The following is a 57,671-nucleotide window of genomic DNA, read 5'->3' as shown; positions in this document are numbered from 1 at the left end:
GGCATGTTCAGCATTCTTTCGTCCCGCGGTAAGGCCACCATTGCTGGAAATGAACATCCAATGATTGGAATCACTGACAATACTCATAAAAAACGGCCTCAACGAATCGTGATTGGGTATTTTAAACCAAGACTCTTCGTTGATCTCTTCAATCGTAATCGACATGAAATTCTTTATTAGTGTTAAACTGACAATTAATTCGGAATCGCTAATATCTAATTTATTGGGGAATCCATGAAGGAGATTCTAAGGTGAAGACAAAAACTACATCACAAAGTACATTCTGGAAAAACAAAGATCAGATTCTAGCTCAGGTAAATCTCAATGTGAAGATCTTTTCATTGGTGTTTTGAGCTGATGAAATATAAGAGAGTCCCAAGTTCTATATTGAACAACAATAATGCTGTCAATATTCATTTCTCACACTTTCCTGAAAAACAAAAGCAATGAATACGATCAACAGAACAGCAATAAATGTGGGATACAAAAATACCACTACTAGCTGGGGATCATTGCTGTTGCACAATTGGGCTGGCTCAGCGAAGAGCCACACCAGACTTATTTGCAAACTCAGAAATTCAAGAGAATTAAAAAGTTGCAAATCAGCAGTGAATCGAGACTTCATTACTGTTTCTTGCGTGAGGTGTCGATAAAAAAAGAGTATGGGAAGTGAAACGCTGCAAAGTGCTCCGAATCCAATTAGCCAATTCCAAGAAGCCACACATGAAAGTCCCAGGCTCTCCAATAAGATCTGAAGGAAAAACCATATCAGGGTAGTTATCATTCCCAGGAATAGGGCAAATACCAAGAAAATGACTCCTTGTCTCGTGAAATCGTATTGCTTCAATTTATAGCCCTTCGACTCCAATGACTATAAATCGTGGGTTTTATTTATAATGACCAGCCACAAACCAGAGCAGTGGCTGGTCTGAGTTTTATCTGTTGTTTTGCATCTTCCCGATCTTGGTTCGAAGTGCTGCTTGCATTTTACTGATGGCTTTACTCAGGGCCTTTTCATGGTTTTCTTCCCTGCTCTCTGCGAGGATGGGCTGCTGCCCTTCTAACCTTGCTTCTAAGCGGCACTGAATATCATTGGTCCCGCTCTTTTCTCCATTTTGGTCAGACAGGTGCACTTCCACACGAGTAATGTGATCAGCAAAGTGTTTTAATCCCGTTTCTATCTTTTCCGTGAAATAGGCTTCCATGTTTTGAGAGCCTTTGATGTTGTTGTCTGTATTTACTTGTATTGTCATTTAAAATCGTTTTTCTAACTACTAATAATATGTTTAAGACGGTTTCTCTTGGGAAAGTTTAGATTCTCTTGTCTGAATGATCTAAGCCTCCATTTCTATTCAGCACACAAAGAACAAAATTCTAAATGAAAAAAGGAATGACGAGGCGAGTATTCTCATTGTATTTGTCAATTAATAATATCCTTCCAGTGGTTCGATATCATCCAGCTTTTCATAATCACCATCGATGTAATAATCAATGGCCAAATTTAGGTTAGCACTTGCATCTTGCAGCTTCCCCATGCAATGCAGGCACCAAGAGGCTGAATGGCGGAGATAGTAAAGAAGTTGGTCAAGATCTTGGGTTCCATACAGCTCCGATAGTTTGTGGTAGTTTATTACAATTCCATCCTTACCCATGGTCATAAACTCATAGGGATCATCGTTAAAGGCTACTTGGTTATCGTAAAGTCCATTTTTATCGAGAAATGGTCGAACCTTGTTGAACTTGACGTCATTCCATTCATCGATTGCTTCCAACGCCAATTGCTCCCTCCAGAGATAATCACGCAAAATTCGCATTAGGCGTTCATCGCTGATTTCACCGATTTTCGACGTGTAATTCTCACCGATGAAATCCCTCACTACTGAGTGCCAAACCAAATCATGGTAGCGCATGGTAGAGTCGAATGAAGCCTTGCCTATGGATTCGTTGTAAATCTGGTAATGAATATCTTGGCTTCTTCGAAAATACTTCAATTGTTTCTGGATTTTTCCGTCTGCCATTTCCAGGTCAATTCTCAGATCTTGGAGCAAAGCGATTTCTTCTTTATGGATTTTCAACTCATTGTTGTAGTTATTCACCTGAAGAGCAATAAGAATCCCTATCACCACGAGAATAATTTCGCCGATGGCGTAGAGAAAGTATTTTGAAACTCTACTTTCTTTTATCATTCTCTGGCGGATTTTTCGGAAGAATTTGATCATTTCGGTTCCTTATTTTCCTTGGATTTCTCAAGTGCCACGGAAGAACAATTTCTGGCAATTATTTCTAAAAACACTATTTATCCAGGTCCTCACTTTCTAGTTCCTCTTGGAGAATCAGCTTCAATTCTTCAGAATTTTCAAGAATATTAAGCATCCTTGCCCTCGAGCTATGAACACTTCCTGCAATGACATCAACATAGGATTCAAGGTCTAAATAATCCCTTGAATCAGGATCGAATACCCAGGCGTTTTTACTGAAATAAGTTAGGGAATCAGCGTAATAATCCCTCCTTAAGCGCTGGTAACCATATAGCGTTTTGGCGTAAGCATTCTGGATGGGTTCAAGGGTTACGCGATTGTATCCTTCTTCGCGTTCCAAAAGCTTATAATAGTTTTTAATGGCCGTCTTGACTTTTTTATCGAACCGATTGATCACATTGGTCTGTTTCATTTGTTCGAACACATCATATTCCATGTTGAATTCATTGTATCGAAAAATAGGCCCAACAAATAATTTACGAATTTCGTTGGTGTCCAGACCACCCTCGAAATAATTCCTACGCTCCATGAACAGCGAGTCAGCAAAGCGAATGGGATATGGCATTTTCGAGGTATCCGTATCCAGAAATTTTATTCGATCAATATTATAGTTCAACTCCGCAATCATTTCTCGGGTTAACTCGGTCTTTAATCTGTCTTGCTCTTTTTCCTTATTCCAATCGTTCACATTTACGGCAATGAGTATTCCAATGGCGACGAGAATTATTTCGCCTATCGCATACAACAAATAGGAACTAAATTTCTTTTCTGACATAAGCCTTTGGCGGATTTTTCGGAAGAATTTGATCATAATCCCTCTATTCGTTCTATTTCTTCATCGATCATTTTCTGTAGATCAACGATGTTGCTTCTTAAGATGGCATATTGAAATTCGATCATAATTTTAGTCCAGTTTCTGAGAGATTTAAAATAATATAGAAACTCTTGGTCTTTTTTGAGGGCCTCAAAATCAAGTGGCTTCAAGTGGCCCGTCAGTTCGCTGGTGCTGATGTCAATATTAAAGGATTCTTCGAAACGTGTTGGCATGATGGTGTTGTAGCCGATCATTATTTGGTCAATAAAGTCCTGTTCGTTAAGCAAGAAGAAACTGTACTGCGAATCGTAAACGTCTACAATTTTTTTCTGTAAAATTGGATTTGAGATGATATTCACTCCTTTTGCTTTGAGCGATTCAAAAGCACTGGTGGAATGAACAAAACGCGTATGCATCATCGCGGCAGCAAAGAGTTGAGCCAATGAATCTTCGTTGATTGATTGTGTTGACTCCAGTAAAACCAAAATTGAATCGGCTGAGCGGAGTCCTTGCTGGTGTCTATTAATATTGGCATCTACGTCGGATAAATCCGTTTCTAGCGACTCTTTGAATGCCTTGAGAATTTGAATTTCAAAGCTAGCCTCCTTTCGGCCTTCATTCCAATTGTTGATTTGCAAAGCGATTAATATCCCTATCACCACAAGGATGATTTCTCCAATAGCGTAGAGGAGGTACTTTGAGAATTTACTTTCCATAAGAAGCTTTTGGCGGATGCGGCGGAAAAATTTAATCATTGGTTTCGGTAGTCATGCCTACCCGCTATTGGTTGGTTTGTTTATCTAGATCTGCTATCAAAATCAAGGCACTTTCTTTGTACTCTTTCAAGTGGCTGAGGTAATTTTGAAAATAGAGTCTACGCCATGATGCGACGCGATTTATGTAATCTGGATCGGTTAACGCATACTGTACAAAATCATCATTTTTTATACTGTGGATGTTATCAGCAAACCAGGTTTTATTGGTCTTCCAAAAAGCAAAATTATCGCTATAATCCATCTCGATTTCCTCCATATCTACTTCTATCTCTGTAAAATAATAGGAATAAAACTCACTTATTTGAATAAATAGACTGTCCTTCTGCGCGTCGAAAATTGTACTGTTCTCTTCAAGTAAAGTCAAACCACGAGACCTCAAGGTGATATCAGGGAAACCACCTACTACAAATTCACAGTTATCACAATTCTCGTATAGTTCACGCGTCATACGACCTTCCAATATTATTCCTAGCAATGTGTCTTCTGGTAACATTGCTTCAAGAACGTAGTCAATATTCTCCATATCCAATTGCAGGTCACTTTTCACAATCGCGTAGATGCTAGCGACTTTATTCTCGAGTTTTCGAGACTCGTTCCAATTGTTGATCTGCAAGGCAATCAATATTCCTATCACGACAAGAATGATTTCGCCAAAGGCATAGAGCAGGTATTTTGAAGCTTTGTTTTCTATAAGAAGCTTTTGGCGGATATGGCGGAAGAATTTGATCATTTCTCTTCTTATTCTTTCTGTTCTAGAATGATATGATTCTGGATGACATCGAGCATCGATTCTGTCTTTTCTTTGAGTTCATTCATAAATTTAACATGTCCTACGGCAATATCTTCTCTAATCTTGATGAGATTGATCACCAACATCTCATGCTCTGGAACTTCTAACATCTCGTTGGAGACTTCGAATAGTCTGCGGTCTGTATTTCCAATCTGTACATCGCTGACCATATAGGCATTGTTCACCATTTTCATAGCAAACATCTCATCTACGTATAGTGTATTGTTGATCATCATGATCGTTTCAAAACGTTCAAGTTCGAGATAGTAATTGAGGATTTCGTTTCGAAGTAATTCATCTTTGATCAAACCAATGTTCCCTGTGGAAATGAGATCTTGATAGGTGGGATCTGCCTTGGTGAAAGTATTGCGTATGGTCAGATTATACAATTGACCGGATGAGACAGAATCTATGGCGAGAGCCTGTTCCTTTCTATAACGAGCCAATAACGACTTGGCAAGAGAGTCGCAATTATATTCAAACTCAAGTTGGATATCAATGTAGGCCAGTTGTTGGTTGAGATCGGCTTCAATGTTTCTCAGGTATGACTTCACTTTATCGCTTTCTTGACGAGTTCGGCTCCAAGTGCTGATCTGCAAAGCAATAAGAATCCCAATCACTACAAGCACGATTTCGCCGATGGCGTAGAGGAGGTAACTGGACAGCCTCCCTTCCTTTAGTAAGCGTTGACGGATTTTTCGGAAGAACTTTATCATCTGTCTTGTGCTAAAACGTTTTCAATTTGATTCTTTAGTTCTTGTGAAAGCTTAAGCTGTGATTTGAGCTCTGCTTTTTCATAATGCATTACAATAGAAGAGCGTTTCACGGCTTGCTGAAGGTCCAAGTAGTTCTCGGAATGCCGATCAAAAACCCATTGATGATGGTCAAGAGCATCGACGCCATATTTATTGAACTCTGTCTCCAAGCTGGCCTCACCGTATTTGCAATCTTCCCAGTGCCGATGTACACCATCGACCATCTTATCCAGGTAAAATTCGCGTTGTTCTAAACTCTTGTAATAGGTTTCAATCTGTTGAATAAGCGAGTCAGGTTCGAGTGTGTAAAGCCTACCCGTACTTATCATTTCCTGATACACCGAAGAATGCAAGTTGAATTGAAAGGCCCACCATTGCCGTGTTTCCAACATCCAGACTATTCCGGAAGTATCAAGTCCTGAAGTCATGTAATGCAGAGCTGTGTCGGCATTTGCAAGTATACGGTCTAGTTTTGAAACACCATTCTCGTCTTTATTTGACGTATCGAGATACATCAATCTGTCCATATTGAGATCCAACTCACCAACCAGCTTTTTTAAGAGGACTCTGTTCGACTTCTCGAGCTTGTTTTCCTCATTCCATGTATTGATCTGTAGGGCGATCAATATCCCGATCACCACGAGAATAATTTCGCCGATGGCATAAGCCAAATAACCGGATAGTCTCCTCTCAGCGAGTAGTTTTTGACGGATGTGGCGAAAGAATTTTATCATGGTCTTAATTCTGATTTTACGACCTTAAGCGTGTTGAGGGTAGATTCCAATTCTGACTGATAAAGGCGCGCCAAAATCGTCATTTCATGGTACCGTCTGGCTACTAAGTTGAGGAAATAACGATCTTCAAGAATCCTAGCTTTTGACTCTTCGTCAATCATAGATTTACCAGATTCGCGCTTGTACATGTCTATGTTTTCTCCAAGATAATCCATGTAGTCAGCGGTGGCTTCTTTACTTAAACTTTCCCATTCCCTTATGCTCTTTAGGTCAGCTTCCCAAGACGCCATTTTAATTCGAACACTATCTGATTGAATAAGATCTAAATCTCCAGAACCTACAATATCTCTAACAGTTCCTTCATGCGATAGGTAGATAGTGAAATTGGACAATTCCAAGATGATGGGCTCAAGTGTTTCGTCGTCCAGAAGGTCTCTATTCTCAAAAAACATGAGTAGTGAATCTGCCAGAACCGAAACACGAGTAGCCTTCGCAATCACACGATCCAACTCCTGTATATCCTTCTCGAGATCGATTTGAAAACTCTTCAGGTAGACTTGTTCTTGAGCTTGGTCTTTTGCTCTTTGACTGCTTGTGTTAATTTGCAGAGCTATAAGAATTCCAATCACCACTAAAACGATTTCGCCAATGGCATATAGCAGGTAATTGCTGAACTTGCCTTCAGATAGCAATCGCCGGCGGATTTTTCGGAATAGCTTAATCATGGGCTAGGGTTCAATTCTTCAGGTCTAATTCTGATTCCAATATCTTAAGAATCAGCAATATTCTTTTGCGTAAAATATACGACTGCACATTTGAAATGCTATTGGTTACTATGCAACGAGTAAGGTGGTCTTCAAAGTCAGGATTGTTCAAAAGCACATTAATGTCATAACTAAAAGCAGAATTGCCAATGGAATCCACGCGTGAGTCCAAGGCTTCCCGGTTATCCACATCAATGAGAAACTTCCCGACGAAAGTTCTATTCATTGCAGCATTTCTCAAGGTACGAAGCTGGGTGTTTTCTATCAAAAACGGCACATAGACTTCATTTCGGTACTTGTACCACGACTGCTCCGACTCGATGACTTGAACCAACTCGCTGGTCCATTGAGATAAGAGCAATTTGAGGCTATCATTGCGAATTATCCGCAAACTCCCCGCTGAAGCCAAGTCATTTACAATGGGATCAAAAGTGGAGTATCCAATGGTATAAGTCAGCGCATTTTCTATACTATCCTTCACTCTTGAATCGGGGTAGTCAATGAAGGCGAGTAAATCCTGCGCTCCTGTTATTTGTCTTTTTCTGATGTCAATCTTTTCGTCCAGCTGCTTGAGATTGCTCTTGAATTCGGTATGAACCTGACTAAGAATAGCCTTCTCTTGTGCACGCTCCTTTTTGGTCTCTTTCCAATTGTTAATCTGCAAGGCTATCAAAATTCCGATGACCACCAGCACAATTTCTCCAATGGCATAGAGCAGGTACTTTGAGAATTTACTATCCATAAGAAGCTTTTGGCGTATGCGACGGAAGAATTTGATCATTGCAATTTCACTGTTTCACTTTCTATCAATTCCAGAATCTCCAAATTGTTGGCTCTGATGAGATCGAGTTCTAGCAAATACTCATACGCCATGAAATAACTGAGGGATATATAATCTTCGAATAGCTCGTCTTTATAGAGTCCACGAGCATCGGATGGGAAATGGCTGAGAATGCTGTTCGGATAATATGACGCCCAGAGATCGCCAACTCGCACGTGCTTCTTGAATAGATCCAGTTGCTTGGTCTGAAATTCTCTTTGTCTATCTGACTCTTCTTTTGAATCATTGACCACATCTTCCCAGCTGAACAAAAGATCCAAGAGTCTATCATTCTCGATAAGATGGATCTCTCCTGAGGAAATAGCAGAACGGAGCGCCCCGTTGATAGGGTCAAAACTCCAAGTAGTTCCCATGTGATTATGTGCGAGAAGAAGGATGGAGTCATTGGCAAGATCATCCACAGTCTTGATCAGATCCATGACGACAGGATAGTCCAAGGTTATTCTTCTTTGATAAGATTGAACGGTATCCATCTGAGCCAGATTTGACTGAAATTCGAAGTGCAACGCTTGTAACACTTTGTCCCTTTTTTGGCTATTGATCGCGTCATTGCGCCATTCGTTCAGTTGGATGGCGATCAGTATCCCTATCACCACCAGCACAATCTCTCCAAATGCATAGAGTAAATACTTGCCAAATCTTGATTCGGACAAGAGTCGCTGGCGGATCTTTCTAAAGATTTGAATCATGATTCTTGCATTTCTTTTAAAATGGAGATGATCTTATCTGTGTTTTCTAATAGGTTAGAAAGCGTTGATCTCTTGTTATACCTAAGGATTTGTGCATTGTATAATGCGGTTTTTGCGAGAGGTTGATCCATAATCTTCTTGTACTCCTCATAGTTGAGGTTTGGCATGGATTTTCTTCCGGCAAGAACATCGGGATCCACTGTTCTCCTGATTTCCCATAAACAACCATTGAAATAGGCATGTGTGCTTTCTTCAGTCAAATAGAGGAAGCGATCATAGTACATTTCAAATTGAGTGAATTCCCTGAATAGTTCTTTGTTCTTCAATAGACTTAGTTTTCCGCTTGAAGAAGCTTCGCTCAATGTTGTAAGGTTGGCACTGAATGGTTCACTTTGGAAGAAGGGTATTGCCAGCTTCCTTAGTGAATCCACCGAAACCTGTGCACTTGAAAGCAGTTGACCTTTATTCACATCAGTATCTTCTTGCATCAAACGGAAGAATAATTCCATTTTTTCCATGGCCATATCCATAGCTGGTAATTTATGATTCAGCAATGTTTCCCTATTGTACTCGAAATCTTCCAATAGCGATGAAATGAGTTGCTGGCGTTGTTCTCCTTCTTTGCGCGCCTCATTCCAATTATTGATCTGCAAGGCAATCAGTATTCCGATTACCACCAACACGATTTCGCCGATAGCATAGAGCAAGTACTTAGAAACTCTGTTTTCTTTAATCATGCGTTGTCGGATATGTCGGAAGAATTTGATCATCGATTTTCTATTAGCCGCGAAGCCCCCAGCCCCTGAAGAGGCGAGCCCGCGCACACATTTTCATTCAAAACATTAACTGCAAAAGTCCACCCTTTAAGGTTTTGGAAGCACTTTTGGATTTGACGTATATGGCGGAAGAATTTGATCATTTGTTTATCTCTTCTTCTATCAATTCGATGAGTTCATTCCCATCTTTGTACATTTTCTGACAGCCCCATAGCAGACCTGAGTTATTGCCGGCTGCAAGACGCAATCCATTTCTCACACGCCGATCACTTAGATACGCTTTGATTCCGTTTGCTATCAATTCAACTTCGTCGTCCGAAAGGACTTGGTAAACTAATACTCCTTGTTTGGCTGACTCTTCAAAATCTCCAAAAGGCCAAACAGATCCTAATTCGGCGTGCCGATCATAGAGGTAGTGATCGTACTCTCTGCGCATGTGCAGGGTGTAAGTATGGTCACGCTCTCTATCTTGTTTTAGCTTCAGCAATCTGTTTTTAATGCTGTCATTTTTAATGATCCCGAGATTGCCGGAATTGACCAATTCGTCGAAGGTATTGGTCTGCGGTACATATTCCACCCAACCAAGAACAGTTGAAATCATTGAATCTGCTGAAAACACTTGAGTGTAGGTCTCCAATTGGATGCTACCCTGTAATGCAATGCAACTTTTTACTTTTGCCGTTCTATTCTCAATCACACTCTCCAAACTTGCCCTATCAGCTAGGAGGTCGGTCTTTAAACCCTTGAGAAATTCGACTTCTCTGCCGCGTTCTTTACGCTGCTCATTCCAATTGTTGATTTGCAGGGCTATCAATATCCCGATGACTACAAGCACGATTTCACCAATAGCATATAGCAGGTACTTCGAAGCTCGGTTTTCCATAAGCAGTTTTTGGCGGAAGCGGCGGAAGAATTTGATCATTTACCCTTTTCTATTTCTCGGTTCGTCAGATGCATAATTTGATCTACTAAAGGCTTCAGTCCCTCCAATTTATTCAGATAATTTTTCATTCCCCAAGCTTGATTATCCATAATGTTTTCGAATTCTACTTCCTGGAAAAGCGCTGGGTTTCTGGATTCGAATTTGGATTTACCATTTGCTTCCATCAGTCCGAAATAGTCAATATTCTTCATAGAGCCGTATTTGGTAAGATACGGAAGCGTCATCGTTTGACCCATTTCGTCCATAGTAGCATATGACTCTTTAATGCCACCCATGGCGCTTACCCAGTCAAAAATGAGCGAACGCAGAGAATCCGAACGAATCAAGCTTATCGTTCCCGATGCTATTGCTTCGTCGATTACAGATTGACTAGGATTGAAATCATCATAATCGATGGAGAGGTAAATTAGGCTGTCTACATTATGGTTTGCCAAAGTATTTTCAGGTTCTCCTATCAGCATCATGATCTCATTAGCTGCCTCAAGCATCCCACGGTGGTCTTGAATCAAGGAATCGAGTTTCAATGTGTTCTTTTTAAACTCCTGGTTTAAATCTTTGAGAATCGCTATTTCTCTAGCTCTATTGGTTTCATTTTGATTCCAATTATTGATTTGGAGGGCAATCAATATACCGATCACCACGAGCACAATTTCGCCGATTGCGTAGAGCAGGTACTTCGAGGCTTTGCTTTCTTTTATCATGGCTTTTCGGATATGTCTGAAGAATTTGATCATATCTCTAATTCATCATCGATGAGCGCAATAATTTGTTCCGCTTCCTTTTGTGCGATTTGATATAAACCGTTCTGATTGGTAGCCCCTACTTTCTTCATAAACAGAGCGATATTGAACTCCTTGTTTTTCAAGAGTGAAGTAAAATCAATGGTGTCCAGTTCATAATTCCCATTGAAAGCTACTTCTGAAAATACGGGATCAATACCGATAGATAGAATATTGGGTGTTATAAAATGGTGTTGATAGAGTTGTATGCTTTGCTCCATGTTCTTCCCCTCGCGTTCTCGGCTAGAATAGTATCTAAAAATCTGGTCTTTAAGCGCCTTGTTGCGCAGGTAACTCCCCGCACTGCTGGCTTCTATCTGATGTATGGTTCCCTGTTCGGGAATAAAATAGGTTTCACCGCAAATAGGGATTAGCAGTTGGTATAGATTCATTTTATCCTCATCAGAAAAATCTGTTTTCGACGAAATCAACGTCAGTACTTTAGTGACATTTTCTATCGAAGTTTCATTCTGCACGATCTTTTCATCGAGTGTTTCAATATCAAAAATGAGATCTCTTTTTAGGTCTTCCAAATAGATTTTTTCCTGATTGTTTTGTTGGCGCAGTTGGTTCCAGCTGTTGATTTGCAAGGCAATCAGTATCCCAATGACCACCAGGACTATTTCGCCAATAGCGTAGAGCATATACTTCGATACGCGATTTTCTTTTATCATCTCTTTTCTGATACGTTGGAAGAATTTGATCATCGTCAAAAATGGTTCGTTATTGGCTCAAATACTATTCAGTTACTGAAGACCTTTCGCATTTTTGTCCCAATAGTCCTTCTAATTCAATGATTTCATCCAATAGCTTACTGTAAAGTTCAACCTGACGAGTATTCACAGAAACGTATTCAAGCGACTCTCCAAGCAGTCGTTCTCTCATCTCGGGCTTGAGCAATTCATCCTCGTCAATCGGAAATGCTTTTTTCAAGTCTTCATCCAAACCTTTCGAGAATCTCCCGTTGGCTATTGAAGCCTGATTGGTACCATTTGCAAAATTGTCGGTATGCCTAAATGATAAATCAACTGCATACTTACCGTTTACCATTATAATACTCTTCAATTCTTCAACGCGATTAAAGTAATGGTTCAGGGCTTTTATCACCGACTTATCAGAAATAATATTCAAATTGGCTCCTGATTTCAGGTCTTCATAAGCTGAATTGTTTGGCTGGAAGTCAGAATATACGGCCTTCAGCGAAAGCGAAATCAACTGACCGACTTCGACTTTTTTCGAATTCTCATCCAGCAATAATCTAACGGACTGATTTGAGGCTTCCAATCGTTCTTGCGCCAAGCCAAGCAGTATGCTCATCTGTTCTTTATCCTGCGTCACATCTTCAGAAAGACGACAATAATACTCCTGCTCAAGTCTTTGTTGCTTTTGCTCCTCATTCCAATTATTGATTTGCAAGGCAATTAATATCCCGATAACTACAAGAACTATTTCGCCGATGGCATACAATAGGTAACTACCAAAGCGACTTTCGGTAAGGAGTTTCTGACGGATTCGGCGGAAGAATTTGATCATGCACGGACAATATGAAAATCGGGATTATTTCTCTCGTTTGGAAAAGTACTGAAATCGAGTAAATATGAAACACAAAAAAAGCCGATGATACCATCGGCTTTTCAATTTCAATTTATTCAATTCTCTGCTAGAGTAAATCGTAGCGATCGAGCTCCATTACCTTTACCCATGCTTGTACAAAATCGTTTACCATTTTCTGATTGGCATCAGAAGCGGCATAGACTTCGGCCAGAGCTCTGAGCTCAGAGTTTGATCCGAAAATCAAGTCTACTCTTGTGGCTTTCCATTTCTCCTCTCCCGTCTTGCGGTCTTTTCCTACAAACATTTCTTTCGTTTCAGTAGTCGGCTCCCACTTATTGTCCATGCTGAGTAAGTTAACGAAGTAGTCATTCGTCAATTGACCGGGCGTATCTGTAAACACACCGTATTCTGAACCATCGTAGTTGGCACCCATAGCGCGCATCCCTCCGACCAGAACAGTCATCTCAGGTGCGGTCAATGTCATCAACTGCGCCTTGTCGATCAACAGCGCTTCAGGAGGAAGCGTATACTGCGTCTTGGTGTAGTTTCTGAAACCATCGGCCATTGGCTCCAGTACAGCTACTGAAGAAGGGTCAGTTTGCTCTTGAGTGGCATCCATTCTACCCGGAGTAAAAGGCACTTTCACTTCGTAACCCGCATCTTTAGATGCTTTCTCTACTGCTGCAGAACCGGCTAAAACAATCAAGTCGGCCATGGAAACTTGCTTATCCTTGTTCTTCTTGTTGAAGTCCATTTGGATACTTTCCAAAGTCGTCAAGACCTTGCTGAGCTGCTGTGGATTGTTCGATTCCCAGCTTCTCATTGGTTCCAATCGGATGCGCGCACCGTTGGCACCACCTTTCATGTCAGAACCTCTGAATGTAGCTGCCGATGCCCAAGCGGTAGAAACCAGCTCGCTAACGGACAAACCTGAATTCAAAATCTGCGATTTCAAGCCTTCGATATCCTTGCTGTCGATTACTTGATGGTCTAGCACTGGAACGGGGTCTTGCCAAATAAAATCTTCTTGAGGCACTTCCGGTCCGATCAATCGGGCTTTTGGACCCATATCGCGGTGCGTCAACTTAAACCAAGCGCGAGCAAAAGCTTCTTCAAATTCTTCGGGATTGTCCAAGAATCGTTTTGAAATCACGCGGTACTCCGGATCTTCTATCAACGAAAGATCTGTTGTCAACATCGTTGGTCTATGTGTTTTGGATTCGTCAAATGCATCGGGTACCATAACCTTAGGATCCTTTGCCACCCACTGATGCGCACCTGCGGGACTTTTTGTCAATTCCCACTCTTCGTTAAAGAGAGCTTTGAAGTATCCGTGGCTCCATTGATCAGGAGTAGTTGTCCAAATTACCTCAAGGCCTGAAGTGATAGCATCTGCGCCTTTACCTGATTTGTAAGTACTGGTCCATCCGAATCCTTGCTCTTCTATTGATGCTCTTTCGGGCTCGGGACCAACGTTTGATGCAGGTCCTGCTCCGTGTGTTTTACCAAGAGTGTGCCCCCCTGCGATGAGCGCAACGGTTTCTTCATCGTTCATCCCCATTCTGCCGAAAGTCTCCCGAATGTCGTGAGCTGCTAGCTTCGGGTCGGGATTTCCATTTGGTCCTTCAGGGTTTACGTAGATCAGTCCCATTTGCACAGCAGCCAATGGTGATTCCAACTCACGGTCTCCCGTGTAGCGTTCGTCGTCAAGCCATTTCGTTTCGGGTCCCCAGTACACATTGCTGCGTGGCTCCCAAACGTCTTCTCGTCCGCCCGCAAAACCAAGGGTTTCAAACCCCATTGATTCGAGCGCAACATTTCCCGTAAGGATGATCAAATCAGCCCAAGAAATCTGGCTTCCGTATTTCTGCTTTATAGGCCACAAGAGTCTTCTGGCTTTGTCCAAGTTGGCATTGTCGGGCCAGCTATTCAAAGGCGCAAATCGTTGCTGTCCTTCTCTCGACCCACCACGGCCGTCGCCCGTGCGATACGTTCCCGCACTATGCCATGCCATGCGAATAAAGAATCCGCCGTAGTGACCGTAGTCTGCAGGCCACCAGTCTTGAGATTCCGTCATTAACTCAGTCAAATCCTTTTTCAACGCTTCGTAATCCAAGCTGCTGAACTCTTCGCGGTAGTCGAAATCCTCTCCCATTGGGTTGGTCATTTCCGACTGCTGACGAAGTACGTTCAAGTCAAGACGGTTAGGCCACCATTCTTGGTTGTCTTTAGCGTCTCTTGGTGTTAGTTGAGCACGAACGGACGTATCGTATTCACCATTTGCGGTGCTTGCTTGTGAGCTACCGTCATGTCCAAAAGGACATTTGGGAGCATCCGCCGAGCTATCTTGAGCACTAACGGACCATGTTAGGAGCAATCCAACTGCCAGTAGTAAATTCTTCATATTATTTGTGTTTTAAGGTGATTTAGTTCTTTGTTGATGAGGCCAAATTTAATGGGAGGCTTATATATACCAAAACTATAATTTCAATAAGTGTATCGATAAAATATATGACACCTTCCATTGAGCTTTACTCAGGCTCAAGGTTAGTCGGTCATTTTTTAAATCTACAGAATATAAAGTTTTGCTGTGTTCTAAATGGAGTTTCGTGATCTCTATTCAAGCACTCTTCTCTTTTGAATTCAGGTTTGAATACCTCTTCCAATTCAATTGGGTCGTATTGACTGACCTCAAGTCCACTGCACTTTAAGGGACCTCTTTTTGAAAACGTACCAATGATCATGCTATCTGTTACGTGGGTATTCACGATTGATCGGTATGTTTCGATGTCTTCGTTGTTGATTAAAAAATGGAAGGCAGCTCGATCGTGCCAAAGGTCATAAGTGCCTTCTGGCTTAAAATCGACGATATCAGAACTAATATACTTTACCAGATTGGCACGGTCACCCAATCGTTTCTTCACCTTTTCCAAGGCCTGTTCAGAGATATCAAGAACCGTAATGTTCTCAAAGCCCTCATCCAGCAAATGATCGACCAATCGACTGTCACCACCTCCCACATCTATGATGCGCGCCGTTTTATCAAGGCCCGAAGACTCAATCAATTCAAGTGAAACATGAGGAGTTAGTTGCGTCCAACTCACCTGATCGGGCGATTTGGTTCGATAAACGCTCTCCCAATGCTTTTTTCTTACTTCAGTCATTTCCTGAATATCCTAAGATTTACCTTTTTACTTCTATCAGTTTTAAAGATACCAACAAGGAGTGGATTCATGAGTGATTTTCAAATCTGTCAGGAATCATATGTGACTTATGTCACCTTAAAGCGGAGTAAAACGGAAAAATGCAATAACCGTTTGAGGCCGCGAGACCTAAAGCTTGAAGAATTTGCTTGAAATACCCGAGGCTTGACCTTCGGAGTAACCTGAAATGATATAAACACCTGTTGAGAGATAGCTGACATCAAATTGGAACTTTTCCGAATTTGACGGATCCACTGCACTATCATACAATGTATTTCCCACTACATCCATGATTACGATTCGATCTAGACGGCACTCTGTACATCTGACATTAAGAGTTTGCTCAACAGGGTTGGGATAAAGATAGAGCTTCTCGGGCTTTAGATTGGCAAATAACTCATCGCCTTGAGGCACATAAGAAACCCAAGGGCGAGCCTGTTTTATGATCAATTGATCATCGGCAGAAATCTTATACTCTATATCCATGGCGAAAGTAGGATTGCGTTCAGCTCCATAGAGAATGGCAAATTCTTCGTGAATCTTCGTCAAATAACCCCTCATTTCCAATAGGGATTCAGGTCCCATAAGCAGAGAGTCAGGAGGAACAAGATTAGATCGTTGTATGACAAAATACTCATCCTCTTCTCCCGGTAACTTATCGAGTAGAATTTCCTCGGGGGTTGTATTCGGAATGGGATTGGTAATCAAGTCTTCACCTTGCTGCGAATTGAGGTAGAAGGTATTTGTAGTGCCATAAACGGGATCGGTACTCACAGCTACTCCATTCACCTTTTCCAGGCTGTAATTGGGATGACAGAGCACACCCATACAAGAATTGAAATGGTTTACGCGGAAGAAATCTCTTTCTTCAAATGCCCTTAAATTCCAAAGGCTGGCATAAACCTGTTTAATGGATTTTGAGATATGACCCTCGTCGGGATGTTGCGTTTTTGAATCATAGAGCCCTGCACCGCTAAAGCCGGGAAGATCTTCATTATTCGTACTTGAACGGCATCTTACGGAAGTGCCTTCAGGAAAACTCGCATGCATCTCAGCCAATTGAGCCATAATCCAATCAGGCATAGGCGCTTGCCGTATTGATTCCCTTAAGATTGCCAGAAGATCATTTCGCACTTCGCGGTCTTCTTTAAAGTCTTCACGTTCCAGCATTTCTCTTATCACATCGAAAAACCCATTGAACTCCATAAACTCTTTGTAGAAATGGAATGGCACGCCATACCCTTCGGGGATTGTGTTTTGGGGAAAGCCAAAATTCCCCATAGTCGCTACGTTGGCACATTTGGCTCCATAGGCATCAAACATGTCAAAGTCAATTTCAGAGAGAGGCAATATGGAAGTGTAGGATAAGTCTAGTGGAGGTTCCTGAGCTGCAGAAGGTCGAATGTTCTCAAACCACTCGTTCACTTCTTCGGATGAAGCCTCTCGTAAAATGAAACCGTCCTGTTCTGTTCTAAAGTAGACGAAGCCGCCCAGCAAGTCAGCTATAGACTCGAGTTCTAATGGGTCTCGAATGAAGGCATTCGGTATTTCGTCTTGAATAGCTCGTAAATTGACATGTGAGAGCGGGGTTTGAACCACTGAGGTGATAATTCCTGAAACCCTCGGAAGGAGATTGGGAATTGACTCGTAGATCACAATATCCTTGATCCCGGGAATATCATCTGAATCCATCTGTCGCAGTCGACCATATCCTTCCTCCAAATTCAGCCCCAGATAATCTACCTGAGCATATACGTCAGACTCTAAAACTACGGAAACTCTAGAGCCTTCGTAGAGCTCTTCCTCCCAGTAATAGCCCCCCTCATTATTGAGCGTTACGAAGTAGGCCAGGTTGTTTTTAATGATGGGCATATTTGCCGCTAAAAGCTCCTGTGTGCGCTGCACTGTAGGAAAGCTACGCTCGGCATTATTGCTGTAATTGAAAGCAAAAGTTCCCAAGGTCCCGTTAGCTCCGGGAATGGTTGGGTGAAAAACTACATTACCCCTTTGAACATCATCGGCCAGATAGTCAACACCCAGCCAATCGGCAAACTCAGCATGCAGCCAGTGGGTGCCACTATTCATAAAGTATACCGTGGGATTATCGGAATCAAAGTCCAGAATGATAAACTTTAAAAACTCCTTCCCATTCAAAAATTCAAAGAACTGTATCACCGGTGCCTGAAGTGATAGAGTGTTGAACGTGGTAATGGTATCAATGGCGACAGTAGCGTCAATAATATCGATTGGCTCCGCAGCGCTAAAGGGACTTTGCGACGGAAGGTTACTGAACTCCGTAATGTCATCGTATCCATCACCATCTGTATCAAAGGGATCAGAGATATCATATTCCAAGACTTGATAGTGATCTATGGGATAAGCTCCCAGAGGCTCCTGAATGATGGTGGTTCCCTCCTCTCCCATTGTCAATGACACACTAATTTCAAAAGGCCCTTCTTCAATGTGCCTTACGTTAAGGATATAATAGTGATCAGCGGAAGAATTGACTTCTAGCAGAACTTTACCGTCCTGATCTACCGAGTAAGATACGATTGGGACTTCCTGACAAAATGCACTTACTCCTAAAAGCACTCCTACCAATAGAGAAGCTATCCGTTTCAGGAAAGCATTGTTGAGAGACATACATTTGAACTTTAGCATCAAAAGCGCGATAATCAGAAACAAGATGAGTATACGATAGAATTACCTCTAAATACAGCTTTTACCTATTATTTAACTGAAATAAATGGAATCTTAAATACAAGACATCAAGATATGCCGTATTGTTTTGAACTGCAGAAATAGAACGGTAACTTCGCAACATTCAGGTAAGAGAGAGATAGACCATTGCTTGCTCACGGCTGATTTTAACTTCTGATTGCCGTTACTTCAATCTCTATTTTCATTAAGTCATTTGCTAAACCGGCTGAGATCATTGTGGCAGCAGGTTTTACTTCGCCAAAGTACTTTCGTAAAGTGGGCCAGCACATCTCAAACTCCGATGCTTCGGGAAGAATATAGGTTACGCGCACAATGTCCTCGAGCTTCGAGCCTGCTTCGGTCAATACTTTCTCTATGTTTTGCAAGCACTGCTCGGTTTGTTTAACAATGTCATTAGAAATAGTCATTGTCGAGTAGTCGTAGCCGGTAGTGCCTGATACGAATACCCACTCTCCAGCCACTACAGCTCTGGAGTAGCCTATTCTCTCTTCGAAAGTAGAGCCTGTTGAGATGTTGTGTCTATTTAGATCTGTTGCCATTCTATTCTATTGTAAATGATTGAAAAGTGTATCCATCAAATCTGTAAACGCCTTCTTTGTGAGTTCCCAACCATACTTCGCCATTACTATCAGCAAAGATGGAATACAGCTCCAAATCATCTCCGTCTTTTTGTATAGGATAGTGGATGAGATTTTCGCCATCATATAGCCATACGCCTTCAGTATAAGTTGTCATCCAAAGGTCTCCATTTCCAGCTTGGGCAATGGACATAAATGAAAAGGGCATTTTAGTGTATTGAGTCGTGTCAATACCAGCTAATGCAATGTAATTGTTATCCTCCATGCGATATCGATGGAGGATATCATTGTTAAACCAAAAATTGCCATTCCTATCTTCTAACATGGAACGTACACCGGGCGCTGAACCTTCATTAAATTCCATTACATTTTCTTCAAGTATCCAAGTGAACGACTTTCCATCATAGCGGCAAGCCCCGGCGGCGGCAGTTCCAAACCAAGGGAAGCCATTATCGTCTACCAAGATAGAATAAACACCAAATGGACTAAACGAAGGATTTGCGAAAGCATCAGCAAACTGGCTTTCTAATGGGTGGTTTGAAAATGAAAGTGGGTACAGCCACTTTCCATCTGAGCGATAGACTTGATTTTCCCCAAAATCCACAATGAACCAAAGATCGCCCGGCTCCAATCTCCAATCAGAATTGCGCTTTCTTTCATTGACTTCCAGTTCTTCAAATACGTTTTCGTCAAATTTCATAACTCCCTCTATTCTATTGATGTAGAGAGCCCCATTTTGATCCTCATCGATTCTAATTATTCTTTCCCCGGGCAGGCCATCTTCTTCGGAAAATCGAACCAGCTGCTTACCGTCAAACCGATAAAGCTTATCGTTGGCAAGCCATAAATTCCCTTTATTATCCTCGAAGAAAATCACCGGACCTACATCTACCCTTTTTACTTTTTTGCCTGAAGCAATAAGCTGACTTTGTGATTTATCTTTTTTGCTGTTGAACTCTATTGAAACTTGGCCGTCGCAAGACGTAAAGAAGACCAGCAGAGCTAAAAAGAAGGGAACTTTCGAAATTGACATAGGGCACAATTGGATTCAAATGAACACAAAAAACCCCACTCATATGAAACGAGCGGGGTTTAAGAAATCTAGTATTGAATTCTAGTTCTTAACAAATCGAGACGCAGGACCATTTCCTATTCTCAAAAAGTAAAGTCCTCTTTGAAGTTCTCCAATTTGGATTTGACCCATTTCTGTGATGAGGCCATTTTTTACCTCTTGTCCCAAAAGATTGAAAACCGAATACTGTTGCACATCTTCAAGCCCTGATACTTGGATGTAATCTACAGCCGGATTAGGGAACAATACAATCTCTTGATTGGCAGATGCATCGTCCACACTCAAACTCTGATTGGTTGATCTCTCGTAAGAGAAAGCTCCTTGTCCACCTTGCATTCCTGAACCCCAATTAGTGAACTTTATGTCGATGTAAATATCGTCATCTATTAAGTGCACAACCATATCCTGATTTACCAAAGAAGGAGGGTTAGAACCACTAGTCGATTCCCAATCGGTGAAAGTGAGCGACTCTATATCAGATGTTGTACCAATAGCCCACTCTGTTCCAACCGGACTTACAAAATCCTCGTAAGACGATTCTACCGCGATATTGTAAATCCCTTGGTTGTTTCCACGGGTAATCCAAACATCATTTGTTATTCTATCTTGATTTTCTTCAAGAGTGAAATCAGCTCCACCTGCTTTGACAAAAGTCATAGTTTCACCAGTCCAAATGGTTTGGGCCATAGTGGCTTGCGAGCCAAGAAAGGCCAAGCCGAGTAAAAAGTAAAGTTTTTTCATAGGGTAATGATTTATAATTAATAATGGTCCGAGTACCTCTTTGATACTCTGAATTTCTGACGTGAAAAATAAAACTTAGTTGCAGAGGAAAAACTGCTACCATTGAAAGGCTACAAACAATTTGATGGGCAAAACCAATAGGACAAAAACGTCGACTACTTCCCGTACTTCTCCCTGTAGTCGATTACAGCCTGATTGATTACTTCCAGGGCCACTTCTCTTCCCTGAAATTCTTCTACAATGACTTCTTTGTGCTCGAGCTTTTTATAATCCTCAAAGAAGCTCCGCAACTCAGTAGTGAGGTGTGGAGGCAAGTCAGAAATGTCTTTCATATGATTGACACTAATATCATTTGACGCCACAGCGATAATCTTGTCATCCATCTCACCTCCGTCGAGCATGCGCATAACCCCGAGAACAGTAGCTTCCACCAAGCACATGGGCACAATGTCTATTTGGGAAATGACGAGAATGTCCAGCGGATCGTTATCATCACAATAAGTCTGAGGTATGAATCCGTAATTGGCGGGATAGTTAATCGATGAGTATAAAACTCTGTCGAGTATTAGCATTCCCGACTCTTTGTCCAGTTCATATTTCGCTCGGCAATTCTTTGGAATTTCAATGATGCCTCTTACTTTTTCGGGGTAGTTTTCTCCGATACTTACGTCATGCCAAGGGTGGTTGTTCATTTTGTTTTTTTTTGAATTAAATGGTTGATTTAGCGCTATTATCTATCCCGTATATATTCACCTCTGCTCCCATGAAATCAGTTTGAAATAAGACTTTCATGCCATTCTTCACGGCTACATTGGCCGATTGGTGATTCTCCAAGTCGATAATAGAGATAAACCGAGGAGAATCGATTTGGTTGATTGCAAAGTCCTTCATCGTCATGGCAGTTTCAGTGGCGTATCCATTTCCCCAGTACCTCGGATTGACGGAATAGCCAATTTCAAATTCAGGTCGACCCTTAATCTCCCTTGGCAATATACCGCCCATAGCTATTAGCGCTCCCGTTGACTTCAATTCTACTGCTAGATGACCATAACCATTGGTTGTGTACCGCTCAAATTGCTTCACTATCCATTGCTCTGCCAGTTCCTCTTTGGTCTTGGTAAGGTCAAAATCAAAAAAATGGAGTCGGTCATTATCCACAAAGAATTCGGACCAGGCAGGAATATCATCAAAGGTAGCTCGACGATAAATCAGGCGCTCACTCTCTTGATTGGCGTAGTCCATTCTATCGATGCTGATCAATTAGTATCACATTGCCGTCGGGGTCGGTGACCATGATGTTAGCAGGGCCTTCTGATGATTCGTCCAACGGTGTCGGTATTTCAATCCCCGAAGACATCAGCTGTTTTTGGATCTCTCTGATGTCGTCAAAGGTCTCTGTGTTCTGCCCTCTTTCATTCCAGCCGGGATTGAAAGTGAGGATATTGTCGGGAAACATTCCTTGGAAGAGTCCGATCAATGCATTCTCATTTTTCATGATGAGGTAGTTTTTTTCGATCTCTCCTGCGAGAACAGTAAAACCTAGCTTTTCGTAAAAAGCTTTTGATTGATGAATGTCTTTTACACTAAGACTTACGGAAAAGGCACCTAATAACATGGGTTGATTGATTTAGTTAATGCAATGTAGCGTACCAAAGCTATCGAATTCATCGCTTATGAGGTAGTAAATTAACTACTGTTGGATACTTCATACCAAACGCAATTCTCATAATCGGGGAATGCCTCGAGTCGCGGGTGCTTGAACTCTCCCACTCTGGTCATCCCGATTTTCTTCATCACTTTTTCAGAATTAACATTACTCAGTGTGCAGGTTGAAATGACCCGATCAAGCTTTAACTCTTCAAAGGCATATTTCAAGCATCGCCTCGCCCCTTCAGTGGCGTAGCCTTTGGCCCATGCCGATTTCTTTAAACGCCAACCAATATCCGTGGCGGGACAGAAAGGTGCTTCATAGGTTTGATAAGCCAAGCCAATAAATCCTATCAACTCTCCCGTACCGATAATTTCAGTAGCAAAATAATTGTAGCCGTGCTTGTCGTAATGAGCGATCAAGCGGTGGATAAATTCTGTGGTTTCTTCTCTGGTCAAAGCCGCGGGAAAGTGCTCCATCACGGCAGGGTCTGCGTTTAACTCAGAAAATTCATCTAGGTCATCCAGGCTCCAATTTCTGAAGCCGAGGCGCTCTGATGTGAAGACGTACTGGTTGGTCATAATGATTGCTGATCGAATAGTTTAAGAGAGCATTTCTAACTCTTGCTTTATGTTTTGTTTGGCTTGGTCCTCATACTTCTCGTGAAAATAGTCGGTCTTGAATATTCGCTCCATCGAGAGAAAATGATTTAATACCTTCTTGCGGCCTCGGTTGTACATGAATTCAGGATAAATCGAATACTCTTTTCTAACGCCAAGGTAATACCGAGAATACTCTTCCCACGGCATTCCCAAAGCTGACAGGTCGGCGTCGGTGAAGTAGTTGGTATCCGCATCTGTCGAAAGCTCATGTGATTTTGTAGCTAGAATAATCGCCTTGCAGCGATCGATTCTATCCTTTGGCATACCTAACTGACGCATTCGGTTTTCCGCAAGGATCGCGCTCCGCTCTTCATTATCTGATTTAAGTGCACTGTATACCACATCATGGTAATAAAGTGTAAACAGTATCGCGTCCCAATCTTGGATCTCCTCGCGGATCAGGTCGAGCTGTCTAAGCAGATTCTCCAGATGTTCAAGGGTGTGGTAGTGCCTCTTTTTGCCCGTGTAATTCCTCTCGATTTCCTCCCAAAGCGTGTTGACCAGATCAGTATCGGAAGTATATGAATTTAAGAGAGATATGAAATTTTGCCTGAGCATGTCTTATCTAATCGATGTCCATTTAATCCAAATAATTCATATAAAATACGACACTTAAATATACCCAAAACATGGTGAATACTATATGCACACTGGTTTCAAACAACTTTCCTTTCCATAGAGCTGATGAGTATCCAAAAAATTGAATAAAAAGTCGAACTCCCCAGAAGATGGCAAGTCCGAGAGATATCCTTTTGCCGAGTTCAGTTTCCAAAAGCTCTGGGGCTGAAGTCAAACAAAGTAAGCCCATGAGAAAAACAACAAGCGCAATGAAAAATGTGTGAACCCTCATCATTTGCCTATTCATTAAACTCAAGTTTTTAAGTTCTTCCTTCCAGCGGAAATACTTAGGAAATATGACATGAACCAGAGATAGAACTATAAGTAAAACACCTATAACCTTAAACTGAAGCTCCATTTTTTTTGAGTATGAAAGTTGTGATGAAAGGTGTTGATTTTATTTCTCCCGCAATTTTCAGATTAGCGTGGTCAAAAGTCCGCTTCCAAGTTGATTTGGAATGAAAATGAAAAGAGCCAATGGAATAAGCCAAAAAATTGTTGAAGTCTCTCAAATGTTCGGTGACATAGATTTGTCCCTCTGATTTCGTGACTCGGTTCAATTCTTTAAAAAAAACAATTCTCTCTTTTTCGTTTCTTATTTCATGGGCTGATAAAATAGCTAGGGAATAATCAAATGAGTCCTCCGAAAAGGGAAGTCTATCTGTCGAAACTACTAATGTATCTTCAATAAGTGGATAAGCTCTTCTGGCTCTCTTGATAGATGGTTCAGTATGCTGTTCTTCGTTGTAGAAGTCACAAATGGTCAAATCGACTTTAGGGAAATAAACCCTAATAAGATCACTGGTTTCGTCGAACCCGGCATTCACATTCAAGACCGTTTTATCGTCAGCATCGGAGAGCCACCTCAACTGGTAGAGATCTGACAAATCGTAAACGTAATAGGATACGGCAAGCGAAGTAGTGATGGTAAGCGTCACTAAAAGTGCAAGCGACAAAGCCAGCGTTTGTAATGACGCGGGTAAATAAGAACTGAAAGCAAACAATAAAGCCAAACCCAAGCACGCGATTAGGTAAAAGTGCCAATTGAATCGAATAATATTGCCTATCCCTTGAAAACGTTTTCGTCCTAGTTCCATTTTTCAACAAGGCCTTTTTTCCAATAGTATGGAATGTTCTTGACTTCAAAGGCATTGGCTAAAACCATCCCGTTCAAATTTAATTCATTGAGAAAATCAAAATTATAATTTGTCACTTTAACGGGTTGCGGTTTCCAGTTTTGGCGAACTCCTTCAATAATTAATACGGATCTATCATCTGGCTGATAGGTAAACGTATGGGGCAGTGGGCCTGCAAATTTCCGAGCAGCTTTCCAATCATCAAAAGGTGAACCTTCAGGGAGTTTTGTTTCGCCATTTGTTTGCTCAACTACTATTTCAAATTTTGACTTCTGGGAAGTGATGTGTCTAAAATTACCATTCATGCTTTGACTGATGTCGGTGGTTGAGTAGTTGTAGTGAGTGAAGATGTTCCCAAAAAACTCCATTCTTTTCTTGTCTGTCTCTGACTTGACTATGTATAGTCCTCTGAGTCGTCTTCCTGCATTATTTGTATACCGAACAAAAATTCTGTATCCAATTAGGAAAAAGTCATTCCCAAAAAATAGAGGAAACCCTTTTGGCCTTAACCCTCTGGTTTGAACCAACGCCACTGCAATAAATGCCCATTTATCCTGAAAAGTGTCTAGCTCCAAACATTCTGGAATTAATACTTGAAGTTCTTCTTTTAGAACAGCAAAAGTTAGGACAAGAGAACTATCAAAATATGCTTCAACTCCAAAGGGGTGCTTTTTTAAAAACCTCATTTCCCGATTTGTAGGTTTACTTTTTCTGCCAGAACAAATTCATTGTAGTAAACGAGTGCAATGAACAACAAAGCAAAAAGTGAATTTAGTCTTCCCCAAAGTAAAAGATCAGGAACCAGAAAAAACTCCAGAGTATTCATAGTTGCCACAATGACTATTTGAGCGATGGCATTCAACTTTGATTTGAACTTTGATACTATCCACACAGCCATTACTATTTCCGAAACACCGATTAGCACAGTTAAAGGTCTCGAAAGGTCTTTACCTAAAACCTCCCCCACAATTTGTTCGTGTCGAGGAACCGCGTTGAGCACTTTACAAATGAGTCCATTGATCAACCAAACCGAGGCTATCATAAAAGTAAATAGCTTATGAAAGAAGGCGTTTTTCAATCTCAGTACTTTTTAGTTTCAAGGCCTTTTTGGTGCTTACTTCAACGAGGTAAAGAAACCTCAATTAATTGACCTTTGGTTGATCCTTCTGCTCTTTCTCTCTAAGCATATAGCCCAAAGCCCAAATGAACAAACCGATCCAAAATACAAATTGTGCAATGGTGTAAACGGATACCAATGATTCAATCAAAAAATACTCTTCGGAAAGCCAAAAAAGAGTACCTATTACTAATAGTGCAAATCCAATGAGTTCTAACCTGTTGTATTTTTTCATGACTGTTACTCCTTTTTCATTTTACTGTATTGACGTTTTTGACTTGATCAAACAAACCTTCGTCATCCAGCATGTACTCCAATATCGGCCTGCATTTATTCTTGCAAGATGGATAGAACTCTTTGTGTTTTCGCTCTTTGCCTTTTGGCGAAAGCCCCCACCAAAATTCAGCCAAGGCAAGGGGTTTTAAGCCATGCTCGAAGGCGTATTGCAGCAATTTGGGAGCTGCGCAATCACCTGCCGCTGAGGGCGGATTTCCGTGGGACGAACTTTTGAAAATCTCCACTACATTCTTCTCATTACCTCGACTGTTCAAAAAGCGATAATGCTCAAATAGCTGCTGCTGCAAAGCAAAGGATTTCTCTTTCCTGGCTTTTTTCAATCGGGAAATTTCAGATTCATTTTTCAAGGCGTTCATTCTGCGAGTCATTTCAGTCAAGGCGACCATACCTTTGTGGATGAAGTAGTCATCTGCCGAATCATCAAATATCGAAGGAACCAAACTCTTGCTTTTTCCTTTACCGGGAAGTGTTCCCGACACTCCCCGCAGGTAACCATAAGACTTGTCCTCTTTTTGAATCACCAGAACTCCAAACATTTTTCCATTATCGACACTGAAGTCGTGCTCCCAATCTTGCGCGTTTTCGGTAATGTATTCTTGAAACTCAGCTGCGGCGATCTCAGCTATTTTGGGGATAAGTGACCCAAAGGGATTGTTGATTTTTTCAGGAATGGAAATCCTTGAAATATCTGTTTTAAAACTAAAAATAAGTTGCTCGTCCATTGAGAATTTCACCTAACAAAAGTGAGTAGCGAACTTACGGATAAAGTCAATAAACCCAAGTAAAGAACGGCATTCAAATACGACATGGGCTCTTTCGGATTTCACCCATATTTGAAGACTGTTTCAATCTATGGGATTTTTTTTTCAATGTTTTTCACCTGTCGCTCTATGAAACGTGGCGCATTAAATCTCATCCCTAAAAATAAGTGGTAGAAAATTCTTGTCTCATGGTTGACCACCGTCGTGTTTTCCTGTTGGTACTGGATACCTGATAAGTTTGTATATGCTCCCGTGTAGAAACGTGACACATTATATCCCACTCCGACTTTCGTATCCCATCTGAAAATGAAATTATCTTGATTGATTATTACATCCTCGGCAGGCAGTCGAGTTGTCACCTTGGTATTCAAATAGCCTAAGCTTCCAAAAACTCCCAATGACAGATAGAATTTCTCTTTGGCAATAAATGTGTAGGCATATCTAGGTCCAATGCTGGTCTCAATGTTTTTTAACATCTGGGTATTTACATCGGATGACTGGTCATTTTCAATGCGTTTTCAAAAAAAATCCTGTAGCCATGCTACAGGATTTGATCAATAAGTAATGCTATGGGTTTATTCGAGTGCGGGCTACCTTGGACTAATCAACGCATAGTCCATTGCAATCATAAATATCCCAGAAACCACATGCCCTTTTCACCTTTACACAGCCACCGGCCACGCAATCATCGAAAATATGGCAGTCAAAATCAAGTCCATAGGTCGTGCATTCACAGTTGGGGAGGGCTGCTCCTCCTCCTTCGGTTATACCTGTGGTCTCTACAGATTCACCTAATGTGGTAAACATGGACAGAACATGCATCGTATCATTATCATACACTTCTAGTGCGCTGGTGCGCATATTGTCGACAAATAGTTGAGTTTGGGAAGATACTTCGTCATCAGTATACATCGACAATTGGAGACCGCTGTGAACCGAGGAGAGCAAATCAGATTTTGCCGTTGTTTCGGCTGAGGCCATTAGTTCACTTAATCGATCTTTCCATAAGGCATAGGTGTAATGAGCGGGTAAGGATCCTATTATCGCTCGCTGATCTTCGGGGTGTAGGGCCGCGATAGACAAACGTAAGGTGGTAATCGCCGAAGCTTCAACGGGGGTTTCGGTAGGCTTTTCCACCACTACCGGTTTCTCGGTTGATTTGGGCTTGTCATCCTTGCAGGCTGTGACAACAGATGCGAATAATAATAAGAATAAAAGCGATTGAATATTGGTTAGATACTTCATTGTAAAAGGGGTTTAGTTGTTCATTTAGAATGATTTACAACTCAATGTAGTCATTTTAAAATAAACCAACCTGACTTAACCCCTCTGTTAATGAATACTCTAGCTCCATTAAACGAAAGCACATACCTAGTATCTATTGCTCAAAAAGAAAGAGTTCTCCCGCTTACTGAAAAGAATAATAATGAAAATTAAAAAAAAGCCCGTCTTGACAGACAGGCTCTTTTATACAATTCGTTCTAAAGGCAAACGGTTAAAGTACTTTCACATTTACTGCGTTCAGTCCTTTTTCACCTTGCTCCAAATCGAAGCTTACGGTATCACCTTCTCTAATGTCTTCGGTCAATGAAGACTGATGAACGAAGGCATCCTTGCCACCGTCATCGGGTGTGATAAACCCAAAACCCTTGGCATTATTAAAAAACTTTACTTTTCCTTGACTCATGTTATTGGTACGTTAGTTCAGTGGTGAAGGTAGTCTTTTATCTTTTTGATTTATAGAGAGTAATTGAACCGGAACGAAAAGCCGGTTCGCCGAAAAATAGAACACCCCCGAAAATAAACTCTTCGGGGGCGTTCTCCTGATAAAAACTACTAATTCTATTCAGTCGTGGCGATAGCTGCCTGAGCTGATGCCACTCGTGCAATAGGCACTCTATAAGGTGAACAACTCACGTAGTTCATACCTGAACGATGAAAGAATCCTATAGATTGTGGCTCACCTCCATGTTCACCACAAATTCCGATTTTGAGATTCGGATCAGTTTTTCGGCCTCGCTCAATTCCCGTTTGAACGAGCTGACCTACACCTTCTTGATCCAGTACTTCAAACGGATCGTGTTTGAGGATTCCTTTTTCCAAATAAATGGGAAGGAATTTACCTGCGTCATCTCTGGAATAGCCAAAGGTCATTTGGGTAAGATCATTGGTTCCAAAAGAGAAGAAATCCGCGTGTTCCGCAATTTGGTCAGCAATTAAGGTGGCTCGAGGTATTTCCATCATTGTTCCAATGGTGTACGAAACCTGATCTCCACACTTCCTAAAGACCTTGATCGCCGTTTCTTCTATAATTTTTTTCTGCTGAATAAACTCCTCCAGCGTCCCCACGAGTGGAATCATTATTTCAGGTTTTGACTCTATTCCTTTCTCCATTTTAAGATTTAGAGCAGCCTCGAGGATGGCCTGAGTTTGCATTTCAGTGATCTCAGGATAGGTATTTCCCAACCGGCAGCCACGGTGTCCCATCATGGGGTTAAACTCTTGCAGCTCAGCTATTTTTGACAACACATTAGAAAGTGAAATATGGAGATCCTCAGCAAGCTCTTTTTGTGTCGCCAATTGGTGAGGAACGAACTCATGAAGCGGTGGATCCAATAGGCGAATCGTCACCGGAAAACCTTGCATAGCTTCGAAGATTCCTTCAAAGTCGCTGCGCTGCATGGGTAGGAGCTCTTTGAGTGCCAGTTTACGTCCTTTTACTGTATCTGCCAAAATCATTTCACGCATGATCTTGATCCGATCTACCTCAAAAAACATATGTTCCGTTCTTGCCAGACCGATTCCCTTCGCGCCGAAAGAGCGGGCTATTTGAGCATCTTTGGGAGTATCGGCGTTCGTACGAACGTCTAAACGAGAAAACTTATCGCTTAGGGACATAAGCTCTGCAAACTCACCACTCAACTCAGGTTCCTTGGTTCTGATTTTTCCTTCAAAAATATTACCCGTGCTTCCGTTTATTGAAATCCAATCGCCTTCGTGGTATTCATGATCTCCAACTTTGAGCGTTCGTGTTTTGTAATCAATCTTGAGCGCTCCTGCTCCCGAAACACAACATTTCCCCATACCTCTTGCCACAACGGCTGCATGGGAGGTCATCCCTCCTCGCGCGGTTACAATTCCTTTGGCGACGTGCATTCCCTCTAGGTCTTCAGGAGAGGTTTCCGTGCGAACTAGTATGGTAGACTTAAACTTATCAGCTTCATCGGCAAAGAAGACAATCTTTCCCGTGGCTGCCCCGGGAGAAGCCGGAAGACCCTGTGCGATGACAGTTCCCTCTGCGAGTGCTTCAGGGTCAAAGATAGGATGCAGAAGTTCGTCGAGCTTAATCGGGTCTATCCTGTTGAGGGCGGTTTTTTCGTCAATTAGCCCTTCTTCCAATAGATCCATGGCTATTTTGACCATAGCCGCACCTGTTCTTTTTCCATTCCGCGTTTGCAAAATCCAAAGCTTTCCTTCCTGAATGGTAAACTCCATATCCTGCATATCTCGGTAATGATCTTCGAGCATGTGCTGGTAATCAAATAATTCGCTGTAAAGCTCGGGCATCACTTCTTCGAGTGAAGGGAATTTTTCTTTTCGTTCTTTTTCATCGACTTGAGCCAGTTGAGCCCAGCGTTCAGAACCTAATTTTGTTATTTGCTGAGGAGTTCTCACACCTGCCACCACATCTTCACCTTGAGCATTGAGCAAGTATTCACCGTTAAAAGCATTTTCACCTGTTCCGGCATCACGGGTGAAGCAAACACCCGTTGCTGAGTCGTTGCTCATATTGCCGAATACCATGGCTTGTACGTTTACCGCGGTTCCCCAATCATCCGGATAGCCACTCATTTTTCGGTAGTAGATTGCTCGCGCACCGTTCCAACTATCAAAAACGGCCATGATGGCACCCCACAGCTGATCCCAGGGATCCGTTGGGAATGGCTGACCGCTCCTTTTGGCCACAATGTCTTTGAAATCATAAACCAAATCCTTGAGGTCCGAAATGGTAAATTCGGTATCCAGATCAATTTCTCTCTTTTCTTTTAAGTGATCGATGACTTCTTCAAAAGGATCGAGGTCATCTTTACTCTCGGGTTTTAAACCAAGTACAACTCCGCTGTACATTTGAATGAAGCGCCTGTATGAGTCCCATACAAAACGTTCATTTCCCGTTTTTTCAATCAATCCCTGAACGGACGCATCGTTTAAACCTAGATTCAAAACGGTATCCATCATTCCCGGCATTGAAACACGAGCACCCGAGCGCACCGAAATAAGTAAGGGATTTTTGGGATCGCCGAAAACCGATCCCATGGTTTGTTCAATTTCCGAAATCGCCTGTTCTACGTCAGGTCGAATTCTATCTATAGTGGAATCTTTGCCTTCCTGATTGTATTGGGTGCATATTTCTGTAGTGATGGTAAAGCCCGGAGGCACCGGAATACCTATACGACTCATCTCGGCGAGATTGGCCCCTTTCCCTCCTAGTAGATTCTTGAGCTCTTTGCTCCCATCGGCTTGTTTATTTCCAAACTTGTAAACGCTTAGTGTTAGATCTTGTAAAGTTTCCATGACCTGTGAATTAGTAGTTTTGTGTACACTAAGTTACTGGCTATGAAATCTCTACTCTATGACATAAGTCACTTTCAGAAAAAAGATTTTCGGCGTGTAAAATCGCCCTTTATTAGGGATCAAAATGACCGCCGAATATCTCAAACAAATAGTCGTAATTATTTTTAGCTCTTGCAGAAAATCCATGGATGGGCAAGGCCTTCTCTAATATTTTCAATCCGCGAATAGATGTGTTCGATCTTCGTTTTACCTGTTGTAATTTCCATCCCTGCCTTTCCCTGCTCAAAAACAAATCGCGATTCTGACCAATACAGCTATCTAGAAAGAAAAAACCACAGAGCAGAAAAAAATCTCATTTCTTTCAAAAGCTGAAAAAAGCATGAAGTGTTTTTGGCCGAGAGCAATAATGCAGTGTAGCAAGACATATGGAAGAGGATAACAAATTAGCTAATCTGATAGCTCGATATAAAGCCATTATTACTTCTTGTACTTGGCCTGTAGACCATTGAGAAAATTCCGCAGGTATTGATCCAGGCAGGGTCGGTATGACTTGTGATTGGGATTTCGGAAAAAGGCTCCCAGCTCGTTTTTGGTGATTTGCCTGTTGATCAAAGCGAAAATATCTATCATATCCTCAGTGGTTAGCTCCAAGGCGATCTTGAGTTTACGGAGGATCATATTATTGCTCAAAGGATCTTCGGGCGGTGGTGTTGGCCCATCTCTTTTCCCTCGTTTATCTATGATCAATCCGTTGAGAAAAATGGCCAGTTCTTTATCCTTTATGTCTACCAGTAACGGATCGTCGTCCTTTTTCAACCAGTTGCTTACCTGCTCTCTTGAGACCTCCTGATCGGCCAATTTAAAAAGAGTAATCATCTTTGAATCGTTCAGATCAAATAGGTAGCGCACACGTCTCAATACATCGTTGTTTGTCATCTCAGGGTTTTTTTTCGAATTCGGCCTTATAGCCCACTAAACTAAGTAGAATATAGGGACAGGAAAGCAGCCTATACTTTATATCATTGATATTTGAATACTTTTCAGTCTTTCGTTTTGTGAGGTAAAAGCAGGTATTCATATCTATTTACGTACGCCATACCACGGCGCGAAGAAATAAACTATGAAAATTAAAAACCCTCACAACAAAGACATCGTAGAGAGTACAAAACAACTATGTTTGGATCCTAAAATATCACTTTTGGAATGAAACTTGTCATAGGGCTAAATCTTAAAAACTACTTCTACATGAAAACCACTTTACTATTCTGTTCTATGATTTTGGCAGGGGCCATCATGGGACAAAAAATCAAAACCAACACGGCTAAATCAGATTTCCTTCAATACCCATCAGTTCCTGTTGAGGGAATGAAGTCATTGGGAATTGAGGTTTATACCGCCGACCTTCCTATCAATAAAGACACCCTTCGCCTGTACTTAGGAAATATGGACTTAATGAAGTCCGATATGGAACAAGTTTCTAAGATAGATTTCAAAGCACTCAATGAGGTTTCCATTGTTGGCGGAGAAGGTGATATAACCATCGATCTGGCATTGGGAAAACCCTCTGTTCTTTCTAAAGAGCAAAAGACGTCATCGTGTATGGTCGCCAAAGATGGATGCACTCAATACTACTTTGTGGTAAAGTACAATCTGCCCGCAGTGGTTCGTGCTAAAAATGCCACAGGTGTAGTAGACACTTGGGAATTGAATAGCGACATGGAGCTGCAATTCGGAAACGAACAAATAGAAAAACATGTAAGTACAGATGAGGGCTCGGTTACTTCCATTCAGGTAGTCAACTACACCAGCGAAGCTGATTTAGCACTGGCATTCAATGAAATCGGATCAGCATCAATGACTCGAAAAGCAGTCGTGAAACAATTAGGTAACCTTGCCGAGAGTATTTACCACCACGTCTTTTTCGAAGAAACCAAACTGAAAATGGACATAGCCTATGGTGTGGGTAATGCTGCGGATTATACCGAAACGGAAACCGCTGCCGATAATGCCGTTGCGGCTATAGAAAGTAAGAATTACTCATCGCTGACAGGGCCTGTCAAAATATGGGAATCTTGGCTAGAGCGATACGATGCTGAGAATAAAAAAGCAGCAGTGAATAATAAGGTAGCCCAGGGACTTTACGAAAACTTAAGCATTGGTTACACCTTTATCGGAGAATTTGACAAGGCACGGACCAACTTGGATGAAGCCTTGAAACTGGCGCAAACAGGATCAGTAAACACAAACGAAGTAAACCGTTTGGAAGAATTCCACGAATTCATTGACCAACAGGAAAACGTCAAAAAATACAATAGCTCCCTTGTACTTTCAAAGTTAGTGACCGCTCCGGACATCAAAAAGCTACTTGGAAACAGAAAGGCAAACAAAGACATCAACTTCTTAATTGCGGAAGATAAGTACGCAGAAATTGCTAAAATTCATGGTGCAGGTGCTCCGAAAAAGGACATCAGCGAAATGACTGTGGAGGAGTTTATGAGTCAAGCACCTGCTGAAGGAAGCAGTGGTGATGAAGAAATTTCGCTAGACGGTCGCGTAGAAAACAATATGCTCATTCTAAGCGGATTGGTAGATGGAAACATGAGAGGAAAAGCTCTTCCGCGATCAATATGTGAATATCCCGACATTAAAACAATACGTGCTAGAAACATTGGGCTTACGGCTCTTCCCGATTGCATGGATCAGCTGACAAAACTGGAGAAACTCTATATCAACAGCAATACTTTTACTGAATTGCCGGATGCATTCGGCGCGATGAAGAATCTCGAGGTTTTAGATATTTCCGATAACAATCTGAAAAACATCCCTCCTTCTCTTTTCACTCTGACGGGATTAAAGAAGATTTATATCTCTGGAAATCAATTTTCTGATGAGGATGTAAAGAAACTGGAAGCAGCTCTGTTTGAAACAAGCTTCAAATAGTGAACAACTCTTCATTCCTCAATCTTACTCTCGTGAGATTGAGGAATGAAGAGCCTACTTCTTCTTGATTCTGTCGGCTATTTCCTTTGCATCGAGACAGTATTTGTCATCACCGGTTAAGTTCCACTTCCCGGTTGTATCGATGTAAAAGCGAACGGTTTTTTCCACGACTTGATCATAGCCGCCGTATGATTCGAGCATTTTCTCTACCTCTTCCTGGTAATCGTTCTTACTGATCTTCTCCTTTTTCGTTAAGTCCCACTGGCGATTAATCCGCTTCAATTGCTCTTTGTAAAAAGGATCTTTTGCCTTGTAAGCCATTAAAAACAGCGAAAGTGCTTTTGCTTCGGGTGACGGTTTTTCTACTTTCTTATCCATGTGGTAAACTTGAGTTCAAAATGCGGAGCGAAAGGTAGCGGAAAAACAGGCAATACTAAATTATGGTCGTTCGGTAAATCGCCTTCGGTAGAGTTGGTTTAACTCCTTTCTTGGACAGACAGGGCTATTTTTCTCGCAGCTTCATTTGCGGAGTGAACGGCGCCATCCATGTATCCGGGATAAGCGGAGGCAGTTTCGGAACCCGAAAGAAGTAGCCTTCCTTCCATCAAGGACTGCCGAAAAATAGGATTTCCATTGTTCTGATGTGGATAATGGGATGTTTCTGAAGCCGCGAATGTATAGTTTTCCCTACTCCAAACACACTCTTCAAAGTCGATAAACTCCTCTGCCTTGGCTCCGAAAACACTACGAAGTTGATCCATCACCGCAGTGCGTCTTTCGGCATCACTTAGCTGAGCATATGAAGAATTGACAAACCCACAGAGGGCGTATTGAGATCTCTCCTGATTGCTGTGATCGTAGAATTCGGTAATAGGGCCCGTATTGCTGAAAAGGGTCCCCGATAGGTTCTCTTCTTGCCAAAAAGGGTGTGCATACGACAAAGCCAGCTTTATCGAGTCTTCCATCCAAGTTTGTGTTTGCAAGGCTGTTTGCAACAGCTCCCTCGGCAGTTCAGGCCGGATTGAGATATTCTTCGCCCAAAGCTTTGGTGGCAGACACAGCACAACGCGATCAGCCTCGAAGACCTCTTTAGCTACTACTCTAACTCCATTCTCATGAAATCTGATATCCTTTACGGCTTGATTCAATAGAATCTTATTGTGATCCAATTTTTGAAACAAGGTCCTGATGATTTGCGAAGTACCGCCCGCTATTCGGTAGCTGGGTGGCTGACTCGGAACCTGTATGGATTCGGCGGGTGAAGTTGAGAATGGCTGAAAAAATGCCGTTCCTTTCATGTATTGCTCAAACCCGCCTAGTCCTAGCTCGTCTAAAAGCGCTATAAGGTGTTGGTGTTGATTTCCAAACCACGTGGCTCCCATTTCAACCGGCGTACCGTCGCTGGTAGAAATGGTATTGATTCTCCCGCCCAGCCTCTCGCGAGCTTCTAGTATGGTATATGCCAAGCCCGCTTGATGCAGCCGATAAGCAGTTAATAAACCCGATATACCCGCTCCTACGATGATTGTCATTCTGTGAAAACAATAAAATGATGCTTAAGTTGACGGAAGCACATATTCCTAATCTAAACTTCAACTAGTGCTTGCCGCCTTTGATTTTCATAAACAAGCTAAAAAGGCCTAAGGCAATCGCTCCAACCAGCAAACCGACAAGAAACTCGCCCAAAACAGAAGGCATAAAATCGACGTGGTCATGAATGAAATGGATATTGTGCACAAATATTCCTCCCGCCACTAAGATCATCGCAAGCGTGCCTATTACTGCTAAGCTTCTGATCAATACAGGTAAGGTTTTGACCATGGCTTTTCCCACGGTCATTGCAATACCCGGTTCTCCTTTACTCCGAGCGATCAATAAGAAGCCCGCATCGTCCATTCTCACCAATAGGGCCACAATGCCATACACTCCAATGGTGGCTGCGAAGGCTACCAAGGTTACCACCACGATCTGGACATTTAGCGGTCGATCCAACACCGACCCTAGCGCTATGATCACGATTTCTATGGACAAGATGAAATCGACCAGAATCGCCGATTTAATCTTCTTCTTTTCATAAGCAGCTATTTGTTCCGCCGTCATCTTCGCGGCTTCGGCTTTATGATTGTCCTCCTGTTTATGAAAAAAGTATTCGTAGATCTTCTTGGCTCCTTCAAAACCCAAATACACTCCTCCCACCAGCAAAATGGGAACAATAACTTCGGGTAAAAACGCACTCAAAAGAAAGGTGATGGGCAGAAGAATGAGCTTATTTAGAAATGAGCCTTTGGTGATTTTCCATAAGATGGGGAGCTCTCTTTTTGAAACAAAGCCTGAAGCCTTTTCGGCATTTACCGCCAAGTCATCTGCCAGAATACCTGCCGTTTTTTTTGTAGCGACTTTCGTCATAACCGAAACGTCGTCCATCAGCACGGCTATATCATCAAATAGCGCAAAAAATCCTGATGCCATGAATTAACTTAATAAGTGATATGTGAAATTTATCAACTGACTGCGGTCAAAACTAATGGAATCAATCGGGACGCCCAACCAGCCAATTAATTTCATGTAAACAAAGTATACCTGTATCGTGAAATCATTTGAGGGTCGTGAGCCACACCCAAAATGACAATCTAAGGTTATAGCAGTTGATCGAGTACATAAAGAGGGTTCGATTAAGCTCAATGCTCAAGCTAAGAAACGGGCTGTTTCCGGAAAACGTAAATCGTCAGCTGACCGTGATTTATGTTGAAAGTAACCATCTTCATTTTACCGAGATCACTTGTTTTTTTTCCCAGTAATGCCGGCGGTAGTATTTAGTTCTGATAGAACATTTCTCGAGGGTCGTATAGAAAAGTATTCATCAGTTCTTTGTTGGTCAAAGATTTTGACTTCATCCACAATAGCTGGTGCAACCTCTCCGTGTATTTTCTATTTACTCACAATCTTCTCTTTTTTAAGAATGACAAGATAAGTATACTTTAAATCAATGGGTTCAGAGCTCATTGATTTGCGCTTTGGTTCTATTCAAAATAAAGTTTCTACCAGTGTCTTTGGTCTGTGAGCATGCCATTAATCGATTGAAGCCACGTGATTATTCCCGCGATTTCACCCTTTTTGGCTTGATGTAGTAGATCAGATTGGATTTGGCAGGTAGGTTGCCCATCACCTGATCACCATAAGCCAAGTGGTAAGGAATCCTGATGTACCCCGAGCTTCCGGAGCGGAATTCCTGTAGCGCGTCTTCAAAGCTTTTGAGCATCCTGCCTTCGCCCAGTGTCAATTTGACTTTGACGGATGTGATGTCGCTATTGTCGAACTGGCTGCCATCTTCAAAATAACCGATATACCACACTTCGACTTGATCTCCCTTCATCAGCTTTTTTCCACTTCCCTTCTCTTCCATTGAAATGGAAATCCTCGACTTGTCCATTTCCCAAGCGATAAAGCTTAAGTCTTTTTTAGCTTGCGCATTAAATAATGGAACAAAGCTTTTGCCGATTGTATCGCCGTTCTGGCTTAAGGTGTATCCGTCGTTCATCACACCGCGACGGTCGTAAAAGGTTTCTCCCTTGAATTCGCCTGTTTTGTAATAGTACGATCGCGACTTTTTAATTCCGGGCTCACGGTAGAATGACACATTCATCAACTCACCGGTATCGTAAAATATACTGTCTTGTTGCGCCATCAATAAAGTTGGGCTAGCCAATAGGAGTAGAATTAATTTCTTCATTGTTCGAGTTGTGAGTGAGGATAAATAGTCGCTTCAGTGCTATACGGGCACAGCATGAAGCCTCGAGTGGGCTATTGTTTTACAAACTTCCGAATGAGGGTGTTTTCGTTAGATTTTAGTTTGATCACATAAATGCCTTTCGGCAAATCAGCCACTTGCAGCGTTGATGTGTTTTGAAGGATGGTCTTCATCAGTCTGCCTTTGGCATCGAAAATTTGTATTTCGGTAAGCTCCACCCCATTCTTTTCAATATAGATTTGATCGGAACCCGGATTGGGGTAGACCATTATTTGGTGAGGGGATGAGATATCCGAAGCTTCTCGACTCAAAGGGTTGCCTTGATTAGAGAAAAGTGTATTTCCTTTTGCAACAAAGAGATAGTTGCCCTCGGCACCCAGTGTATAGATATAACCAAACCCCGTCGATCCATTGTTGACAGTAGTCCAATTATCCCCCAAATCGCTCGAAGCATACAAGCCATTGTAGGTACCTGAATAAAGAGAGCCGCCCATTTCAACCATGCTCACTACGGTGGCCCCGAAGGGAATTCCCGAGTCAGCGATCAGCCAGGTTCCGCCATTATCAGTTGACTTAAACAATCCGTCAGAGGTTCCCGTCAGAAACGTTCCGTCAAGCTCAAAAATGCTAAATACCTCCATATCTGACGATAGACCATTGTCCATCAAGGTCCAGCTTGCAGCCTCATCTTCCGACTTGTACAACCCTGCATCGGTGGCAGCGTAGAGATCAGATCCCACGGCCAGGAGTTCGTTTACGGTAGGATTGAGAGGCAGTCCGGTATTGGCAGTGCTCCATATACCTGAATCGAAAGAGTAGACGTATATCCCTTTGGCACGCGCACTCGCATAGAGATAAGGACCTTTCCGCACCAGATCAATGATGTTGTCATTCAAATCCAAGTCTATGTTCAGGTCTATCCACGACTCGCCATTATCTTCAGAGAGATGCACCATGCCGAAGCTGCCCGCATACAAACTGTCATTGAAAAACAACAGCGAATAATAATACCAAGGCTGGATTCCGTTATTGATGGGTGCCCATATATTTCCATTGTCGTCGCTCCTATAGATTCCGCTGCCACCTGTGCCTACAAAGACCATTGACCCATTGGTTTCTACTGAGTAAATACCATTGTTATTCGGTGCTTCAAATACATTCCCAAACTGGCCGAAAGAAGAGCTTGAGAGTACTAAGAACGGTATGAATAAGAAAGACTTGATCTGTTTTTTCATGTTGTTCTGCTGTTTCAATTCAATTTCTGCAAATACTACCATCTATGGTGGTTTCTCATCAATTCTCAAGCCACTTACTTCCTCAATATAATCTTTCGCGAGTCAAAGTTTTTGTCATCATCAGAAACACGGATGATGTACAAGCCGTTGGGCTGGTCATACAAGTCGGTTCGATACGTATCGGTACTGATCACCTCCGATTTTATCAGCACTCCGCCTTGATTGAAAATTTCCAAATTAAAACTCCCGAACTGATTCATCTTGAGCGTTATCTCACCACTTGAAGGATTGGGGTAGACCGACTCAATAAAGGTGAGGTTTTGCATTTTCTTCGTTTCACCCAATTCACCATTATAAGGGCTCAATACAATGGGATAAAAGTTCATGTGAATGTCTTGGCTTGTAGCCAGTTCAATGATGTCCTTTTCCGTGTGGGTGGTGTAGTTGGAATCCAAGGAGGGAGCATCACCCAAAAGCACTACTATTCTTTTGCTCTCAGACTTCCAAAAGCCTTCTTGAAAAGCTTCAAAAATACCGTCGTATACCGACTCGGGAAAGTCACCTCCACCCGTCATTTGAATGGTTTCAATGAATTCCATGGTTCCCTCAAAGTCTGTTTCAAAATTCTGATAATCGTACCAAAGTGCTCCGTCTATGTTTTTGTCGCCGTAAGTGGAAACCGACAAACGAATGTTTTCATATTCCTTCAATGAGTTGAGCACTTGGTCCAACCCTACCCTGATATTACCCAAGTCATCAGCCATACTACTGGTTTTATCAATGATGATCATCAAATCGGTGTGGTCCACGGCATAGTATTCAATGATTTCAGCAATCTCTTTTGCCACAAATTTTGAATTGGCCACCACCTTTAGTCCGCCTCCCGTCTCTCTGGCCAAAGCGTTAAACTGTTCGAGGCATTCAGGAGAAATTGCCATGCTGTCGATCAACTGAGGTACCTCAACACGGATTTCCATGATTGAATCGAATACCACCATTAGGGAATCATTCTCCGCCTTCTTCAACTCGAGTCGTTCGGCTTCGGAGAGCACAGGCCTATCAGGCGATGAGCATGACAATGCCATAAGAACAATCAGCAATAGAATAGGAGTAGTTTTCATAGTCGTCGCATTGTATTTAAAATCAAATGAATAATGCAGATCTCTGCCATCATAATCACCGGATGATATTGGGTTTGACTAATTGGCTATGTAGTAATAGAGATCATCATTTATCTGTTCAAAGTACATGATTTTAAACAGATGACTTGAAGCCTTTTCAATTTCTTCAGAAGTAAATAGATATCCGTATGAGTTATCGAGCAATCCATCCCGTAGCAAATAGATTAAGCCATCTCTGCTGTATATAGCGTACAAGTTCAAATCAGTCATTTGCTCAAGAATGTTCATAGCAGATTTAGTGTATTCATAGTTCTTGATGTATTCTTGACTACTTGACATTGGAAACGGCGACTTATTCGAAATGAAATACTGCCAGTACTGACCGTTTTCGAAATACACCGAGTCTACTCTTTGCAATGACTGCTGAGACAGGACTACTTCGTGAGGTGATTTCTTGATTTCTTTGATGAGCTTCTTTAAATCTTCCTCATGTTCTTTGGCAAATTCCACGGCCTCATGCTTTTCTGAATTTGCGGCAGATAAAAACGTATTGGGCAAGGCCATAGCTTCTTCTACCGTCAACCCATAATACTTGGAGAATGACCCCCAAAAGTAATTGGTGATAATACTGCTTTGTTGAATCTCCCCCATTATCCTTGTCTCACTCACATCAACCGGCCTCGTGTCCCATTTAGAGAATGGCTTGGTGAACTCCAGATAAGTACTCTTATCAATTTCATTCTCATCGACATACTGCACCAAGTAATCGTATATCTGAAAGTCGTATTCCTCGCCATCAGTTGCATCAGTCTGAGCGTAGACCATCTGAGATAAAAAAATTGTCGCTATTAATGGTATCCTCATGTTTTTGATATTAGGCTCATCGGTTTGATTTCACTATGCTTCAATGCAGCTTAGGATATGTCGAGCACAGTTTTTATTCTTCCTTTTGTATTAATTCTCTTAATTCTTCAAGTTGTGTATCCGCTTGCCAAAGCACTTGATTGATATCTCTCTCAATTTTTATGTCGGGTTCTGTTCCGTAGCCATCTAGGGTTTTTCCATTCTTTTGAAAAGAAACCATCGTACTTAATTTTCCGAATATCTTAGAGTTAGGCAAATCAACCCAATCGCTATTTCCGCTTGATCCGTCTGTTGTGACTCCGACAATTTTGATGTTTGGCAAGCCTTTAAAAGAAGAAACAAAAACAGATGCTGCACTGAAAGTCTTTTCGTTGGCTAAAATGTAAACAGGTTTGTTGTAGTAGAAAGCTCGTTTGGTTAACTTCTTACCGTTCAATAACCCAAAATAGTACTCACTGTATTTTTCTTCATCCAATGCATAGATTGGTTGAAAGGTTTTTAGAAATTTAGTGGCTTTTTCTCGTTCTCTTTTATCCAATTCGGAAAGAGGGAATAAAAAACGGCTATGTAAACTCTTCTTGTAACCTTTTGGTAATGGATGCGGACCTCTTTGTTTGGTGGCGTTTACAACATAAATAGAATCAGGATGTATCAAATATTTTGCAAATTCATACAGCAAATCTCGGGTTCCTCCGCTATTGGCTCTTACATCAATAATCAAGGCTTCGCTATCATTTTGGATTGATTGCATAAATGAATTGACCCTGTCAAAAAGCAGAGGGGCTTCGTCTTTGTTGACCATTTCAGGAATCCTGATGTATGCAATGTCCTCTTCTAAACCAAAGAGATTTTCGATGATTTCAGGCTTGTTATAATCTTCGTCTTTTACAAAAAGATAATCTACTTCAAATTTTTCATCCCAAGGTCTTTGCCTCATTGATTTATCAATTATCAAAGCAGTTAAAACAGTGTCATTCTCGAATGCAGCATCCGAAAGTGTCAATGTTATTTCTTTCGGAAGTGGTTTTTTGAGAAGTATATAATTCTTTTCAATATCCCGAATATCTCTTACAGCATATGTGAAATGGGTTTTTTCAGGTGCTTTTATGTTTTCGGGTCTTGTTTTTTGTAGAAAATCGTCAATAGCAATTCCATCAATTTTTTTGAGATAAGGGAATTTCAAATTCAGTATTTCTAACTCTTTATTTTGATTTTTATTCAAAACAATAACTCTCTCTTTTATAGGTGCGTAAATAAATGGCAAAAACAGAGATTCGTTTAAATCATACCCTCTGAATCCATTTAAAGAAGAGTGTCTATCTCCTATTCTCGCTATGGTGTTGGTAATAAATACTCCAAAGTCTTCAAGTCGGGTGGAATCCGATAAGACTTTTAAATAATCTGCAAAATCCGGATTGAAATCATAGCCATTTAAATAAACATAGGAAGATTTTTCATTCAGAGTTTGTGTCAGAAATTCAATGTCTTCAATTATCTCTTTTTTGGATAGCCAATTATTCTGCGCTTGAGAATTAATGGAACACAAACCAATTAGAACTGTAACTAAGGTCTTCAATTTCATTTGGGGTATCTATTTCATTGGGCATAGCACTCTGTGCTTGGTGTCTTAACTGACGATAGGAAGCTATGCCTTTTACTCATCGTTGGGGGGAGTTTTTATTTTATTATTCCACTGAGTACGATTCTCAGCTCTGGGCGGAAATACAATCTCATTCTCCTTATTTACATAGAACCATTTTATCTTGTTACTGTCTCGATGAGTCATGCACTTTTTCTTTACAGAGGTCAGTGCTATACATTCAATAAATTCCGTCGCACAATAGTATTGAGGTTCTATCACGAAAAATCCAGTTGAGTCGACATAACCAAATAGCCCTAAGTTCTCATCAAATTCAAGTCTGAGGTGAACTGAGCAAATACTGTCGGAAATCGCTCTAGCTTCTGCTGTAAATTCTTCCCATGTCTCATCCTGTCCTATGGAACAAAAGGAGTACAGGAATGATAATATGAATAGGGCCCTTTTCATTTTAATGTCCGCAAAGGGACAGGCTTAACACAAGTTAAAGATTAAGCGTTACACCAAATTGGTTTCTAACCTTATTGATGACTCTTTACTTCTTAGATGTCTTTCATCAAAGAAACCTAAAAAAACGTCTCGGTAATATACTTTGCCGACATACATCTTCTCGAATTTTGTTAGTCTTTCAGAAATCGAACCGCAGGTGCTAGGGGAGAATTTTTAAAGATGTATCAGGCAATGCCAATAAAAAAGGGGGTGCCGTCGTGGCATACCCCTCGTAGATTTAATGGTTGTTGAGTGAATTGGCTCACCTGTTTTTGACGACCTTTGTTACCGTGCGGTTTCCGTTGGAATCCAAGGCTATGGAATAAACACCACTTGGTAAGTCGGCTGTGTTTATCTCTATTAGGTGCATACCCGGTGCAAGGTTAGGATTGTCGAGTGCCTGCATTACTTTCTGTCCCATCATATCATACATTTCGATGCTTACCCGATCATATTCAAGCGTTGAAAATTCGATAGTAACACGCTGATTGAAAGGGTTGGGAAAAACCTTTACATCCTTGGCACCAAACTGAGAGTTGTCATCGATAGTAGCAGTTGATTCTGTTTCGGTGCCTGAATCTTCCCCCATCCCCGGCGCCAGTAATTGGGGACAATTATCGAGATACGCTTCAAAAAAGGCTCCTTCATTTGCTCTAAATCCGGGGCCCATGGCCACTACATCTGTAGCCCGAAAACTCCCTTCTGAACCGTCAAAGAATGTAAAAGTGTTGGATAGAAATCCCGAATAGGTAAAGCTGAAGTTTGATGCCATATGAATGGCTTCATTTGCTGTAGCCGCATAATTTCCGATGTAGACGGCATCAGTCGGAGAAACCTGATGGTTGATTACAAAAGGGCGAGACAATACCAATCGGTCTCTGTTTCGAAAGTCGTTACTTCCTATTATAAGATCAGAACCACCACAGGAATAAGTCCCAAATGAGCTACTGAAAACATTCACCCTGCCACAGTCCCCTGCGAAACAGGCTTCCGGATAAGCCATTACCGTTCGGAAGCAGCCAAATGGATCACCGTATCCTGCGTAGGGTGTATCACCAGGCTGTGAAGTATTGAATATGTCATGCGTACACAGCATGTTGTGACCGAGTTCGTGGTGAAAAGTGAAGACATTGAAATTGCCTGTGCCTGTTACGGAAAATTGATTTTCATAAGCTACGCTCAATGTAGCTATACCTCCATCGCCCGCAACAATCAGGGCACATTGGTCGGCTCGCCATAACCCACGCAAGAAGTGGACCTCGTCCATAAACCCATCACTGGTTCCTTGCCACAGGGTTAGGTCGAAATTACGATCTGCAATAGCCGTGTAATTAACGCGGTATGCATGGGCCAATTCTATGTTGAAGTTCACATTACCATAGTCAAAGGCTGTATTGGCAACATTAATTAGGTTATTGATCTGCCCAATAATGCTCGTCCACCCAGCCTCTGCTGTGGGTGTAAAACCAACCAGTACTCTGATGCGGCAGTCGCCACTGAGTTTCTGCTCTGATAGGTTATTTACATAATCGGGTTCAGTGATCTCGTATGGCTTTTCTTTTATACCCGTAGGGCTAATGTCGTGTATATTACAATCTTCAGCGGGTGCTTTGGTAGAATTGACTTCGTACAATACGTGCAGCCCTTCACCAATATGTGTCACGGCATAAATCATATCATCTACAGTGAAGTGACCTACGAGCTCCTCTCCAACCCTAACCATATTTACATCTCCTCCACCATTTTCGTAGTCAACGATTTGACCGCACCAAGATGTGATTGACCGCATGTTTTGCCCACGTTCGACTTTATTCACTTCATACTTTTGCGCATTACTGAGGTTTAAAGTGAGTCGTTCTCCCTTCAGCGCCTCCATGTTTATTTCTACAAAAGTCACGCGTTCATTGATCGGATTCTCGGTAATCGTTCTCAAGTATTTCTGCTGCTTCTGATCAAGCGGAGGGGTATAGCCCAAGTGGACAATTAGATCCTGTGCCTGTGAGGTAAAAACAGTCAGTAAGCATATCAGAGCAGTTAGTACAAAGCTACCGGCCCTTATGCGGTGATTTATATTTTGTGTCTTCATGGCTCGATTAGTTTTCAAGTGCTTCGATTCTTGCACGGAGAGCTTCGTTTTCAGCACTTAGGTCTTCACTCTTGGCGCTTAGGGCGTCATTACTCTCTTTGAGTTCAAGTAAGTACAGAGTGAGTTCTTCCACTTTTTCAATGGTCAGTCTTTGCATTTCGCCCAGGTCCACACCACCTTGGGTTTCTATTTCGTTCGCAGATGGAATATTGGGAAGGTGCTTTTCCGTTTGGATGAAATCTTCGAGCTCATCGAGGCTAAGCCTGTCGTAACTGTCGTCAAATACATAGTCGGGCCAGTTGCTCGTAAGTTGTACACGCATTTCAGTACAAATGGCTTTTCCGTTTACGGAAAGTTTGTAGCCGGTGGCACCGGAGAGCGTGCCTACTCGAAGATCACCGCTTACATATGTAGCTCCAGCGAAATAGCCTGCCCAGCTGCTAGTGCCACCCGAAGCTATTCCGTATACACCGATGCGCGTTCCACCGCTACCCGCAGCGCGACCATAGACACCGTAGGCAGTACCTGTTGATGATCCCGCTTCGGAATTTCCGTATACTCCTCTTCCGCCATTGGATTCACCGTAAACTCCCCAACCAGTACCATCCTGAATTCCTCGGACACCGATTCCAAAAGAAGTAGTGCTAAAATTGTGGCCATAAACCCCTGCTGAGTTTCCTCCCGGAGCAGTACTGGTTACAAATCCACGTACACCGGAAGCATTGGCCGAAGTAGATTCTGTTTCGCCCCATACACCGGGGAAAGTACCATCTCCGGTCTTAGTTCCTCGAATGGCATATGAGCCGGTGGTCGCTCTTACCGTACCGCTAACATGCAACCGATGGCTCGGATCAGTAAGTCCGAGCCCCACATCGCCATTTGGGAGTATGGTCATTCGGTCGTTGCCACCTGTTCTGAGGGATATGTTACCACCGTCAGTTGCAGCGAAATTCATATCGTTTCCAGCCGTTGAAATTCTGCCCGTCACAACACCGTCTTTCGAAAAAGCCAAACGAGACTCGCCGGTTAATCCTATGGTGCCCGGAGCAACTCCCGGATTTTCCAAAATGAAAAGATTTCCAGTGCTCCCTTCGGGTGCTCCCGGTATAGCGAAATTGCCGGGAGAACCGGTCACGCGAGCAGTTGAAGTGCCCGCTGTAATAGCCGATGACCTGAGCTCACTCCCATTCCAAAATGGAACATCCAAGTTTTCAAGATCTTCGGATATCTTCGGATCGCTCTCAGCATTTATGTAGCCTTCAGCGGCATGATCTCCCCAATCGTGTGCTTGGTTCCACTCGGTTGAAGAGCCACCGAATGCATTTATTGTTCCGGAGGTTTCGACATTTCCGTTGGAGGCATCAACTTGAAACAATGAATTTCCCGTGGAACCTCTGAATTCGTACCGCAGATTGCTGCTGTTAAAAAACAGACCGTAGTTGGGATTGGCCGCCGACCTAAAGGCATAGGTATTATTGCCTACCAAGTAATCACTGCCCGAAGCAAATTGTAGGTTGGTCGTTAAGTCGCCATTGTTGGCATTGAATGAAAATACGGGAATAGCACTTCCATTCCGAAACTCATACTGACTATTGGTTGAATTGAAGAACAATCCGAAATTGGGATTTTGTGTAAACTGAAACGCGTACTGATTAGGCCCGATATCGATGGTTTGAGCATCAACTTTGGCCGTAAAGGCTGCCAAAAATGCAGCAACTAGCATTAAGATGGGCTTTGTTGCCCTCGTGAAAAGGTTTGTAGTTTTCATGGGTATTGGTTTTAAGCGGCAATACCATTTTTTTTTGGTTGAGGTAGCGCCGCGGGTTCAATGAAAAAGGCTTAATGGCAACCAACAACATCAATATGCGATCTTATCAGGCCATGAATCAAAAGTATTTGGAGCCCATTGGACGCGCTAATAGCGGAGTATCATTTCCTGACACAGGAGTCTCAATCCGAGCATATTATGAAAACAAGAAGCGGGAAAGGTTGATTTCACCAATGATTCACTTCGTTTTTTTAGCGTAAGCAGACGGCGTAACACCGAAAAGAGATTTAAAGCACTTAGCGAAATAGGATAGGTTATTAAAGCCGACGGCATAGGCCACTTGAGTAACATTTTCGCCATCCTGTTCCAGAATTTGGGCGGCCCGTTTCAATCGGAAGTTTCGCAATAGTTCGCCTGGTGTCTGTGAAGTGATCGCTTTAAACTTTCTGTGCAATTGTGCTTTGCTCATGGCAAGTGATTCTTGCATTTCGGCAATACCGAAATCGGAGTCAGCGTATTTTTCTTCAAAGAGGTCGAGTGTTTTCTGCAAGAACTGCTCATCCATGGAATTCACGGTCACCTCTTTGGGATGCACGAAGTTGCTCTTGGTAAACAGATCTCTCAAGTTCTCACGCTGTTGAATAAGGTTCTTGACCCTTACCTGCAATTCCAAGGTGTTAAAAGGCTTTGTTAAATAGTCGTCGGCACCCGTTTCGAGGCCTTCAATTTTATTCTCTATGCCCGCTTTTGCCGTGAGCATAATGACAGGAATGTGGCTGGTATGAATGTTTAATTTAAGTTCCTTACATAATGTGATTCCATCTATTTGAGGCATCATCAGATCTGTTATGATAAGATCAGGGGTCTGCTTATTGGCTTTTTCGAGGCCATCTTGACCATTAAAGGCTTCTATGATTTGGTACTCATCTTCAAGTTGCTGACGGATAAAGTCACGCATGTCAATATGATCTTCAATGATAAGGACGGTTTTATGAGCAATGGATTGATCCGGTTCAGGAGATCTCGCCGAACCTTTAAAATCATGCTCATGAAAAGAATAGTCCGCTTCGGTCTCTCGCTTTGAAGGAATGATTTCTTCCAGCGGAATGATGACTTTAAAAAAGGTCCCTTGGCCTATTTCACTTTCCACAAAAATTTCACCAATCATTATATCAACCAGCTCCTTAGTAAGTGCGAGACCGATCCCTGTTCCTTCTTTTTCTTTCGTAAAACTGTCATCCACCTGATAAAATCGATCAAAGATCTTTTGAAGACGCTCAGCGGGGATACCGTGGCCTGTGTCTTTGACTTCTATTCGCAATTGTCCACCTGCATAAGACGCAGAAAAAACCACGGTCCCATTATCTGATGTGAACTTGAAGGCATTGCTAAGTAAATTGTAGGCTACTTTCTCCAATTTATCGCGATCGAATGAAGCCCATAAAGTAGTGGAAGGAATTCGTATTTGGTAATCCATATTTCTCTGTGCCGCATGGGAGCTGAAGGAGGAGGCAGCGGCACGCAGACACTTAAATGTATTGCCTTCTGTGGGTTCCAATTTTAAGCCACCTGCATCAATTTTGGACAGGTCGAGCAGTTGATTGACCAATTTCAGCAAGCGATTTGCGTTGCGTCGCACCATTTTGACATTCTCAGGTGGCATTGGTTTTTCGGGCGATCTTTCGGCGAGCTCAATCGGACCTTTAATCAACGTAAGTGGGGTTCTGAACTCGTGGGAAATATTGGCAAATAGCCTTGTTTTCATCCGATCGAGCTCCTTGAGTTGATCCGTTTGTGCTCGTAGCTTTTCAGTCTTCTCTTCCAACTCAGCATTTTTCACAACCATCGCCTCTGTGCGATCCAAGACAATGGCCTCTAAATCGAGATTTTTCTGGCGCAGCTGCCTTGTTCGCCAATAATTGAGACTTACAAAGACAACGATAGCCAATAAGATGTAGAGCAAATAGGCCCACCATGTACGGTGCCAAGGTGGAAGTATTACAAATGCAAAATTGCTTCCGGCGCTCACTTGCCCGAAAATATCCTTCGAACGTACCCTAAACGTATAATTGCCTTCGGAAAGGTTGGTATAGTCTTTTTGAGTTTCCACGGTCCAGGCAGACCAGCTGTCTTCAAATCCCTCCAATTGGTATTGATAGAGGTGGGAATTTTCGTCGTAATACCCTGTACTGCTGTAGGCTACCCTCAGCATTTTATTGGAATGTGGCAACGAAATACTTGTCCGCTGGTACGGGCCCGAAATAAGCAACGAATCAGTGTCGTACAAAACTTTATTGATCAGAGCTAAACCTCCGTTATTGTCAATCTTTTTTTGCTTCAGGTCATGTCGGTACACACCGTCGTTTCCACCGTACCAAATCACACTGTCTTCAAGATCAACGAATGCGGCGATCTGATCTTGTCCCGCAATTCTGTGCTCGTGTAATTCCTCCACTTCGTATTGATTGTCGGCTTGTTTCCACGCGATGTAATTATTTGAAAATCCGTCATCGTCGAATGTTGTGAATAGAACATTCTCCAATGTGTCGACATGGTTTAAGCGTATAGGTCCAGGTTTGTTAAAGAACAGGGCTTGAAGTAAGGTGTCTTCTGCGAATCTATCGGTACCCGGATCGTAACTAAAAGATGTTTTTCCAGCTTCATGTGGGGTGCTGTATATGACACCATTTACCATTAAAAGCTGTGTTCTCTCGACTGACAATCCATTTTCAAGACCGTATTTTTTAAGAATCGGATTTTCTAAATCTCGGGCTTCACCTCGGTTTTCAAAACGGACACGCCATAACCAGTCTTCGCTGGTTTCGAGCCAAATATTTCCCGATGAGTCGACTAAAACAGTATATGTGTCTACATCTATGTCGGCCACAGGGCCTTCTCGAATCCACTCACCCTCTTTGAAATAAATCGATTCAAATCCACGGGCCATCGTCAGAAAGATGCGGTTATCATCGAGTGGAGATCTCCGAAATTTGGAAATATTTTCAGTGGGAATGCGGCTTACCTCGTTGTCCTTTATTTCATATATACCACCGGTTCCTCCTACCATCAGCCTATCTTCGAAAACATGCAAATCCCAAATGCGCTTGTTCATATCCAAAACACCTTCAAATTGTGCCTTGCCCGACTTGTCGGTTTCCAGAACAAATAGTCCAATATCCGTCCCCGCATATAGTTTTCCCTTGTACCGGGTAAGTGCAAAAGCCCTGAAGTTTCCGTTTAAGTGCTCGAAGCAGGTAAACGGTGAGGGATACTCTATTTTAGCGATACCTTTGCCCAAGGAAGCCCAAAGTATCCCCGATTTATCTTGAAATAAATTATATACTTCCAAGGAGCCCAAGTACTCATTGTCATTCAACAAGAGTTTTAGCTTCCCTTCATTGTCTATTACGACCAAACCCGCATTGAGTGTAGCTATGGCAAATGTTCCGTCGTTTAGAACAATGCCGCCATAGGGAAAACTTTCTACCAGGTAATCCTCAACTTCGTTGTAAAAAGGGACTATCTCATTTTCGTCATGAATGTAAAAACCTTTTAGCGTGCCTACGAGCAGCTTATTTGGTGGATATGGAAGCATTACCGTTACTCCCTTTTTGACGTAAAACTCACCGTTCGGAATTAACTCGAGGTCGTCATTTCCCATAGACATCATGCCTTGCGAATTGTGCATAACATAGAACTTCCCTCTGACGACAAAGGAAAAGCGAAATTCGTTTTCTTCGGATTTCCAGACTTTTAATTTTTCATTGTCCCATCTAAAAATGGCCTCCGTGCTCCTGAAATAAATACCGTCGTCAGCGGCAAGTACGGTCCAAATGGTCGAAAAGTCCCGATCAGATTCTTGCAATGAATCGGAAAGCGAAACGTACTGAAATTGCCCCAACTCATCGGGTTCGATAAACCCGAATTCTCCAAAAGCGCCCACATAGACTCGGCTCTTATTGTCTATCGCGATACATTTTGTGTGGGTTTTATTGGGCAATTCTATCAGCTCCCAAGTCACACCATTGTAAATAAGCACACCTCCCCCATTTGCAAAGTACAGCATGCCGAGACTGTCTTGCACTGCGCCCCAGTTTTGGGTTAATGCATCGTACCGTTCGGGCGAGTAATACTCGATAAAGGGTAGTCCCGATTCCGATTTCTTTGATTCTGTATCAAGCGGTACATCATTCTGAGCCATCATTGAAAGAGCTGCTGACAGAAAACACCAAAATGACAAACATAACCAGCGGACTTCCATAGGTTTAGAAATGAAATTTGAATATAGAAAAAATCTTCTTTAAGGTATCCGGCACCTTTCGGTGAAGACGCTTGGCCAAAAAGCGTAAAATCCCGGTTGAAGGCTAACAGAATAGTCTCAGATTTTACCACTTTTCGCTCGCAAGACAGCCGCAGGTTGAAACAGTCTTAATTCCCTGATATTCCTTTTACCGAAGGGTTTCTAGTTTGAATTGATGGAGTGGAGGGTGAACTGCCCCCTACCCTTCCGTCGGAGTCAATAGCGATGCCTGCTGAGAAACACACCGGACCTACATTCTTTCTGAAAGATCAGAGAGTAGCGGCTCTCTTATTTATAACGAACCGTAAATCGTTGAGGAGAAAGCAGAGTACACCAAATAATAATGCAGCCAATACCAACTGTCAGGTCAATTTAATGGGTGCGAACATCTTCGAGCAGAAGCCAAAACCTTCGGGATTCGGCTTAAGCACAAACGGTTCAAATCCAGTGATAACATACTTGACCAGCTGCAGAATTAAAGATCACCGCCAATAAGATTGTCGATGCTTTCATTTTTTGCTTAACCACGACATTCCGATAAACCCAATAGAAGGAAGAGTTGTAGCGTTCACCTCACTTAACTTGTCAATGATTTGTTTTGCTCGCTAAGTGGCCAAACCCATGAACTCGACCTTCTCTGATATACGCGATAAGCCTCTCTCCCATCTCTCAAGAATTTTCGTACTCTCGGATATAATGAAATCAATGGAAAATACGTAGCTTAAGCATGATGGAAATAGTGGACTTTCTTAAGGATTCTGAATCGTATCCGCACGAGACTAATGCAGATATCAAACATCTCGAAACGCATATTTCGCATGTTTACCTTTGTGGAGATTATGCCTACAAAATGAAAAAAAGCCTCGATCTCGGTTTTTTGGATTTTACCTCTTTAGAAAAACGAAAATTTTACTGTGAAGAAGAATTGCGTCTCAATTCCATTTTCGCTCCTGAACTCTACCTCGAGGTAGTTCCCATTTATGAAAAGGACGGCCAATTCAGTTTTCAGCAAAAGGGAAGAGTCGTTGAATACGTTTTAAAAATGAAGGAGTTTGAGCAGGAGCAAATACTTTCACGCATTGTAGAAAGAGGAGATTTTACCGCTGAACTTTTTACTGAGCTAGCGCAAAAACTAGCCCGACTGCATCAAAAAGGCGTTTCAAGTGAGGAGATTAACAGCTTTGCTTCTGTAGGAAATATCAGAAAAATAGCGCTTCAGAATTTTGCTCAAACCGATAAGTATAAAGGCAAGTGTATTTCTGAGAAGAGTTTTGAGCGCATTCAAAAGTTCACGCTTAACTTTATAAATGAGCATAAAGTCCTTTTTGATGCAAGACGGCAATCGGGAAAAATCAGGGAATGCCACGGTGATTTGCACTTGAATAATATTTGTCTCTACAAGGGCGAGATCCTATTTTTTGACCGCATCGAATTCAATGAAGAATTTAGAAATATTGATGTGGTTTATGATCTGGCTTTTCTGGTCATGGATTTGCATTTCAGAAAACAATTCAGCCTTGCCACGCGGGTTATAAACGAATATTTTGAACAGAGTGGTGACTATGAGGGAGCAGCGCTCTTGAATTTTTATGCCGGTATGCGGGCATATATCCGCGGTAAGGTCATTTCTTTTCGTTCGGACAATTCAGAAATTACAGACCAAGAAAAAGACGAAAATAGAGCGGAAGCCAGAGCCTACTTTGATCTTGCAGAATCATACGCCACAGATCAGAAAGCGAAACTTTGGATTACCAGTGGTTTATCGGGTTCGGGCAAAAGCACGGTGGCTCGTAGAATTGCTGCGGAAAAACAATTTCTGATCATACGTTCTGATGCGCTTAGAAAACACCTTACGGGAGTACCGCTTTATGAAAAAGGCCCGGAACAAATTTACAATTCCGAGATAAGCCAAGCCACGTATAATAAGATGATTGAGCTGGCGGATTTTCTCTCATCGTTTGGTATATCCGTAATCCTCGATGCCAGGTTTGACAATAGGAAAATGCGATCCAAAGCGATGAATCTAGCAGAGAAAAAGCAGCTAGATTTTAAAATTGTCTATTGCCAAGCTGACCCACAAGTTTTAAAAAGACGCTTAGATCAAAGATCCGGCGATGTTTCCGATGCAGATGCATCTCTAATCGATCAACAAATCGAAACTTTTGAAGATTTTAGTCGCGAGGAAAATGGATATCTCTTCGATCTATTAGTTGATGTATAATCAGCCCTTCTAATTGCGGGGCATCATAGCTTATGGAAAAAAGCCCGGTAATCCCGTGTCATCAAATTTCTCATCCCACTAATTGGGCGGTAAATACATTAACTAAAGAAATCAAAGCATGTAGAAACTAAGCTTAACTGCTTACTTTCTCGTTCTAAGGATTTCCTGATCACCGGGTTCCACAATTAATCTAAACGGACTTTGGTGTAGGATTAATTCCCTCTCATTCTTTTTTAATACCAAACTGATTAAATTATTGTCGACTTTACCTGTCTTTTGCAGTCGCATTGTTGCCGTCAGGTTTGGAGTTCACGTAAGTTTAATATTCTCTTAAATCACCTCCTAAAAAAGTGTAAACCATGTGCCTTTAACTTTGTAAACTATGTCCCTTTAACGCACCTAACTAAGAGATTAATCGGGTCTTTCGGGAACATGGACAAAATCAACTTCTAAACTATTTCCAAATGAAACTATGATGGAACACAATACGGAAACACTTTCCCCATTGTGGGTAGCAGGCTTCATCACAGGTATTTTTCTAAGCACTCTTAAGATTTCTGCCTGAACGGTTACTTCTGAATCTCTCACTTTCATGCCGGTTAAATTTCCATTTTCGTTGATTATAAAAAATACTTCTACCGGCTTTGGTTCTGAGAGATTTAAATCTTGAGATACACTCAAGTTAAACTCTCGCTTAATAAATGTCGATACTTTATTGTTAAAACACTCTCTTGTTTCTGCTATTGAGAGGCCTTCACAACCATTATATACGGGGGCAATTTCTACATCTTTTAATACCATACTATTGTCAGTAGTATAAGTTGCCAAACCGTCATTATGGGACACAATGCTGCATAAACTTAATAATGCCTGTTCCTCTACTTCTGTCATATTACCTTGTGCCATCACTTGTTCCTGAACAGCATTTATTTTCGTTATTAATTCACTTTCTGTGTTTTCCAACGAGTTGGATTCCTCCTTACAGGAAACGCATAAGAGAACTATAAAAATGGTTGAGAGAACGATTAAATTTTGGAATGTAAATTTTGTTTTCTGATCAAATTTGTATTTCATAAGTTTTGATTTTTTTGCTTGCCACAACGCTCACTGTAAGGTGCGTATCCCTTAGGGTATGCACTTTACAGTGAGCGTTGTGGGTAGTCTTTTCTATTTTTCTTGTTCTTCATAATCTTTAGGCAATTTAAGCTTTGGCCTTGGCTTTAAAAAATATCTACTGAGCAGCCTGTCCAAAGCGATTTCATTTTCATTTAAGTATAGATGATAACCGTCTAAAATAATAGAGGACATATCATCAGGGTGAGTTACGCCAAGGTCTAAAAAGTATTCTCTGAGTCTGGAGCTTGACCAAAGTCCCCATCGATTTCGAAGATTTGTCCCTAAGCCCATGTGATAATCGGCTGGCATAGTTTCCCCAAATTTTTCCCTGTTATTCTCGGTCAGAAGTTTGTCAAGTTCGCTGAGACAGTCTTTAAGATCCTTCGGGATGTAGACACCATCCAGCGTATCTTGTTTAATGCGCCACAGTTCATGCTTTCGCTCTTGTTTCTTTTCTTCTATTCTTTCATTGATGGCTACCAGAGTGTCAGACTTCCTGAAATAATCCTTTTGATAGAAATACCATTGTTCCGTTATATCAGGGATGGAATTTTCATCGAATGTTTGACCTAAAAAGAAATCTTCAATTTGCTTGTTCAAGGTTGAATCTTCAAAATCGGCTTCTACTTGAAGACAAACGCCTGTAAGGTCTATGAGACAATTCAATTCCAGAAGATAATATTTGTATTTGTCCTTTTTCATTACTCCGTCGTACTTGTAATCGAACTCATTCTCAAACGACTTGTAGTATTCATCGCCGTTTGAAAGCAGCGGTAATTTTGAACCTGGCCAATTGAATTCAGGTTTTATGATTTTAGGCTCATGGAAATGTCTGTCCACGATCTCTTCTGAATTATCAATGCGTTGACGATTAATCATGTTTCCTGTTCTCAGGTCGAACTGAAGTAGCTCAAAATCTTTTGTTGCTAAAAAGGTAGTTTCACCATCAGTATAAAAAGGCCATTCAAGCAGCTTTGCTTTATAAGCAGTTATTGAATCGGGGAATATATATCGGCCATTATCCCATTCCCAGCCTTCCCAGCTATCATAGAACAAAGTATAATAGTAGTCGTCTAAGTTTTTCTGAACGAGCTGGTTGACCAAGTAGGTTTTTGCAATCTTCCCCTCATCATAGTATAAAACAGCTCTTTCGTCAAATTCGTCGTCATTATAAATCGAGTACTTAACAATTAAAATTGCCGCACCGTCATTGCCTAATACGATTCCCTGAGGAGGAAAATATTTTGGAATTGAGTACAGCAACAAAGAGTCGGATGAATTGAAAATATCTGTACGACCTTGGTCTTCCCACAGCTGACTAGCAAAAGGAATTGACTTTAAATAAAATCGGTCGTTGGGAGATGACAAAAAATATGGAAACGATGCACCAATTTGACAAGTGCCTTGAACCAAAACGAACATCAATATGAATGTAAGCAGTCTTGTCATTTTTTTATTACCACCAACGCTCAGAGTAAGATGTCGTAAGCGACGTCAGGAGCTTATCCATTTTACTCAATGTTGTGTGCTGGCTTTATTTAACTTTTAAAAAGTATCGTTCTTTTGATTTTCCGAACGCTCCGATTCTTTCGTAAAATTTCATAGCTCTAGTATTAAAGACTGGTGTCTGCCATTGGATTAGTTTACAGCCTAATTGTTGTGTTTCTTTTTTAATTCTCTCTATTAATTTTTCACCAAGCCCATAACCTCTTGATTCTTCAGTCAAGAATAAACAATCCATATAGATGTAATGGCATGCATCCCAAGTAGAAAATTGTTTCATGTAAGTTGCATAACCAATAAGTTGACTTTCATCTTCTACAACTAAACAAAATAAACTGGGATTATTTGAAAACAGATATTTGTCTAATAGCTTCTTTTTTCCGTTAGCCTCATATTCAGCTTTTTCGAAACTTGCATGCAGAGTGCATAAGTCAATCAAATTAGGTAGGTCCTTTTTTTGAGCGAAACGTATTTTGGGTTCATTTCTCATACTTCCAAACTAATGGTGTCATTAAAGTATTTGTCGTAATGAGGTTCGGGAAACTTCTTTAAAACATTGTTCATCCATGCTATCCTTTCGTGATTGATGACTTCTAGTTCCCAAATACATGGTGCAAGTCCATCACCCGATATTCTATCAAATAAATTTGGTTTTTCAGGATTAGTCAAATATATATTCGTATGCAGCATATACTTGTCAATCCACCAATTTATCAATGAAAAGATGCCTTCTGTACCTGCATGTAAGATTAAAAAGGCAATTTTATCATTAGATGCATTAAAGCTATTTTCCTGTTTTAGCCACTTAGGAAGTTGTTTAATAACATTATTATAGAAAATAGGGTGGTTGAATTCTCCGATTTTCGAAATCGTATAAATTTTTACTTGCCAATTGTCTATTTTGACCAATTCTCTAAAGCTTATTTTTCTTGTTTTGTATTCTGTCATTTCAGTTTTTTAGCTTGCACACAACGTTTTAGCTAAACTGCGTTTTAATGCAGTTTAGGTTTTGATGGCAAGCGTATTTCTTTTTTCTATTTCATTGTCTAGTAATTCTTTGACTCCATCTGAAGGTAAGAAG

The 57,671-nt window shown here is 41.7% G+C and carries 56 protein-coding genes (1 of these 56 running past the window's edge); 2 read left to right on the top strand and 54 right to left on the bottom strand.

Annotation, left to right across the window (positions count from 1 at the left end; genetic code table 11):
* The 39 genes from O3Q51_05320 to O3Q51_05130 all read right to left on the bottom strand — a co-directional run.
* Positions 1-165, bottom strand: the 5' end (the start) of a protein-coding gene (locus tag O3Q51_05320; GenBank protein MCZ4408216.1) for a hypothetical protein. 3,249 nt of this gene lie to the left of the window's left edge; the window shows 165 of its 3,414 coding nt (coding positions 1-165); the start codon lies at positions 163-165; its stop codon lies off the left edge, out of view.
* A gap of 241 nt (positions 166-406) precedes the next feature.
* Complete coding sequence (locus tag O3Q51_05315) at positions 407-784, bottom strand: hypothetical protein (GenBank protein ID MCZ4408215.1); 378 nt, start codon at positions 782-784, stop codon at positions 407-409.
* Between the two features lie 151 nt (positions 785-935).
* Positions 936-1,253, bottom strand: coding sequence for an HPF/RaiA family ribosome-associated protein (locus O3Q51_05310; protein ID MCZ4408214.1), 318 nt, complete (start codon positions 1,251-1,253; stop codon positions 936-938).
* A gap of 171 nt (positions 1,254-1,424) precedes the next feature.
* Positions 1,425-2,186 carry a DUF6090 family protein gene (locus O3Q51_05305; GenBank protein MCZ4408213.1) on the bottom strand — a complete coding sequence of 254 codons (762 nt, stop codon included), beginning with the start codon at positions 2,184-2,186 and terminating at the stop codon, positions 1,425-1,427.
* A gap of 106 nt (positions 2,187-2,292) precedes the next feature.
* The gene (locus tag O3Q51_05300; GenBank protein MCZ4408212.1) at positions 2,293-3,033 is read right to left on the bottom strand and encodes a hypothetical protein; all 741 of its coding nucleotides are present in this window, start codon (positions 3,031-3,033) and stop codon (positions 2,293-2,295) included.
* Between the two features lie 32 nt (positions 3,034-3,065).
* Positions 3,066-3,788 (bottom strand): DUF6090 family protein, encoded by a 723-nt coding sequence (locus O3Q51_05295; protein ID MCZ4408211.1) that lies wholly within the window; start codon positions 3,786-3,788, stop codon positions 3,066-3,068.
* A 64-nt stretch (positions 3,789-3,852) separates the two neighbouring features.
* Entirely contained in the window at positions 3,853-4,578 is a 726-nt protein-coding gene (locus tag O3Q51_05290) for a DUF6090 family protein (GenBank protein MCZ4408210.1), read from the bottom strand.
* A gap of 8 nt (positions 4,579-4,586) precedes the next feature.
* Positions 4,587-5,354 carry a DUF6090 family protein gene (locus O3Q51_05285; GenBank protein ID MCZ4408209.1) on the bottom strand — a complete coding sequence of 256 codons (768 nt, stop codon included), beginning with the start codon at positions 5,352-5,354 and terminating at the stop codon, positions 4,587-4,589.
* Entirely contained in the window at positions 5,351-6,127 is a 777-nt protein-coding gene (locus O3Q51_05280; GenBank protein MCZ4408208.1) for a DUF6090 family protein, read from the bottom strand. Before O3Q51_05280 ends, O3Q51_05285 begins: the two co-directional genes overlap by 4 nt.
* Complete coding sequence (locus O3Q51_05275; GenBank protein ID MCZ4408207.1) at positions 6,124-6,852, bottom strand: DUF6090 family protein; 729 nt, start codon at positions 6,850-6,852, stop codon at positions 6,124-6,126. The genes O3Q51_05280 and O3Q51_05275 overlap by 4 nt, the downstream gene beginning before the upstream one ends.
* A gap of 10 nt (positions 6,853-6,862) precedes the next feature.
* Positions 6,863-7,633 (bottom strand): DUF6090 family protein, encoded by a 771-nt coding sequence (locus O3Q51_05270; GenBank protein ID MCZ4408206.1) that lies wholly within the window; start codon positions 7,631-7,633, stop codon positions 6,863-6,865.
* Positions 7,634-7,668: 35 nt separating this feature from the next.
* On the bottom strand, positions 7,669-8,421 hold the full coding sequence (locus O3Q51_05265; protein ID MCZ4408205.1) for a DUF6090 family protein: 753 nt from the start codon (positions 8,419-8,421) through the stop codon (positions 7,669-7,671).
* A complete protein-coding gene (locus tag O3Q51_05260) occupies positions 8,418-9,191 on the bottom strand; it encodes a DUF6090 family protein (GenBank protein MCZ4408204.1) in 774 nt (257 codons plus the stop codon). The genes O3Q51_05265 and O3Q51_05260 overlap by 4 nt, the downstream gene beginning before the upstream one ends.
* Positions 9,192-9,336: 145 nt before the next feature.
* Positions 9,337-10,080, bottom strand: a complete 744-nt coding sequence (locus O3Q51_05255) for a DUF6090 family protein (GenBank protein ID MCZ4408203.1) — start codon at positions 10,078-10,080, stop codon at positions 9,337-9,339.
* A 35-nt stretch (positions 10,081-10,115) separates the two neighbouring features.
* Entirely contained in the window at positions 10,116-10,874 is a 759-nt protein-coding gene (locus O3Q51_05250) for a DUF6090 family protein (GenBank protein ID MCZ4408202.1), read from the bottom strand.
* Positions 10,871-11,626: a DUF6090 family protein gene (locus tag O3Q51_05245; protein MCZ4408201.1), complete on the bottom strand. Its 756-nt coding sequence runs from the start codon at positions 11,624-11,626 to the stop codon at positions 10,871-10,873. Before O3Q51_05245 ends, O3Q51_05250 begins: the two co-directional genes overlap by 4 nt.
* A gap of 31 nt (positions 11,627-11,657) precedes the next feature.
* Positions 11,658-12,452, bottom strand: coding sequence for a DUF6090 family protein (locus O3Q51_05240; GenBank protein MCZ4408200.1), 795 nt, complete (start codon positions 12,450-12,452; stop codon positions 11,658-11,660).
* Positions 12,453-12,579: 127 nt separating this feature from the next.
* Positions 12,580-14,877: a catalase/peroxidase HPI gene (gene katG / locus O3Q51_05235; protein MCZ4408199.1), complete on the bottom strand. Its 2,298-nt coding sequence runs from the start codon at positions 14,875-14,877 to the stop codon at positions 12,580-12,582.
* A gap of 151 nt (positions 14,878-15,028) precedes the next feature.
* Positions 15,029-15,637 carry a class I SAM-dependent methyltransferase gene (locus O3Q51_05230; protein MCZ4408198.1) on the bottom strand — a complete coding sequence of 203 codons (609 nt, stop codon included), beginning with the start codon at positions 15,635-15,637 and terminating at the stop codon, positions 15,029-15,031.
* Between the two features lie 168 nt (positions 15,638-15,805).
* The gene (locus tag O3Q51_05225) at positions 15,806-18,319 is read right to left on the bottom strand and encodes a hypothetical protein (GenBank protein ID MCZ4408197.1); all 2,514 of its coding nucleotides are present in this window, start codon (positions 18,317-18,319) and stop codon (positions 15,806-15,808) included.
* A 224-nt stretch (positions 18,320-18,543) separates the two neighbouring features.
* A complete protein-coding gene (locus O3Q51_05220) occupies positions 18,544-18,936 on the bottom strand; it encodes a RidA family protein (GenBank protein MCZ4408196.1) in 393 nt (130 codons plus the stop codon).
* 1 nt (position 18,937) lies between these two features.
* Positions 18,938-20,008: a hypothetical protein gene (locus O3Q51_05215; protein MCZ4408195.1), complete on the bottom strand. Its 1,071-nt coding sequence runs from the start codon at positions 20,006-20,008 to the stop codon at positions 18,938-18,940.
* A gap of 81 nt (positions 20,009-20,089) precedes the next feature.
* On the bottom strand, positions 20,090-20,788 hold the full coding sequence (locus O3Q51_05210) for a T9SS type A sorting domain-containing protein (GenBank protein MCZ4408194.1): 699 nt from the start codon (positions 20,786-20,788) through the stop codon (positions 20,090-20,092).
* 155 nt (positions 20,789-20,943) lie between these two features.
* The gene (locus O3Q51_05205) at positions 20,944-21,480 is read right to left on the bottom strand and encodes an inorganic diphosphatase (GenBank protein MCZ4408193.1); all 537 of its coding nucleotides are present in this window, start codon (positions 21,478-21,480) and stop codon (positions 20,944-20,946) included.
* A 16-nt stretch (positions 21,481-21,496) separates the two neighbouring features.
* On the bottom strand, positions 21,497-22,048 hold the full coding sequence (locus O3Q51_05200; protein MCZ4408192.1) for a GNAT family N-acetyltransferase: 552 nt from the start codon (positions 22,046-22,048) through the stop codon (positions 21,497-21,499).
* Positions 22,032-22,403: a VOC family protein gene (locus O3Q51_05195; protein MCZ4408191.1), complete on the bottom strand. Its 372-nt coding sequence runs from the start codon at positions 22,401-22,403 to the stop codon at positions 22,032-22,034. Before O3Q51_05195 ends, O3Q51_05200 begins: the two co-directional genes overlap by 17 nt.
* Before the next feature lie 71 nt (positions 22,404-22,474).
* A complete protein-coding gene (locus O3Q51_05190; protein ID MCZ4408190.1) occupies positions 22,475-23,017 on the bottom strand; it encodes a GNAT family N-acetyltransferase in 543 nt (180 codons plus the stop codon).
* Positions 23,018-23,038: 21 nt separating this feature from the next.
* Entirely contained in the window at positions 23,039-23,656 is a 618-nt protein-coding gene (locus O3Q51_05185; protein MCZ4408189.1) for a hypothetical protein, read from the bottom strand.
* A 22-nt stretch (positions 23,657-23,678) separates the two neighbouring features.
* Complete coding sequence (locus tag O3Q51_05180) at positions 23,679-24,074, bottom strand: hypothetical protein (GenBank protein ID MCZ4408188.1); 396 nt, start codon at positions 24,072-24,074, stop codon at positions 23,679-23,681.
* A complete protein-coding gene (locus tag O3Q51_05175; protein MCZ4408187.1) occupies positions 24,058-24,813 on the bottom strand; it encodes a class I SAM-dependent methyltransferase in 756 nt (251 codons plus the stop codon). The genes O3Q51_05180 and O3Q51_05175 overlap by 17 nt, the downstream gene beginning before the upstream one ends.
* The gene (locus O3Q51_05170; GenBank protein MCZ4408186.1) at positions 24,804-25,538 is read right to left on the bottom strand and encodes a DUF2071 domain-containing protein; all 735 of its coding nucleotides are present in this window, start codon (positions 25,536-25,538) and stop codon (positions 24,804-24,806) included. Before O3Q51_05170 ends, O3Q51_05175 begins: the two co-directional genes overlap by 10 nt.
* Positions 25,535-25,930, bottom strand: a complete 396-nt coding sequence (locus O3Q51_05165; GenBank protein ID MCZ4408185.1) for a DoxX-like family protein — start codon at positions 25,928-25,930, stop codon at positions 25,535-25,537. Before O3Q51_05165 ends, O3Q51_05170 begins: the two co-directional genes overlap by 4 nt.
* 64 nt (positions 25,931-25,994) lie before the next feature.
* Complete coding sequence (locus O3Q51_05160; GenBank protein MCZ4408184.1) at positions 25,995-26,204, bottom strand: hypothetical protein; 210 nt, start codon at positions 26,202-26,204, stop codon at positions 25,995-25,997.
* A gap of 16 nt (positions 26,205-26,220) precedes the next feature.
* Complete coding sequence (locus O3Q51_05155) at positions 26,221-26,988, bottom strand: pseudouridylate synthase (GenBank protein ID MCZ4408183.1); 768 nt, start codon at positions 26,986-26,988, stop codon at positions 26,221-26,223.
* A 128-nt stretch (positions 26,989-27,116) separates the two neighbouring features.
* Positions 27,117-27,539: a DUF4421 family protein gene (locus O3Q51_05150; GenBank protein MCZ4408182.1), complete on the bottom strand. Its 423-nt coding sequence runs from the start codon at positions 27,537-27,539 to the stop codon at positions 27,117-27,119.
* A gap of 88 nt (positions 27,540-27,627) precedes the next feature.
* Positions 27,628-28,272, bottom strand: a complete 645-nt coding sequence (locus O3Q51_05145) for a bacteriocin fulvocin C-related protein (protein ID MCZ4408181.1) — start codon at positions 28,270-28,272, stop codon at positions 27,628-27,630.
* A 250-nt stretch (positions 28,273-28,522) separates the two neighbouring features.
* Positions 28,523-28,714 carry a cold shock domain-containing protein gene (locus O3Q51_05140; protein ID MCZ4408180.1) on the bottom strand — a complete coding sequence of 64 codons (192 nt, stop codon included), beginning with the start codon at positions 28,712-28,714 and terminating at the stop codon, positions 28,523-28,525.
* Between the two features lie 155 nt (positions 28,715-28,869).
* A complete protein-coding gene (gene ppdK, locus O3Q51_05135) occupies positions 28,870-31,602 on the bottom strand; it encodes a pyruvate, phosphate dikinase (protein MCZ4408179.1) in 2,733 nt (910 codons plus the stop codon).
* A gap of 477 nt (positions 31,603-32,079) precedes the next feature.
* A complete protein-coding gene (locus O3Q51_05130; protein MCZ4408178.1) occupies positions 32,080-32,538 on the bottom strand; it encodes a DUF1456 family protein in 459 nt (152 codons plus the stop codon).
* 309 nt (positions 32,539-32,847) lie between these two features.
* On the opposite strand from O3Q51_05130, the gene O3Q51_05125 reads away from it, so the two are divergent.
* Positions 32,848-34,542: a leucine-rich repeat domain-containing protein gene (locus tag O3Q51_05125; GenBank protein ID MCZ4408177.1), complete on the top strand. Its 1,695-nt coding sequence runs from the start codon at positions 32,848-32,850 to the stop codon at positions 34,540-34,542.
* A 54-nt stretch (positions 34,543-34,596) separates the two neighbouring features.
* Here the strand turns inward: O3Q51_05125 and O3Q51_05120 are convergent, their stop codons facing one another.
* The 11 genes from O3Q51_05120 to O3Q51_05070 all read right to left on the bottom strand — a co-directional run bounded on the left by O3Q51_05120 (position 34,597) and on the right by O3Q51_05070 (position 51,711).
* The gene (locus O3Q51_05120; GenBank protein MCZ4408176.1) at positions 34,597-34,920 is read right to left on the bottom strand and encodes a hypothetical protein; all 324 of its coding nucleotides are present in this window, start codon (positions 34,918-34,920) and stop codon (positions 34,597-34,599) included.
* A 98-nt stretch (positions 34,921-35,018) separates the two neighbouring features.
* Positions 35,019-36,074, bottom strand: coding sequence for an NAD(P)/FAD-dependent oxidoreductase (locus O3Q51_05115; GenBank protein MCZ4408175.1), 1,056 nt, complete (start codon positions 36,072-36,074; stop codon positions 35,019-35,021).
* A 64-nt stretch (positions 36,075-36,138) separates the two neighbouring features.
* Positions 36,139-37,011, bottom strand: a complete 873-nt coding sequence (locus O3Q51_05110; GenBank protein MCZ4408174.1) for a DUF808 domain-containing protein — start codon at positions 37,009-37,011, stop codon at positions 36,139-36,141.
* Between the two features lie 622 nt (positions 37,012-37,633).
* Positions 37,634-38,272 carry an FKBP-type peptidyl-prolyl cis-trans isomerase gene (locus O3Q51_05105; GenBank protein ID MCZ4408173.1) on the bottom strand — a complete coding sequence of 213 codons (639 nt, stop codon included), beginning with the start codon at positions 38,270-38,272 and terminating at the stop codon, positions 37,634-37,636.
* 71 nt (positions 38,273-38,343) lie between these two features.
* Positions 38,344-39,567 carry a T9SS type A sorting domain-containing protein gene (locus O3Q51_05100; GenBank protein ID MCZ4408172.1) on the bottom strand — a complete coding sequence of 408 codons (1,224 nt, stop codon included), beginning with the start codon at positions 39,565-39,567 and terminating at the stop codon, positions 38,344-38,346.
* A gap of 32 nt (positions 39,568-39,599) precedes the next feature.
* Positions 39,600-40,646: a T9SS type A sorting domain-containing protein gene (locus tag O3Q51_05095; GenBank protein MCZ4408171.1), complete on the bottom strand. Its 1,047-nt coding sequence runs from the start codon at positions 40,644-40,646 to the stop codon at positions 39,600-39,602.
* A gap of 78 nt (positions 40,647-40,724) precedes the next feature.
* Positions 40,725-41,510 carry a hypothetical protein gene (locus O3Q51_05090; GenBank protein ID MCZ4408170.1) on the bottom strand — a complete coding sequence of 262 codons (786 nt, stop codon included), beginning with the start codon at positions 41,508-41,510 and terminating at the stop codon, positions 40,725-40,727.
* A 73-nt stretch (positions 41,511-41,583) separates the two neighbouring features.
* Positions 41,584-43,092, bottom strand: a complete 1,509-nt coding sequence (locus O3Q51_05085) for a S41 family peptidase (protein MCZ4408169.1) — start codon at positions 43,090-43,092, stop codon at positions 41,584-41,586.
* 766 nt (positions 43,093-43,858) lie between these two features.
* The gene (locus O3Q51_05080; protein ID MCZ4408168.1) at positions 43,859-45,682 is read right to left on the bottom strand and encodes a zinc-dependent metalloprotease; all 1,824 of its coding nucleotides are present in this window, start codon (positions 45,680-45,682) and stop codon (positions 43,859-43,861) included.
* A 7-nt stretch (positions 45,683-45,689) separates the two neighbouring features.
* Positions 45,690-47,450 carry a hypothetical protein gene (locus tag O3Q51_05075; protein ID MCZ4408167.1) on the bottom strand — a complete coding sequence of 587 codons (1,761 nt, stop codon included), beginning with the start codon at positions 47,448-47,450 and terminating at the stop codon, positions 45,690-45,692.
* A gap of 238 nt (positions 47,451-47,688) precedes the next feature.
* Positions 47,689-51,711, bottom strand: coding sequence for a hybrid sensor histidine kinase/response regulator transcription factor (locus O3Q51_05070; protein MCZ4408166.1), 4,023 nt, complete (start codon positions 51,709-51,711; stop codon positions 47,689-47,691).
* 766 nt (positions 51,712-52,477) lie between these two features.
* On the opposite strand from O3Q51_05070, the gene O3Q51_05065 reads away from it, so the two are divergent.
* Positions 52,478-53,971, top strand: a complete 1,494-nt coding sequence (locus O3Q51_05065; GenBank protein ID MCZ4408165.1) for an AAA family ATPase — start codon at positions 52,478-52,480, stop codon at positions 53,969-53,971.
* A 411-nt stretch (positions 53,972-54,382) separates the two neighbouring features.
* Here O3Q51_05065 and O3Q51_05060 read toward each other — a convergent pair whose 3' ends face one another.
* From O3Q51_05060 to O3Q51_05045, 4 genes are all read right to left on the bottom strand, one after another.
* Complete coding sequence (locus tag O3Q51_05060; GenBank protein MCZ4408164.1) at positions 54,383-55,045, bottom strand: hypothetical protein; 663 nt, start codon at positions 55,043-55,045, stop codon at positions 54,383-54,385.
* Between the two features lie 93 nt (positions 55,046-55,138).
* Positions 55,139-56,536, bottom strand: a complete 1,398-nt coding sequence (locus O3Q51_05055) for a hypothetical protein (protein MCZ4408163.1) — start codon at positions 56,534-56,536, stop codon at positions 55,139-55,141.
* Between the two features lie 85 nt (positions 56,537-56,621).
* Positions 56,622-57,080, bottom strand: a complete 459-nt coding sequence (locus tag O3Q51_05050; protein ID MCZ4408162.1) for a GNAT family N-acetyltransferase — start codon at positions 57,078-57,080, stop codon at positions 56,622-56,624.
* Positions 57,077-57,538, bottom strand: coding sequence for a hypothetical protein (locus O3Q51_05045; GenBank protein ID MCZ4408161.1), 462 nt, complete (start codon positions 57,536-57,538; stop codon positions 57,077-57,079). The genes O3Q51_05050 and O3Q51_05045 overlap by 4 nt, the downstream gene beginning before the upstream one ends.
* Positions 57,539-57,671: the final 133 nt, after the last annotated feature.

The organism is Cryomorphaceae bacterium 1068, from assembly GCA_027214385.1.
In the GTDB taxonomy this organism is placed as follows: Bacteria; Bacteroidota; Bacteroidia; order Flavobacteriales_D; family Cryomorphaceae; genus JAKVAV01.
The sequence above is the reverse complement of the archived record's forward strand: the minus strand, read 5'-3'. Positions and strand labels throughout refer to the sequence as shown.

What these genes read in the sequence shown, in the direction of transcription:
- O3Q51_05185 (MCZ4408189.1), bottom strand. Translation starts at nt 23,656, where the DNA reads ATGCTCAGGCAAAATTTCATATCTCTCTTAAATTCATATACTTCCGAT.
- O3Q51_05075 (MCZ4408167.1), bottom strand. Translation starts at nt 47,450, where the DNA reads ATGAAAACTACAAACCTTTTCACGAGGGCAACAAAGCCCATCTTAATG.
- O3Q51_05080 (MCZ4408168.1), bottom strand. Translation starts at nt 45,682, where the DNA reads ATGAAGACACAAAATATAAATCACCGCATAAGGGCCGGTAGCTTTGTA.
- O3Q51_05045 (MCZ4408161.1), bottom strand. Translation starts at nt 57,538, where the DNA reads ATGACAGAATACAAAACAAGAAAAATAAGCTTTAGAGAATTGGTCAAA.
- O3Q51_05160 (MCZ4408184.1), bottom strand. Translation starts at nt 26,204, where the DNA reads ATGAAAAAATACAACAGGTTAGAACTCATTGGATTTGCACTATTAGTA.
- O3Q51_05100 (MCZ4408172.1), bottom strand. Translation starts at nt 39,567, where the DNA reads ATGGTAGTATTTGCAGAAATTGAATTGAAACAGCAGAACAACATGAAA.
- O3Q51_05310 (MCZ4408214.1), bottom strand. Translation starts at nt 1,253, where the DNA reads ATGACAATACAAGTAAATACAGACAACAACATCAAAGGCTCTCAAAAC.
- O3Q51_05220 (MCZ4408196.1), bottom strand. Translation starts at nt 18,936, where the DNA reads ATGGCAACAGATCTAAATAGACACAACATCTCAACAGGCTCTACTTTC.
- O3Q51_05300 (MCZ4408212.1), bottom strand. Translation starts at nt 3,033, where the DNA reads ATGTCAGAAAAGAAATTTAGTTCCTATTTGTTGTATGCGATAGGCGAA.
- O3Q51_05145 (MCZ4408181.1), bottom strand. Translation starts at nt 28,272, where the DNA reads ATGAAGTATCTAACCAATATTCAATCGCTTTTATTCTTATTATTATTC.
- O3Q51_05055 (MCZ4408163.1), bottom strand. Translation starts at nt 56,536, where the DNA reads ATGACAAGACTGCTTACATTCATATTGATGTTCGTTTTGGTTCAAGGC.
- O3Q51_05180 (MCZ4408188.1), bottom strand. Translation starts at nt 24,074, where the DNA reads ATGGAGCTTCAGTTTAAGGTTATAGGTGTTTTACTTATAGTTCTATCT.
- O3Q51_05295 (MCZ4408211.1), bottom strand. Translation starts at nt 3,788, where the DNA reads ATGGAAAGTAAATTCTCAAAGTACCTCCTCTACGCTATTGGAGAAATC.
- O3Q51_05065 (MCZ4408165.1), top strand. Translation starts at nt 52,478, where the DNA reads ATGATGGAAATAGTGGACTTTCTTAAGGATTCTGAATCGTATCCGCAC.
- O3Q51_05095 (MCZ4408171.1), bottom strand. Translation starts at nt 40,646, where the DNA reads ATGAAAACTACTCCTATTCTATTGCTGATTGTTCTTATGGCATTGTCA.
- katG (MCZ4408199.1), bottom strand. Translation starts at nt 14,877, where the DNA reads ATGAAGAATTTACTACTGGCAGTTGGATTGCTCCTAACATGGTCCGTT.
- O3Q51_05315 (MCZ4408215.1), bottom strand. Translation starts at nt 784, where the DNA reads ATGATAACTACCCTGATATGGTTTTTCCTTCAGATCTTATTGGAGAGC.
- O3Q51_05270 (MCZ4408206.1), bottom strand. Translation starts at nt 7,633, where the DNA reads ATGGATAGTAAATTCTCAAAGTACCTGCTCTATGCCATTGGAGAAATT.
- O3Q51_05280 (MCZ4408208.1), bottom strand. Translation starts at nt 6,127, where the DNA reads ATGATAAAATTCTTTCGCCACATCCGTCAAAAACTACTCGCTGAGAGG.
- O3Q51_05175 (MCZ4408187.1), bottom strand. Translation starts at nt 24,813, where the DNA reads ATGGAACTAGGACGAAAACGTTTTCAAGGGATAGGCAATATTATTCGA.
- O3Q51_05125 (MCZ4408177.1), top strand. Translation starts at nt 32,848, where the DNA reads ATGAAAACCACTTTACTATTCTGTTCTATGATTTTGGCAGGGGCCATC.
- O3Q51_05130 (MCZ4408178.1), bottom strand. Translation starts at nt 32,538, where the DNA reads ATGACAAACAACGATGTATTGAGACGTGTGCGCTACCTATTTGATCTG.
- O3Q51_05290 (MCZ4408210.1), bottom strand. Translation starts at nt 4,578, where the DNA reads ATGATCAAATTCTTCCGCCATATCCGCCAAAAGCTTCTTATAGAAAAC.
- O3Q51_05195 (MCZ4408191.1), bottom strand. Translation starts at nt 22,403, where the DNA reads ATGTTATTAGGTGCCTTTTCCGTAAGTCTTAGTGTAAAAGACATTCAT.
- O3Q51_05215 (MCZ4408195.1), bottom strand. Translation starts at nt 20,008, where the DNA reads ATGTCAATTTCGAAAGTTCCCTTCTTTTTAGCTCTGCTGGTCTTCTTT.
- O3Q51_05240 (MCZ4408200.1), bottom strand. Translation starts at nt 12,452, where the DNA reads ATGATCAAATTCTTCCGCCGAATCCGTCAGAAACTCCTTACCGAAAGT.
- O3Q51_05275 (MCZ4408207.1), bottom strand. Translation starts at nt 6,852, where the DNA reads ATGATTAAGCTATTCCGAAAAATCCGCCGGCGATTGCTATCTGAAGGC.
- O3Q51_05245 (MCZ4408201.1), bottom strand. Translation starts at nt 11,626, where the DNA reads ATGATCAAATTCTTCCAACGTATCAGAAAAGAGATGATAAAAGAAAAT.
- O3Q51_05060 (MCZ4408164.1), bottom strand. Translation starts at nt 55,045, where the DNA reads ATGAAATACAAATTTGATCAGAAAACAAAATTTACATTCCAAAATTTA.
- O3Q51_05255 (MCZ4408203.1), bottom strand. Translation starts at nt 10,080, where the DNA reads ATGGAAAACCGAGCTTCGAAGTACCTGCTATATGCTATTGGTGAAATC.
- O3Q51_05225 (MCZ4408197.1), bottom strand. Translation starts at nt 18,319, where the DNA reads ATGTCTCTCAACAATGCTTTCCTGAAACGGATAGCTTCTCTATTGGTA.
- O3Q51_05190 (MCZ4408190.1), bottom strand. Translation starts at nt 23,017, where the DNA reads ATGACCAACCAGTACGTCTTCACATCAGAGCGCCTCGGCTTCAGAAAT.
- O3Q51_05105 (MCZ4408173.1), bottom strand. Translation starts at nt 38,272, where the DNA reads ATGAAGAAATTAATTCTACTCCTATTGGCTAGCCCAACTTTATTGATG.
- O3Q51_05230 (MCZ4408198.1), bottom strand. Translation starts at nt 15,637, where the DNA reads ATGACTGAAGTAAGAAAAAAGCATTGGGAGAGCGTTTATCGAACCAAA.
- O3Q51_05115 (MCZ4408175.1), bottom strand. Translation starts at nt 36,074, where the DNA reads ATGACAATCATCGTAGGAGCGGGTATATCGGGTTTATTAACTGCTTAT.
- O3Q51_05265 (MCZ4408205.1), bottom strand. Translation starts at nt 8,421, where the DNA reads ATGATTCAAATCTTTAGAAAGATCCGCCAGCGACTCTTGTCCGAATCA.
- O3Q51_05155 (MCZ4408183.1), bottom strand. Translation starts at nt 26,988, where the DNA reads ATGGACGAGCAACTTATTTTTAGTTTTAAAACAGATATTTCAAGGATT.
- O3Q51_05210 (MCZ4408194.1), bottom strand. Translation starts at nt 20,788, where the DNA reads ATGAAAAAACTTTACTTTTTACTCGGCTTGGCCTTTCTTGGCTCGCAA.
- O3Q51_05285 (MCZ4408209.1), bottom strand. Translation starts at nt 5,354, where the DNA reads ATGATAAAGTTCTTCCGAAAAATCCGTCAACGCTTACTAAAGGAAGGG.
- O3Q51_05085 (MCZ4408169.1), bottom strand. Translation starts at nt 43,092, where the DNA reads ATGAAATTGAAGACCTTAGTTACAGTTCTAATTGGTTTGTGTTCCATT.
- O3Q51_05250 (MCZ4408202.1), bottom strand. Translation starts at nt 10,874, where the DNA reads ATGATCAAATTCTTCAGACATATCCGAAAAGCCATGATAAAAGAAAGC.
- O3Q51_05305 (MCZ4408213.1), bottom strand. Translation starts at nt 2,186, where the DNA reads ATGATAAAAGAAAGTAGAGTTTCAAAATACTTTCTCTACGCCATCGGC.
- ppdK (MCZ4408179.1), bottom strand. Translation starts at nt 31,602, where the DNA reads ATGGAAACTTTACAAGATCTAACACTAAGCGTTTACAAGTTTGGAAAT.
- O3Q51_05090 (MCZ4408170.1), bottom strand. Translation starts at nt 41,510, where the DNA reads ATGAGGATACCATTAATAGCGACAATTTTTTTATCTCAGATGGTCTAC.
- O3Q51_05070 (MCZ4408166.1), bottom strand. Translation starts at nt 51,711, where the DNA reads ATGGAAGTCCGCTGGTTATGTTTGTCATTTTGGTGTTTTCTGTCAGCA.
- O3Q51_05205 (MCZ4408193.1), bottom strand. Translation starts at nt 21,480, where the DNA reads ATGAACAACCACCCTTGGCATGACGTAAGTATCGGAGAAAACTACCCC.
- O3Q51_05110 (MCZ4408174.1), bottom strand. Translation starts at nt 37,011, where the DNA reads ATGGCATCAGGATTTTTTGCGCTATTTGATGATATAGCCGTGCTGATG.
- O3Q51_05170 (MCZ4408186.1), bottom strand. Translation starts at nt 25,538, where the DNA reads ATGAGGTTTTTAAAAAAGCACCCCTTTGGAGTTGAAGCATATTTTGAT.
- O3Q51_05260 (MCZ4408204.1), bottom strand. Translation starts at nt 9,191, where the DNA reads ATGATCAAATTCTTCCGACATATCCGACAACGCATGATTAAAGAAAAC.
- O3Q51_05120 (MCZ4408176.1), bottom strand. Translation starts at nt 34,920, where the DNA reads ATGGATAAGAAAGTAGAAAAACCGTCACCCGAAGCAAAAGCACTTTCG.
- O3Q51_05050 (MCZ4408162.1), bottom strand. Translation starts at nt 57,080, where the DNA reads ATGAGAAATGAACCCAAAATACGTTTCGCTCAAAAAAAGGACCTACCT.
- O3Q51_05140 (MCZ4408180.1), bottom strand. Translation starts at nt 28,714, where the DNA reads ATGAGTCAAGGAAAAGTAAAGTTTTTTAATAATGCCAAGGGTTTTGGG.